The organism is Paenibacillus sp. G34, assembly GCF_056856875.1.
This window is the reverse complement of sequence record NZ_CM166469.1, coordinates 692,058-749,728: the sequence shown is the minus strand read 5'-3', so window position 1 is coordinate 749,728 and position 57,671 is coordinate 692,058. Positions and strand designations below refer to the sequence as shown.

The window sequence follows — 57,671 nt, the reverse complement described above, 5'->3', positions numbered from 1 at the left end:
GAGCCTTTGCATATTCGTGACAATGTGTGCCGTATGGCAGAGCAGATTGTAGAAAATTATAAAACCTCAGCTCAAACCTGACAGACAGCTGTCCAGTTCCTCCCCGTATACTTCAACTATGTTCAGGTTGAAGTTATACATATAACCGAGGAGGAATGAATCATGAACGTTACCGTATGTCAAAGCTGTGGAATGCCACTCACAAGTACCGATCAATTCGGTACAGAAATGGATGGCAGCACTACCCGTGAATACTGCATTTATTGTTACAAGGATGGCAAGTTCGAACAACCAGGGATGACGCTGGAAGGCATGATCGAGATGTGCACCACTATTCTCAAAGAAGAAGGCATGGACGAGGAATCAGCCCGCTCGATGCTACGCAACCAACTACCTTTTCTGAAACGCTGGCGTGATGAAGGAAATGTACAGAGCAGTGAGGACGGGACTACTGTGTTAGAGAAAACTTTGCTTGGGAAAACAAGTCCAGATGAGCAACTCTCTCCACCAGTTGGGGCTGATCCAGCAAAGAATGCTCCGTTTTCCGGGGAGCCTGTTCGCTATGTCACCCTTCCAGGCAAACGACTGGCAGGATTGTCCGCACGTACAACCAACGCGATTGAGATGAGCGGTCAAGGCAGCATCGGTGCGTTGTGGGGTCGTTATTTTGCCTCCGAACACATTCCGGCTACTGAAGCTGCACGCTACGGCTGTTACACGGATTACGCAGATGGCATTGCCGGTGAATATACTATTTTGATCGGACATGAAGTCGGCGAGGAAGAACGACTGCCTGAAGGTTTCGATGAAGTACATTTACCTCCTGCTACCTATGCAGTGTTTACTTCGAGAACCGGACCGATGGTTGAAGTAGTCAGCGAAGTGTGGGGAGCGGTGTGGGCTTGGAACCATCAGAGTGACCGTACATTTACCGGCGATTTTGAGTACTACGATGAGCGGAGTTTAGACCCGGAACATACACAGGTGGATGTATATATTGCGGTAAAAGAACGCAGGTAATCGAAGGATATAACGGATAAGCCCTCTTCAAAAGGAATTTAAAGAGAGATTCAAATCATTCAATCTAAAGCTGCCAAGAGGTCTTGGTAGCTTTTTTGACATTTTTCGATTAATATACCCCGACCATAGAACCAAGTTAGTTAGCTTATACCATACCTAGTCACTTGGACATATGCCTTAGAGGCAAGCACCATTGACTTCCCTAAAATTAGGACCATTCGCATAACAACCGATACCACGCTCCCATACCTCGCCTTTCATATCAGGTTCTTTATTCCTGAATTTTCCTAAAACCGTTTACATCTTCTGAATACCGGGTAAAATCACTACATCCGAGTCGGAATAACGATTGAATTACCGCTTCTTCATGTAACAAGTCATATGTACCTATATGTGTACAGGGTGAATTCATTTTATTATCACCAACAGAATACAGTTGAAAATACATACAAACAAACGATGCATGTCCATCATGCATGTAAGGAGGAACCAAGATGATCCGCATGCCTATTCAGCAAATGATCCCGTATCACCACCAATATCCGCGCAACACGGCGACCGCTGCTCCGAAAAAGGAAAATGAGAACACTCAAGGCCTATCCTTCCATGAAATTTTACAGCAAAAAATGACGAAAAAGAACGTATCCATGAACATGAGATAACTCTTTACATCTCTGTGGATGCTCCCTATACTACGTGTAAAAGGTGACATTTCAGACGCGAAGTTTCTTACCGATGGTTCACACACATTATGTGATCCAGGCGCGTCTTTATATAGTCACTCTACATAAAGGGGATTGCCTATGAGCACCATTGCCTGTTTCCACGCGCACCACTCCAATATCAGGTTGATCGAACAAGCACTGACTTCCTATAATATCGAACTGGTTCACTATGTAGACCCCGGTCTGGATCGGCTCAAGCATGATGAGGAGTTCAATAGTGACCTTGTTCGGGAAAAAGTAAATCAGACACTGCAATGGATGAGCCGCTGTCACGCTGACGCCATTCTTGTGACATGCACCTTGTTCGCTGCCGTGCTGGAACAAATACAACCGTTACCGATTATGGTAACGGGTATTGACGATTCACTGCTCGCGATGATGGTAAAACATCCGAAGCGGTATTTGCTTGCGTTTACCAACCCTGCCACCGTAGGGCCGACGATGGCTCGATATCGTGACTATATGGATCGACACTTGGCAGGAAAGGACAAGCCTGAGCTTGAATCCGTGTTGCTCCCTGGTCTGTTCGACATGGTCATGCGTGGCGACCAGGAAGGCTACGTCGCGGCATTAAAAGAAGCATTGCAGCAGCTTGCTCTTGAATGCAAGGATGCTTGTCTTGTTGCTGCTCAGCTCTCTATGGCTCCTGCCGCTGAGCAGGCATCTGCCAATGCAGGTGTGACCATTTATACGCCGCTTTCATTATTAGGCGCGAATCTGGAGCGGGATATCGGTATTATGCCGAGAGTATAAAAGTGCAGGAGCTGCAGCCGTTTACGTAGCTTATTCAAGTGCACCATACAAGACCAAAAGTAACTTACGTAACTCAATACGGTTCACCATGTGTCCGAAGGTAACTTATATTGCATTCGATGTACCATGAACCTAGATCACCGTAGCTAAACGCATATACACTTCTATTTGGAGGGAACGAAAGCATGAAATATTTCACTGTAGAACCAGGTCAATCTATTGGGGATATCCGGTTAGGCATGACACAAAATGAAGTTGAACAAACGGAAGCTTTCAGCTTTGATCCCAACGTGGAATATGATGCTCAAGGCAAAGCACATTTTATTGAATTTCATGAAAGTGATGAGTATAAGTGTATGCTGGGAGAACTTGATCTGCTTGGCACCGAGGCTGACGTTTTGATACCGCAGTTGGACGCTATTGCGCCATATGACCGTGAAGATCCTGAACTTGGTTGCAGCTTCCAGTTCGATCAGATAGGCTTGATTCTATGGCGCCCTGTGCCCATGACCCGAGAGGATATGCAGGAGCCGTGGTTCCTGGAGATGCCACCCGAAAATCAGCAGGATGAAATGAAACACCTCTGCTTCTCGACGGCAGCCGTGTATGCAAAAGGATATTACGAGTAACCAAGGTACAGTTCATTTTTATGGGTACGTGATATGGATACGTAATATGGTTACATGAGATGGTTACGGGATATGATTACGTGAGATGGTTACGGGATATGATTACGGGATATGATTACGAGATATAGTTATGAGATATAGTTATGAGATATAGTTATGAGATATGGTTATGAGATATGGTTATGAGATATGGTTATGAGATGGTTATGAGATGGTTACGTGATACGGTTATGAGAGATGGTTACGTGGAGATCGTTACGTGGAGATGGTTACGGGGATATGGATACGTAATATGGTTATGAGATGGTTACATGAGATGGTTACGTGAAATCGTAAAATTCTATGAAGTTCGAGGATGCATAGATCAAGGATTCATACAATCGTAGAGGATATATACAATCGAACAATGATCGCAGGAAGATCAGATAGTCCCTTCTTACCGCTAACGATCTGAGAGAACGCTATTTACTTCATTTCAGTACCATTGAAATTCTAACGATCCTGAGAAACCTTATTTTAGGTTTTTAGCAGCGAATTGCCTCTTTTTTGGCTGATTTCGGCGAAATAACGTCGCTGGAGATCGTTAGAATTTTTTTCGCGCCAAAAACGTTAAAATAAGGTTCGTGGAGATCGTTAGATTTCAGATCATTCTCTCTGCAGATGCGGGAACCGCCTGACCCCGTAATATAAAATATGCGGTGATCAGTACGTGAAATTTCTATATGTTCTTATCTTGTTCATAATAGGTATGGGATGTTCAGCCTTCCTGCATGCAGGTAAGCTAAGACTGTCCGATGGTTTATTGTTTGTAATCGCTGGTATCTTGTATCGTATATGGAACAAAATTGATAAGGAATAAACTTTGATTAAATTCAAATCCCACCACCCGCGGAAAACGTGTATAGATATCCCCTTTCAGAAGAAGAAATCCGGTGATAACGGCGAAGCTTATGTTTCCGATGCAGCTTTCTTTCAGAAGCTTTTAGCTCCGCTTCTTCAGGCTTTTTCAGCTTCTTCAGGCTTTTTCCACTTTACGACCGTGCCCGATACTCCTCTGCCTTCGCCTGCATCCCGGCGGCTACCGCTTCCTCGTCGTTCAGACCGCGATCTGCGGCAAAGGCACGAATGTCCTGCGTGATGCGCATACTGCAGAACTTCGGTCCGCACATGGAGCAGAAATGTGCTTCCTTCGCCCCTTCTGCGGGTAGCGTCTCATCATGGTAGGATAGCGCTCGTTCCGGGTCAAGCGACAAGTTAAACTGATCTCTCCAACGGAACTCGAAGCGTGCCTTCGACAGTGCATCATCGCGGCGCTGGGCGCGTGGGTGGCCTTTGGCTAGATCAGCGGCATGGGCGGCTATTTTATAAGCGATAACCCCTTCACGCACATCATCCTTGTTCGGAAGTCCCAGATGCTCCTTCGGCGTGACATAACAGAGCATGGACGTACCAAACCAGCCAATCATCGCTGCCCCAATCGCAGACGTAATATGATCATATCCTGGTGCAATGTCCGTGGTCAGTGGCCCGAGAGTATAAAACGGCGCTTCCTGGCAGATTTCCATCTGCAAATCCACATTTTCTTTGATCTTGTGCATCGGCACATGCCCCGGCCCTTCTATCATGACCTGCACATCATGCTTCCACGCTATCTGTGTTAACTCTCCGAGCGTTGCCAGCTCCGCCATCTGTGCCTCGTCATTGGCATCGTAGATGCTGCCTGGACGCAGCCCATCCCCGAGGGAGAACGCCACATCATACCTTTTCATAATCTCGCAGATTTCTTCAAAATGGGTGTACAAAAAGTTCTCCTGATGATGTGCCAGGCACCACGCTGCCATAATCGATCCGCCTCTAGATACTATTCCTGTCATCCGTTTCGCTGTCATCGGAATATATCGGAGTAACACACCCGCATGAATTGTAAAATAGTCCACGCCCTGCTCAGCCTGTTCAATCAGCGTATCCCGGTACAACTCCCAAGTGAGTGCCTCAGCCTCGCCATTCACCTTCTCCAGCGCCTGATACAGCGGCACCGTACCAATCGGCACCGGGGAGTTACGGATGATCCACTCCCGTGTCGTATGAATGTTTTTGCCTGTCGAGAGATCCATCACTGTATCCGATCCCCAGCGCACAGCCCAGGTCATCTTCTCCACCTCCTCCTCGATGGAGGAAGATACAGCGGAATTACCTATGTTGGCGTTGATCTTCACGTGAAAATGACGCCCAATCAACATGGGCTCGCTCTCCGGGTGATTGATGTTGGAGGGAAGAATTGCCCGCCCGATTGCCAACTCCTGACGCACAAATTCAGGCTCTACCCCTTCACGGATAGCGGCATACTCCATCTCAGGTGTAATGACTCCCTGCCGCGCATAATGCATCTGCGTGACACAACGTCCGGCCTGAGCACGTAATGGTTGCCCGCGGAATCCCGGGTACTCCTCTGCCCCGGCTATCCGTCCTCCAGGCTTTAATCCGTTATCCTCCGGTTTCACGGCGCGCCCCTCATATGCTTCGACATCACCTCGCTCCATAATCCAGTGATTTCGGAGCGCAGGTAGTCCCTTCCGAATATCCATCTGGAATTCGGGATCGGTCATCGGGCCGCTCGTATCGTAGACACGCAGCGGCTCATTATGCTCCACCCCTTGGGGAGTATTCGTGTCATGAAGGGCAATTTCACGCTCCGGTACAGCAATGTCCGGTCGTGAGCCCTGAATGTAGACTTTGCGGCTGCCCGGGAAGGGTTGAACCCCTCCAGCCGCACCGGTTTCCTTTTCCACCGGATGACCATCGCGTCCCATTTCCTCTATTCCCATCTGCTGCCCCGTTTGGTTATGTGTACTCATGTCTCCTGTTTCCTCCTCTGTGATCTTCTTTTGCGCTATGTCTTCACCAATGCGTCAGTTGCAACTACCACACCTGCCCGGGAATCTCCAGAGCACAGAAGCACAGCAGGAATGATCCCGCCCAAGCAGCCAAATAAGATCCAAGAGACAGATTTTTATGCACAGTCAGCACAAGCATGAAACATGAGACACTTCACCTAGACATTCAGGCATGGATGTTGGCATTGGTTATGCTCTCTGATCATCCCGTCGCACTAATCTGCGAATCTCATGCTTTCTTCAAGAGATTTAACGATCGTGAAGCACAACGAATGAGTCTCTGCTTACCGCTGTATATAAAAAAGCCGGTTCCGAAGGAACCGACTGATGTCCATCACCGTACACGCAACAAGAGAAATTTGCTGCAAAACAGCATCGATCCCAGGTTAACGCCCGTAGTGTTTGTGGTCATATGGCCGATTACTTCCCTACGCTGGTATGATCCAGATCAGGTGCAAAGGGTCCGGAATCTCATGCGATCCCGTCTCAGTCCGGACAATTCGGACTCCCCCAGTAACGTAAACGTATTGCGACAATCATGCCGCTGCTCAGCTTAAAATATCAACCGACCCCGCGGAGTCGTCCATTACAGACTAGCGTAATCCGGACATAAATACAACCTTAATATTCCAGAGAGAACATTCCTTTCGGGCAAAACTTCAAGCAAGAGCCCACCCTACGACAACATAAGTCCCATTTGCACAGCGGCTTCTTTCAACACAGGTGCGTACTCATGTAATGTATCCTGCGAGAGCCTGCTAACAGGTCCAGACACGGAAAGTGCTGCTGCAATGTTACCTCTACGATCCATAATTGGCACGGATACGGCGGCAGCTCCCGGCTCACGTTCCTCATAACTGGTAGCATAGCCGTTCACACGAATGTCTTCCATCTGAGCCAGATATACGTCCGGGTCGATAAATACAGGCCATTCCGGGCCGTTCATCAGTTCCTCGCGATCCTCATCAGCGGCAAATGCCATTAACACTTTGCTGGAAGCGCCTACGGAAAGCGGCAGTCTGACACCTACAGGCGCGACCCGCCGAATAGCCTGATCACTCTGTACTGCCTGAATACGTATCCGTTCGCTGCCATCACGAAGGTAGAGACTTACAGTCTCACCCAACCGATCCCGTAGCCGTTCCATTGCAGGCAACAGCAAAATCGCAGGATCATCGCTACGTGACATATGTGCAGACAGTTCCCAGATTCGGATGCCTAACCGGTATTTCTCAGTCGCTGCATCGCGTATCACGAACCCCCGATCCTCCAGCGTAGCCATCAATCGATGCACCGTACTCTTGTGTAAACCGATCTGGCTGGCAATTTCGGTGAGTCCAAGATCACTGCGTGTGGTAAAACATAATAATATATCCAGCGCCCGTTCTACAGCCCGGACGGTTAGCTTGCGGTCTTCCATGGCATGATGCCCTCCTCATGTTTCATCACATGAAACTTGGTTACATAAATTATATGAGAAACGGTCTCATCTGTAAACTAAAAAGAACTGTTTTGAAGGTGCTGTGCAAGCCGAAAAATGAACAAAATATCCATTTTACACATCGTAATCTCCTGTAATTTACACACTATGGAATTGTTACCTCTATATCTTAAGAACTATATAACAATTGCGTAACAAATGCCTTCAATTGATTGACTTTGACTATATCGAGACATACGATAAAGACAGGAAGCCTTTCAGTTGTAAGAATAAAAGTATGACTTTAGCATCAGGATGTGTCATCGTCATAAATACGAATTTAGAAGAATCAAAATGCTATTTTTTTCACGTCGTTATGATCCTGCCAAATTGTTCTTCAACCGAAATTTAAAGGAGGGGCATGCATGTATCCGACATCACAGAGCGAAGCCCCGCTGCATACCAAAGTGTCCGATCTGCCCTCTTCATTGTCACCAAGGCTGATTCGGTTCAAGCATATTATCGTAGCGTTGCTGCTCTCCGTTGTATTTTTCCTATTGTTTTGTTTTATTGCCTTGCACGGTTATATTGCATGGGTGCTATCCAACCCAACGGTTGCTCCCGTGTTCTCCAACCCGATGCAGGCCAAAAATATGAAATACGAAGACATTACCTACCCTGCGGCCGACGGAAGCCGAACGATGCAGGGTTGGTATATTCCCGCTAACACGGATACCGGCAAAACCATTATTTTCAGTCACGGTTATGGAGCGAACCGGGAGGAAACCTGGGTGCCTATGTATGATCTGGCTCATTACGCACACCAACTAGGTTTTAATGTAGTGATGTTCGATTACGGCTTTGCCTCTCAGGTGAACCGAGCTGTAGCTACCGGTGGTAAAGCGGAGTCACAGCAACTGCTGGGAGCCATTCAGTATGCGAAGCAACGTGGAGCACAGGAACTCGTTGTCTGGGGGTTCTCCATGGGAGCTGGAACGGCTCTACAGACCGGACTGCTGACCAATCAAGTGGATGCTATGATTCTCGATAGCACCTTCCTGCTAGAGCCGGATACGCTGTACCACAACATTCATAATCAGATTAATCTGCCGCGCCAGCCTACGCTGGAGATTATGAAGTTGCTCTTCCCGATCTTGAATGGCACGGGTCTACAACAAATTCCGTATCAGGAAGTGAAGAAAAAGGATTATCCGTTCCCCATCTTCTTCATTCATGGTACAGAGGATGAGAAGGCTCCTTACCCGATTGCTGAGCAGCTAGCCGCCAATCAGACGAATCCTTATTCAGAAGAATGGATTGTGCAAGGCGCGCATCATGAGCTGATCTTCCGGGAGCATCCGAAGGAATATCTGCGCCGCGTCTCGACCTTCCTGAGTCACGTGACGAAGACAAGCAGTGAGGATGTACAGCAAAACGAGCAGTAATGATCTAACACTGAGTCCGTACCCCTGTTCTGTTGTCTTGTTAGCTTTCAGATCAGCAGGTAACGAGCGGTTAAGGAATATTCGTTTTACCGATCAAAAGGATATACAGCATTTTGATGTGTTAGAGCCCTCCGGGGCTCTTTTTTTATACACATAGGACAATACGCCTCAAGAATACACTGTTGAGACAGAGCAAAGATAATTGAACGAAGAGCGGATTCGTACTTTTACACATGCCTTGAAAGAAGTATCTGATTCGTAAAATAATCTGAAAGATTGGAGGTATAACGGATATGAACTGCGATGGATACGGCCATCTGCTGCCTTTGCGGATGCTGGAAGAAATCCGTTTCTGGAAAGAGCAAGAGAAAGAACATACGCTTGTTATTCGCGCACTGGTTCCTGATCTGGAAGCTCCCTACGTTAAAATGCTGGAGGAATGGGAAGCAGCCTTTGCGAACAGCGAGCGAGTGGCGAATCAGTTGATAAAACAGCTGTTGCCAGCAACCCAGCCGCCTGCCCCCTATATCATGCGAAGTATCGATCAACTCGTCCAGACAGCAAAGCATCAGTCCAAAGAGTTTATCAAGCAGCTTTATATCATGCTGGAGCAAAGTGCAGCAGTGCGTGCGGTCCCACTTGCTCAAACCTTCATCCTGCATATCATCCGTGAATCGGAGTATTTCCTGGGGGTATTGGAAACGCTGAGTCAACCCGGCATTTTGCGGGAAGCAGAACCAGCATCATCTGTACTACTGGAAAATGCACTGCACAGTATTAATGCCAAAGTAGCCCAAGATCTACGCCTTGAAGCCAAGGAAACATCCGCCTCTTCTGCAGGGCAAACCAATGCATTTCCTGATACTTTCGCACAGGTGCAATCATCGTCAATCCAACCTTTAACGGGTGGAACGGCTCCTGCCGAACCCCTGCCTGCTTCTGCCCCTGTAAGAGAAAAGCCGGTTCCAATTGGCGGACATACGTTGCCTCCCCTCCCTTACGCGTATAATGCCTTGGAGCCGCATATTGACGAACTGACGATGCGCATTCATCATGACAAGCACCATCAGTCCTATGTGGACGGTTTGAACGTTGCGGAGAAGAAACTCGCTGAATCCCGGAAAAAGAATAATTTTGAACTCATCAAGCACTGGGAGCGCGAACTTGCCTTTAACGGGGCAGGGCATTATCTGCACACGATCTTCTGGACAATTATGAACCCGGCGGGCGGCGGCAAGCCAACCGGCATGCTTGCAGAACAGATCAAACGTGATTTTGGCAGCTATGAAGCATTCAAAAATCAATTCACTGAAGCGGCGAATAAAGTAGAAGGTAGCGGCTGGGCGATGCTGGTCTGGAGTCCGAGAGCGCATAGGTTGGAAATTTTGCAGGCCGAAAAACATCAGAACTTGTCCCAATCCGATATCGTTCCACTCTTGCCGCTGGATGTATGGGAGCATGCCTACTATCTCAAACATCAAAACGAACGCAAAAAGTACATTGAAGACTGGTGGAATGTCGTCTACTGGCCTGCTGTCGCAGAACGGTATGAAACGGCACGAAAGCTGCTGTGGCCGCCTTATTAGAGCAGCGAATGTAAAAAAAGAGATATCTCCAGTCAAAGACTGAAGATATCTCTTTAGAACATGTCTCCTTTATCACCCCATGCAGGCCAATAATTTGCCCAACTAACCTTACTTATTTTCACAAGTTCAATAAAACTCGACCGTTATTCCTTAATGGATGCGGCCTGAATTGCTTGGTAAGCCCAGTGGGTATCAGGCACATCCGACCAGGTTTTTAGCGTTGTTGCTGCAGGCTGAAGACCAATCAATTTGTTGATTATGGTCACAGCTTCAGCACGCGATACCAATTTTTCAGGACGGAAGGTACCATCTGTATATCCCGTAAGAACTCCTGCTGCATCTAGACGAGCAATCGCTTCCTGGGCCCAGTGCTGCTTCACATCCGTGAATGCAGTTGTTGCTTCGGAGGTCGTCGCCTGTTCACCTTTCAGCAAATGTTGTAATACACCAGCCATCTCTGCTCGTGTTATCCCTTGTTCCGGTTTGAAGCTGCCGTCTGTGTACCCTGTGAAGTACCCGGCTTGGACAGCAGCAGAGATACTGTGATAAGCCCAGTGCCCGGCTTTAACATCAGTAAACGCGTTTTCCATTGAAGCTGACGTTGTATCCATTACACGTGTAATCAGTGTGGCCATTTCGGCACGTGTTACGAACCACTCCGGTTGGAAACGACCATCTGCATACCCGCGAATATAAGGTTTGGCTATAGCCGTGTCATCAGCCCAGTCTTTGACCCGTACCACGGAAAAGGTACTGAACTGATCCACACTGATCTCGATGCCTTGCTGGTTATTATCTTTATTCAATGTCACTACTTTACCGTGTACCAGCTCTTTTGTTCCGTTGCTGTGCTCGATGTACACGCCAAGATCCGCTGGTTTCACACCTGCAAGCTGTTTGCTGTCTACTGGCAGGACAAGTGTTACTGGACGACTTTGCAGATTCGTTTCAATGGTCATCGGACGTCCCAGTACCTGAATATCTTTGGTGCCGGCGATTTGAGTAATCGTCTCGTTAGCCAGCAACCTTTGTTCAATGGCCTGACGTGTCTCCTGTTTCTTTACAGGCACCAGGCGGAAATATACATCATCTGTTCTGTCTTTCATAGAGGAGGCTGGAATGGTTACTTTTACGTTTGGATTAGAAATAACCAGCTCAATTCCTTGCTCCGTGAATAGTGTAGTTGATTCCCGCGCCAGTTTCACATCCCACTGAGAGACTTCATCTTTCGCGTCTGGAATCAGAACAACAGCGGTACGTGAGCCCGTTTTCTTCAACTGATCAATAACCGACTGCGCTTTACTTGGATTTAATCCAAGCTCGTCTTTTATCGTACCATCTGTTCCACGAGTCCGGCTGATTTCCAATGAATCAATGGTGGAAGCCATCTCGCCATTTGCCACATCCACTTTAATAATTTCCTTCTGTGGAGCCGAAGAGACCGGTGATGAAGATGTAGGCGAAGATGTAGATGGTGTTGGAGAAGGCGACACAACCACTTCTCCACCGCTATTGCCTTGAGATTGTGGTGTTACCGAGGTGGACACTTTAAACTCCGACATCCCCGCACTGCTCGAAGACCGAACAGCAAATACATAAGGCAGACCACTTGTTAGATTTGAAACGGTATACTGCAATGCATTCATTGGCCCCGCTACTTTAGTCCAGCTCTTAGGATCTTGTGGCGCATCACTGCCCTGATACATATATACGACATACCCGTCTGCCCCAGGTACACTACTCCAATTCAACTGAACCTGTCCATTAATAACCTGCGGAGTAAGAGCCGCTGGTGCAGCAGGCAAACCAGGTGTTATTACATTAGATACGACATAATCGGATACAGAATGTACCTGGCTATCTTGATACGTAGAAGTTACAGCAAAAATATACGTTTTTCCATCTACCAAGTCTGGAACTTCATTTTCTACTGATAGGGTATTCGTTATATCAATCCAATCGACTGGATTAGCAGGAGCGGCAGTACCTTCATACTTATAAACGGTGTATGTGCGCTCAGGCTCCTCCGTCCAGGTCAGATGCACCTTATCATTAACTAACGTTGCCTTTACATTATCTGGAGTCACCAAAGTTTGAAAACCTTCCGCTACAAGGATTTGGACAGGATTACCTGCTCCTTGTTCTTCCATGATAACAACTGAATAATTGGTTTCCGGGGTTAAATTAGTAAGAACAATCGTCTTATCAACCCCCTGCTGAATCTCAAAAGACGTATGATTCGAGATTGCATTGGCTTTGTATCCCTCTAAGCTAGAATCAGTGACATCTGGCCACTGGGTGCCTGTTTGCAGATCATAATATATTGTAGCTGTATGATCTAATCTTATAGTGATTTTAGCCGACCTAGGTGAGAGCAAGTGAGGAGAAACTACCTCAAATCCTGAATCTGCTCTCACTACCTTTGCCCCCCATGTCGAAAACGGTAAAGCCAGCATCAAGATCATGACGATACAAATCTTTGTTAAACGATGAACCCTTGTATTTCCCTGTTTATTAGCCTGCATATCTTTGATCTCCCTTCTCAAAGAAATTTTCGTCTATATTTATGGAGAGATCATATCAAAATATTCTGAACATTTTCTGAACAAAATACGACATATTTCACGTTTTATCGATGTTATCTGACCCAAAAGATGAAATCCACGCAAAAAAAAGCGAACCTCTCATTAGAGATCCGCCTGAATATCAACTTCATATTAAACTTCATACATAACATGACTATGTTAAGAAGCACAACCCTCGCACGCTACATAGTTGTCGCCAACCTGTTTGCTAATGGCGATCAGATCACCGAGTTTGATATCGGACTCTTCTGTGAACTCCAGATCAGCAATACGTCCCACAATCAAAGCAGCAGCCTCTTCTTTACTGGTTGCCATCTGGCTGAATTCAGATTTTTCACCTGTCGAAACGACTTCATACAGGTATGTATATCTCAATGTTTCCACTCTAATCCTCTCCTTCCGAAATCACATCATACCATCTATGTTACCCAATTCCAAGCCTGCCGAAAAAGAACCTAGTCGTACCGCAGTTTCATCTGCTCTGCTGTCAGCAAAACTTCATCCGCACCAACAGAAAGCACCCGTTCTGTCGCTGCATGAGGATACCTGTTGCGCAATGTGCGTACCAGCGAAGCCGTATACGCAGCCGTGGATGGCACCCCTGCCAGCTCCTGCAGACTTGCCATAGTTCCATGCTTTACCTCAGGATATCCTTCGGCTATCCCTCCCGAGGCCTCTTCATAGAATTTACGCACCTCCGCAGCAAGCCGATCCCCCTGACCTTCCACAATGATAAATGCCGTGATGATGTACGCTTTGGCCTGACGCCGCTGAGCAATACCGCAAAATTTCAATCCACCAACGCTGACATCATAATCCCCAGGACAGAACGCCCCCTGCACTTCTCCTGTCTGTGCCTGAGTTGACCAAGGAGTTAACGACTCGGCAATGATCGAAGCCATCTCGCGAAAATCATCATGAATATTAATTGCGTGCCCTGGATTGGGCAAGATCAGCGACACGTTCACAACACCCGGATTCAACGGAACTGCGGCCCCACCAGAAGGCCGTACACATACGGCTGTCCCCTGACCTTTGATCACATCCATCGCTTCGACTGCCCGAGGCAGCCTTCGGTCGCGTAAGCCGGCCACAAAGGCATCTGGGTGTCGCCATATATGAGCAACAGGCAGATGGCCTGCTCCAACACGTCTGCACATCACTTCTTCCCATGCAAAAGCATCAAGTACACTGCTGCCAAGGCGCATAAGCGGTGTCTCCCAAATTTGCAAACGCAGCGATGAATGCTGCTCAGTGGATATTCTTTGTACAGTCAACTCGCTCTTCTCTGACTCAGGCAGTTGGTTGGATTGGGAAGGTATATTCATCGTCCATAACCTCCGACTATCGAATTCATATGTAGTTTCAGTCCCTCCGACAAATACGAAAAAAAAGCCCTATATAAATAAGCCGGTTCCCCAAAGGAACTCGGCTTATTTATAATTACTCTTTGACCAGAGACAGAAACTCCGCACGCTGTGCAGGGTTATCACGGAAAGATCCACGTACAGCAGACGTTACCGTTTTACTGCCCGGTTTCTTCACGCCGCGGGAGCACATGCACAAGTGCTCACCTTCTACGACAACCATCACACCATGCGGTGCAACTGCTTCGGTCAAGATGTCCGCAATCTGCGATGTAATACGTTCCTGTACTTGAAGACGGCGTGTTACCGCTTCAACCAGGCGTGCCATTTTGCTTAGACCCACAATTTTCCCGCTTGGTATATAGCCAATATGGACTTTACCAAAGAACGGTGCCATATGGTGCTCGCACTGGCTGTAGTAAACGATATCTTTCACGATGACCAGCTCTTCGTGATTCTCGTCAAAGGTGACACCCAGCACGTCACGGGGATCCACTTCATATCCACCAAAAATCTCTTCGTACATCCGGGTTACACGCGCAGGCGTTTCCAGAAGCCCTTCACGTGTGCTATCTTCTCCGATCAATTTGAGAATTTGTTCGACATGATACTCGATCTTCTCCCGATTGTCGGATACTTTGGAATTCAAATAATCTTTCACGCCAGCCACTGCCAAGCGCCTCCTTTCGAACCACATCCTGCAAGCGATTTAATCACCCACAGCTATTATTTTCGGCGGCCCGAGTTTTTACGCGCAGGATGTTGAGTCGGCTGAGGCATCTTTGCGCCTGGTTGCTGGTTCTTCATCATCTGCTGGGCACGCTGCATTTGCTTGCCATTCAGGTTATAACCCATTTGCTTCGCCATTTTCTGTAACATGTCAGGGTCGCTTTGCATTTTCTCAAGCTGTTTACGCAGGTAGAACACCCCGATGAAAAATCCACCGACCAGACCCACAATCAATGTAATAATCGGTATTACAATATCCATCTCTTAGACACCTCTGTATGCAATATGCAATCTTAAAAAACGGATGATCCGTGCTTGTACACATCATGAATGATGAAGATTTATACCATGATGCAAACATAACACCGACCGGATTTCCTGAGAATTATCATAGCATTTCCACACGTCCTGAGCAAACGCATTTTCCAGTTATATCACTTACGTCAGTACTCCTTCAATAAAGATCGTGTTCTGTTTGGCCAAATCAATCTCAACAACATCCAGCGAATAACGCGTGTTGCCGTGAGCCACCCGAATAACCGGTCTTCCTGGCAGCCCGCGGTGCTGGCGGACAATGACGCCGGTCTCTTTCGTAGACAGCCGAACAGCAGTCCCGTTAGGATATACGGATACACTTTTATTAAACTCAATCAGAATATCGCGATCCAGCTTCGTTCCGGACATCGCCATCATTGCCTCACACGCTTCATGGGGAAGCATGTTGCTGCCTGACAGACCGTTAATGAGATTATCATAGATGTTAGCTGCACTTACAATTTTGGCAAAAAGATGGATGTCCTTCCCTCTGATTCCCCTTGGTGTACCACTGCCGTCCTCATGTTCATGATGTTGAAGTGCAGTGTGCGCAACGAGCAGACTGAACTCACGCTTGTTCTTGATCACTTCAAAGCCACGCCATGTGTGATGCAGCTTTGAAGTAGGAACAGTACCCGGAGGCTCGCCTACTTTCCCAATATCATGTAAAAGGGCACCTACAGCCAGATCCTTGAGCTGATTGTAGTTAAGTCCCATATTTAACCCGATAACGGAAGACAACAAACAAACATTCATCGCATGAACATATTGTGCATTGTCTTGGGTTCGGATATCGGTTAACTGCACCAGCAGTTCTCGCCCGTTTAGCACATCATTCAATAATTTGTCTATACTGAGCGCGACTTTCTTCGGACTCCAGTCTTTGCCGGATCGTACCGCTTCAAGCGTAACGCTCATCTCATTGATAATGGCCCGTTTCGTGGCTTCATCCAGAATATCTTCTGTATCCACATCTTTAAACGCTTCATCCTGGATGTACAGCGTGGTTACCCCGATACGCTTCAGCGTATTGACCATAAACACGGTGAGCTGGACTCCGGCAGACAACAACACTGTCCCATTACTGGAATACACCGTCTTGCCCAAAATCTCCCCCGCCTCCACGCTTTCCACGTTTACATACTTCATGAACGTCCCCCGCTCTTACGATTACTGCTCCAATGTGAGCAATTGCTCCTTGGTTTGCAGACCGCCTACGTAACCTACCAGAGTGCCATCTTTACCGCTCAATCGATGACAAGGAATAATAATCGGGATTGGGTTCTTGCTAATAGCATCCAAAACTGCACGTATAGCCTTGGGCCTGCCGATCTTTTCCGCAACTTCTTGGTGGGTTAAGGCTTCTCCATAAGATATATCGGACAGAACCTCCCAAACTTGTAGCTGGAATGCAGTACCATACTGCTTAAGCTGCAAGTCAAATGTCGTTCTTTCCCCAGCAAAATACTGCACTAGCTGCCCCGCAGCTTCGCTGAGCTTCTCTTCGTTTTTCTCATATCGGTATTCACCGACCCACGTACGGGCCCATTGTTGCAGATGAGCTTCCCGAACATGAAAAGCGCCAAAATCGATATGACACAGTCCCTCGTCGGTAGCGCATAAGGTAAGTGTGCCAATCGGTGTCAGCACCTCATCATAATATACAGGTTTGCCGTGAAGCCCAGTTACCGCAGATGGTTTCCATGCGGCTGCTTCGGGTTTGGTAGAGGATACAGCGCCCTCAGGTTCACCATCGCTTTCACTCGTACTACCATTAGCAGTCCACGACATGTCCTTTCCAAACTCTGTATCTCTTATCTGAGATAAAGATGCAGCTTGTGTGTGTTGCACAGCATCCACTGTATCTGGTTGTTGTTGTTTCTCCACTTGATCTTGCTTTTTCTCTTGCACTTGCTGCGTCACATTCACTTGCTCAGCCTGCGGCTGATCGGGTAAGGTCTCAGAAGATAATAATCTCTCCTTGGCTTTCTGCAGCATACTTAGCACGTTCCCATCTTGTTCGATCGCGGCAGCTTCCCCAATAGCTCTCATGGCGTCTTCTCCTCCAATTCTGCTCAGCGCCCAGGCAGCGGTCCCCCGCAGCTCCGGACGCGGATCACGCTTCAGTACCTGCGTTAGCTTCGGTACAGCGCTTTTGTCTTTGAAATTGCCCAGTGCAATGACCGCATTGCGCTGGATCGGCTTTTTTCCCCGCCAAGCGGCAGAACTTTGACCGAAACGTTCCTTGAATTCACGGTTGCCGATATCCAGTAGCGGCAATAACAATGGCTTTACAACCTCCGGATCGGGATGAAACTCAGGATGATGATCCCAGTTTTTGCCCCGATTCTTCGGACATACAATCTGACACGTATCACAACCGTACAGTCGGTTGCCTATTTTCAGCATAAACTCTTCATCCAGAAACCCTTTAGTCTGGGTTAAAAAAGAAATACAGCGCTGCGCATTCAATTGGCCGGGGCCAACCAGCGCACCTGTAGGACAGGCATCGATGCATTTCGTGCACTCACCGCAATCCTCGGTTACCGGAGTATCCGGCGGGAATGGAATGTTCGTGACAAGTTCCCCAAGGAATATCCATGAACCGAATTTGGGCGATATAATCGAGCAGTTTTTGGCACTGAACCCGATCCCCGCCCGTTGCGAGACAGCGCGATCCACAAGCGCACCTGTGTCCACCATACTTTCAATGATCGCTTCCGGTACGCGTTCACGGATAAAATTCACCAGCTTGTCCATCGCTGTGCGAAGCACCTGGTGATAATCCTGTCCCCAAGCCGAACGGGCGAAAATGCCGCGGTACGCGCCAGGCTCCGACTTCGGCGGGTTCACCATTTTGGACGGATAGGCCACAGCTATAGCAATCAGGGAAGCAGGTGCGCTATCTTGAAGGGCGGGATGTACTCTTTTTTCAATATCCGGCTCTTCAAATCCTGACGCATACCCCTTATCCCGAGACTGCTCCAGCAGCGATTTAAGCGACACAAAGGGGTCCGCGGAAGCAAACCCAATATCATCTATGCCCAGTTCCGGGCCAGCTGCCTTGATCTCCTGCTTTAACGCTTCCCATACGGAGGCGGCCTGTGCTGCCCCGGTCCGTACGCTCGTCATTGTTCTTCCCTCTTTTCTATAAGGCACGTAATCTCGTTATCTTTAAACAATGAACGCCCGCCTCACTTAAGAGACCAGGCGCTTAACTATAACGATATAGGTCTAGCATAAAATAGAATGTACAGTCTACGTGCCTGTATGGTTAAACGCAAATTTCGCTTCGAAGTTGTTGTAGTCCAACATTTTACAGCTTTTTCATCTCGGAGAATGGCCAGAAAATAAACTCGGCTTTGCCGACAATCTCGCTGGAAGCAATGCTCCCAAACAAACGGCTGTCCTTGCTTTTGCCCTCGTGACGATTATCTCCCATGACGAAGAAACGATCCGACTCCAACGTGATCGGCCCAAAATCAGGATCTTGCACTTCAATGTCCGTATAACTCTCTGTCTGCTGAACGCCATTAACATATAGATGATGGTCCTTGACCTCAATTGTATCACCGGGAAGTCCAACGATTCGTTTCACCAGGTAATCCTTCTTCCCCGTACCTTCACTCGGGTCACGAAGCACAATCACATCCGACCGGGACGGTTCACCGAAATGATATACCATTTTGTTGACAAACAGACGATCACGCTCCACCAGCGTCGGTTGCATGGACTGTCCTTTGACCATCGACAGGTTAAATACAAACAGGTTCAGCAACATCATGATCACAAAAGCAACCACAATGGTCTTCACCCAATCCCACAGCTCGGCTGTCCAGGACTTCCCAGACTGCTCAGGCACAGAATTCTGATTCTGCTCCTCGAAAGTCGAATGCTCCACAGAAGGCATGTTAGAATTCAAAGAGACACCTCATTTATCAGTTTGTAGATTAAACATTTGTTGACAGGTAATACTCCCTTTCAGTCTACTCTATTTGGCAGAGCGAAACAATTGGAGATGCCCACCAGCATACGAACGGACAGACTCTTCCCAACCACACTTTGGAAAAAGGAAAACAGGTCGCATATCAAACGCTGCATCCTCATACAAATAGAAAGGCATATCCGTCACGTCATAGTGCGTGAACAGATATGCCTAATATAAAATGAAAATCTCTTTATTTCTTTGTCTAACCTACACCGAATTCACCTGCACCGATTAAGCCTTGGACAAAATACTAAGTTTCTGAAAAGCACTCAGAATCTTACTGGCACCATACCCCATTGCTTCGTACAAAGGCATGGCTGCTTTGTTGTGCTCATCACCAGCCACCCAAATCTGGCTGACTTTGCGCTGCTGGAACCGCTGTTCCATAGCCTCGACAAGTGTTTTGCCGACACCGCGGCGACGATAGTCTGGATGAACCGCAATACGATAGATGCATCCCTGGTTTTGATCAATCGTACCAATCAAAGCGCCGACGAGGTCTCCCTCTTCTTCCGCAACCATGATCAGGTCAGAATCCCATGACAATTGACGGGCAAACGGGCCCATCGTGTTCTCATAACACTCTTCCGATAGTGCAACCTGGAGAAGCTCCGTCATCTGGCTTGCATCACTCAACTGAAAGGAACGAACGTGCATGTTTTAAATCTCCCTTTTCGTTAGCTTAAGATGAGGTTTTACAAAAAAGGGGGTCCCCTTTTACCAAAAACCCGATGTTCATATAATGACAAAAAACGAGAAAATACCGCTTCTTCGTCAATTAAACCATACTTTTCTCCATAAAACACGCATTTTCTTCTGAAAGCGCTTTATTGTAAACGTTTACATTGATTCCGTTTGAATTTTAACGATTTTCTCCGCCGAAATCTCATAATTTTATTCATAATGGGTAAAATATGTTTGTTATCTCTGGCCTGGCTTTTGATTAACGGTTCGGGGGACTTAATAAACAAAAATGTTGATTAATTATCCCGAATGCGGTTTAATAATAATGGCAAGGGTATTATTACATATGTACCTTAACAACAAATCACAAAATCTCAGGAGGTATTTCACTATGGCTTTTCAATTACCAGCACTTCCTTACGCTAACGATGCACTGGAACCACATATCGATGCACAAACGATGGAAATCCACCACGATCGCCATCACAACACTTATGTAACTAACTTGAACGCAGCTCTGGAAAGCGCTCCTGAACTGCAAAACAAAAGCTTGGAAGATCTGATCGCTAACCTGGACAGCGTACCAGAAAGCATCCGCACAGCGGTTCGTAATAACGGCGGCGGACATGCTAACCACAGCTTGTTCTGGGAAATCATTGGACCAAACGGCGGCGGCGCACCAACAGGTGATATCGCAGTAGCAATCGACAGCGAACTGGGTGGCTTTGACAAGTTCAAAGAAGACTTCGCTAAAGCAGCTACAACTCGTTTCGGCTCCGGCTGGGCATGGCTCGTTGTAGGCAAAGATGGCAAATTGTCCATCACTAGCACGCCTAACCAAGACAGCCCGCTCTTCGAAGGTCTGACTCCAGTTCTGGGTCTGGACGTATGGGAGCACGCTTACTACCTGAAATATCAAAACAAACGCCCTGATTACATCGGTGCATTCTGGAACGTAATCAACTGGGATGAAGTTAACAAACGTTACGCTGCAGCGAAATAAGACTGCGGTTAGAATAAAAGAGCCTGAATCGATCCTTGTGATCGACTCGGGCTCTTTTTTGTTGAGTGTTGAGTGGAGCGTATTGGATATACGGGGCACGTATCAGATAGAGCGGGATGTTCTGATGGAAGGCCATAACGCATGCGGGCAGACTGTGCCGCAGGGGCCGAAGACTGATGTCATGCTCACTAAGGCTTCCCAAGGGGCTCCGACGCATATTTGACACTTGTGTGTCCCTGATCGAGGGGTCGGTGATGAGCTCGATGCTGGCAGGCCATGTCACGCGCTCACCATGAATTACCTCCAGGCTGGCAGGCCATGCCACGCGCTCACCGTGAATTACCTCCATACTGGCAGCCATGTCACGCGCTTATCGTGAATTACCTCCATGCTGGTAGCCATGCCACGCCACGCGCTTACTGTGAATTACCTCCATGCTGGAAGCCATGTCACGCGCTCATCGGTGAATTACCTCCATGCTGGCAGCCATGCCACGCGCTCATCGGTGAATTACCTCCATACTGGAAGCCATACCACGCGCTTACCTAAGACTGCCAACCTGCGCTAACGATCACCAGAAACGCTATTTGCGCTTTTTTCAGCCAATCTAAATTCTAACGATCTCCAGAGACGCTATTTATCTATTTCCGGTGGAATATTGCGCCAAATGCACGTTTTCGAGGAAAATAGCGTCTCTCATGATCGTTAGAATTTTGCAGGCCTCATTTTTCGCAAAATAAGGTTTCTGGAGATCGTTAGAAGAAATCTCTCAATACAATAACGGTACCTCTTCCCTTTCTTCTCCACATCCCTTAGAGATGGTTCATCTAATCCTATGCTTAGCCAATTGGCCATCGTTATTATTCAGTAACTTCATCATAGGCTCCAGCAAAATAGTTGCGTAGCAACTTCAGAAAGACATTAGGGAACGCGAGTTTCTCCATATCTTCCGGGCCGATCCATTGATACTTAAGACCATCGCCTTTACCTGTCAGGGCTTCCTGCGCCGCACGAGCGGCGGTAGATGCAAATGACTCTGTAGCTGGAGCTGCTTCCATCTGTGATGCCACCTGTGCATCGTAGGCTTCTCTGGCTTCCGCAGCGATCAGCGGAAGCTCGCTGCTCTGGTCCTGCTCGGTGCACTTGTACACCTGCAGGCTCCAGACAATATGGCTGAACACATGCTCCGCATGGGTAGCCAGCCCTTCCGGGCGGGCAGCGAAGCCTTCCGCCCACAGACTTCCGGCCAGCAATGCCATGGCCGGCTCATCCGCCAGCGGCGCTGCCGCCTTGCCCGCTACGGCAGGCGCCGCCAGCACATGCGGCAGCTCCCACATCCGGGCGAGCAGGCCTGTCTCCGGGCGCTGGCGCACAAGCACACGGCCGCGATGAGCACCGCGGCCTTCCACCAGGGCAACCAGCCGCTGCTCAGGGCGCGGCGGCTTCGCTTTGGTCTTGACCGGCAACGTAAGCTCCCTTCCGGCAATCCTGCCGGAACATTGCTCCATCACCGGGCAAGTCAAACAGTGCGGCGCTTTGGGTGTACACACCAGCGCGCCAAGTTCCATCAGCGCCTGGTTGAAATCACGCGCCCGCCCTTCCGGAATGAGCTCTCCCGCGAGCTCTTCCATCAAAACCCGGGTGCTGCCCTTCATTATATCCTCATCAATGAGGAAATATCGGGACAGTACCCGCATCACATTGCCGTCCACCGCTGGCTGCGGCTGGTTGAAGGCAATGCTGAGAATGGCTCCGGCTGTATACGGGCCGACCCCTTTTAACGCAAAGACGCTCTGCTTGTCCTGCGGCATCTCTCCGCCATGCAGCTCCATAACCTGCCTTGCTGCTGCCTGAAGATTACGCGCCCTTGAATAATATCCGAGCCCCTCCCAGTTTTTCAGCACCTCTTCCTCCGGTGCCTCGGCAAGAGCTTGTACGGTCGGAAAATTCCCGATGAATCGGTTAAAATACGGAATCACCGTATCTACACGTGTCTGTTGCAGCATAATTTCCGAAACCCACGTAAAATACGGATTGTTGTGGCGACGCCACGGTAAATCGCGACGATTAATCATGTACCAATCCAGCAAATTCACACTGAAATGTCGTTTCTGTTCTTGTAAACCCATATGTCCTTCCTTTCCTGTATCCACGATTCTCAGTTATATGACTCCCAGTCTGACTCTCACTCGCTTGTTCTTGTTCTTTTCGTTCGCCAACCCATCTTATATATCTAGCCCATTCGCTTCATGTACTTGCTCCACAATCGCAAATGCTGCTGCCAACTCCGTCTGATGGGTAATGCTTAGATGAATCTCATATTGTATATCATACGGCAGCTGCAGACGCTCCCAAGCCTGACTGGACAACGAAGCAACTGGGCGACCCGATGGATCGGGCAGCACTTCAATATCTGTAAAACCCATGACAGCACCGATTCCGCAGCCAAATGCTTTGGAAACGGCCTCCTTGGCCGCAAAACGTCCCGATACAAATTCAGTCATCCTTTTCCCGCGACTAGCGGCGATCTTACGTTCAGCTGGAGTTAATATACGCTTCATAAACGCCTCTGCATGGCGACCAGACAACAGCCTGCGCATACGGTCAATCTCTAATACATCATTGCCAATGCCATATATCATAACGATTCACCCGCTTAATCTTTTAGGCTGTTAAAGATAATCCATACTTCAAACGATCCGCAACTTTCCGAACACGTATTCTATTGTAGCAGGAGGCGTACACGGATGCGAGCATCCACTATCGGCATTTCCAATTTTGCTAAAATTTTAACAAAACCCTTCCCCATCATCTTGGATATCCGCTCCAGCTCAACCCTATACCCAAAACACATGACGAATGAAAATAACAAAAAAGAGCCACCGCTCTAAGCAAGCAGTGACCCCTCTTCAAATCAGAGTCCCTTTCGAGACTCTTTCATGCAAATTCATAATAATCCTACTCAATTCAATTTGAATATTTTCTCCAAAACTTAAATGCCACACGGTGCATTCACACGTTCGATACGTTCATCACCCGAATTAAATACCAGGAATCGCATTACGTTTGTGATGTGTGCGTGTGTAAAATGACTCCAGACGCTCTTGTGCAGCCGGGTCGATCTGTTTGCCTTCAAGGTAATCGCTGTTCGCTTCGTATGAAATGCCCAGCTCGTCCTCATCGGTTTGACCTTCCCATAGCCCTGCCGAAGGAGCTTTATCCAGAATGGATTGCGGCACCTTAAGATAAGCAGCGAGCTGACGTACTTGACGTTTGTTGAGAGTGCTCAGTGGTGTGATATCCACGGCTCCGTCGCCCCATTTGGTGTAAAAGCCGGTGATCGCTTCGGATGCATGATCCGTACCTACGACCAGCAGGTTTTCTTCAAAAGAAAGCGCATATTGCATCACCATACGTGTTCTTGCTTTCACATTGCCCTTGCCTTGGTGAGTCATATGGCGCGGACTACCCAGGGATTTGAAGCCCTGCTCCACTTCCAGTGCGATTTCATTCACGGCATCCTCGATGTTTGTTTCCACAACATGCTTCAGATCGTATGCTTTGGCTACAGCATAACTATCCTGGATGTCCGCTTGCTCTCCATAAGGCTGGAACACACCCAGCGTTTTGTACTCTTGATTGTTTTCTGCGGTAAGCTCGTCCGTTGCTTGTTTGCAAAGGGCCGTAGCTACAGCACTGTCAATACCGCCACTGATGGCAATCAGCAGTCCTTTGGTGCCGGAATTTTTTACATACGTTTTAAGAAAATCCACACGCTTGCGTACTTCCTCGGCTTCATTAATGCTTGGTTTAACCTTCAATTCAGCGATGATCTGTTGTTGCAAACTCATCGTTCATACACCCCGTTTCGACTAAGATAGGATTTTGATGCCCCATTTGAAAGGTATTTGATACTTAGCTTGAAAGGTATTCTGATGTCCAGCTAGAAAAGCTCGAATGGTTCAATAACCTGATCTGTCCAAAATGAAACGCCCCGGCATCGGGCATCCGAAGTGCGGGGCGTCCTATGGAGCAGATTAACGGCAATAACGTTCAAATGCACTTGTCAGGTCAGCCGCGATTTCCTCTGCAGAACGATCTTCCACTTGGTGACGCTCGATAAAGTGAACGAGTTCTCCGTCTTTCAACAAAGCGATAGACGGTGAGGATGGTGGGTATGGTGCAAAGAATTCACGAGCCTTTGCCGTTGCTTCCTTGTCTTGACCAGCAAATACAGTGTAGAGGTGATCTGGTGTTAAATCGTTCTGAAGTGCCTGAGCAACCCCTGGACGACATTGACCTGCTGCACATCCACATACAGAGTTAATTACGACCAGTGCTGTTCCTTTAGCATCCGGCAAGCTTGCTTCAACCTCTTCTGGTGTACGCAGTTCCTGGATTCCCAGACGAGTCAGCTCATCCCGCATTGGCTGAACCATATCTCTCATGTATTGATCAAATGACATCGACATTCAGTTTCACTCCTTATAATGGTTGTTCTATGATCTCGTTTGAAAAGTTAGAGTACAATAGCGATGCACCAACGAATGCGTCCATATCGAAAAAAATGGATACACGCTGTGCTATTCCTATTATACATCCCCATGCAATGAAAGCAAGGTTCAGACAACACCTGCGGAACAGCTTTCTCTCAATTATTATGGCTAATGGTCTGGCAAAATATGCTGACGCTCTAACGTTGAAAGGCAACCTTAAACGTCGTCCCCTGCCCTTCTTCGGATTCAACGGAGATTGTGCCATTATGCCGCTCGACAATGCTTAGACACATGGATAACCCCAGTCCGGTTCCTTTTGCTTTGGTTGTATAGAAAGGTTCAAACAGTTTTTCCTGCTTCACTGGCGGTATCCCCGGCCCCGTATCGTGCACACACAGCTCCACCCTGTCATCGACCATACGGGTTTCCAAGGTAAGCACACCTTTTTCGGTCATCGCTTCCATTCCGTTACGAGCCAAATTCAGTACGACTTGTTTAATTTCTTTCGCATTCAGATGCAGCTTCGGCACGTTATGGGCCAGCATCAGTTCGATGCTCTGACCTCGCAGATTGGCGTCGGCCCATAGCAAAGGACTGAGTTCATGAATGATATCGTGTAATTGTGATTCTTCTTTTTCCGCAATACGGTTCTGAGCCAAGGACAGAAAATCATTGATGATACTATTGGCTCTGTCGAGCTCTTCCATAACAATTCGATAATAATGATTCAGGGAATCCGGACTTTTTTCCTGCATTAATTGAAGAAACCCTCGCACCACAGCCATCGGGTTGCGCACCTCGTGTGTGATGCTTGCCGCCATCTGTCCCACCAAGCTTAGACGATCCACATTATCAAGTTCGCTACGCAACATCTCAAGCTCGGTAACATCCTGAATAATAAGCATAGCTCCCGAGACTTCCTTCGAGCCTTTTGTAACATACTCATAAATCGGGACCGTTCGGGAAAGAAATACATGAGATCCGTATCGCACCGTAAGCACACTTACTTCACCATGTACAACGGCTTGCTGGATGCTGTGTTCCATCTTATCTGCCTGTTCTCGCTCGACAAATTGACTGGCATGTTGCCCAATTAAGTTATGTGCCGATGTGCACGGAAGCTGTTCTTTGGCCGTTTGCTTCATCAGTTCGTTTACAAACACAACTTTGCCTTCGACATCTACCGTGGCTATAGAAAGAGGTACTGCATTCAGAATCTGGTGCAGTTTCTCCGTTTCACTCATGTAATGGTGATGCACTTCAGATAGTTGCTGTTCCATTCCGCGGTAACGTCCCATCCGATCCAGCCACAGTTGACTCATGCTCCCAGCAGCCAGTGCACCTGCCATGTATCCGAGTGCCGACAAAATCAGATAAAGCTTGGAATATGTCGTGTCAGGATAGACATAAACCATCCACAACAGACTTGCAACAGCCAGTTCAGCGGTAATCAGCGCAATGACCGTATTCATTTTGCGAGAACATGTATTATGCTTGAATCGTTTGGCGGACAACCATACAATAGGATAGAGAAGTATTCCCGTATGAAGAAGAAATCCGTACAGATCATAGGGATGTGCTAACAGAAAATAGAAGAGAATATGTAGAATAGACAAGGCAGCGCCTATGTGGGCTTTACAATATAGAATCGCAAGAGTAACCGGGATAATACTTAGGGATATAGGAACGGTCTCGGAACCTACGGATAATGCAAAAAGTAGACAGAGCAGCATACTAATGATACTTGTTGCCGCAAAGCTGAAATTGACTTTATCTGCATGATCCATTCGCATGACCTGTTGTTTGGAGAGACCCAAATAAAATAAGGGAATCAGGAATACTGCCGATCCGGCTAGCAGTACTTGTAAAAGAATGTCCTTTAACGCAACCACAACGTCATCTCCTCCTCTGCCTGTACATTCCCTCATTTAATTCTGATTAAAACATAGGCGACAGCATATTACAATATATCGCTTAAGGCTGCATAATAGAACACCGAATCACCCTGTCTGATTTCAGAAAAAGGCAGTAACAGACATTGTCTATAAAAAACAGACAAAATCAATCAAAAAGAAGGTAATTATGTATGTATGACGTTATCGTAATAGGTGGCGGTTCTGCTGGTCTGATGGCTTGTGTGGCAGCTGCCGAGCACGGAGCATCTGTGCTGTTGCTGGATAAAGGAGATCAATTAGGCCGCAAACTGGGCATCTCCGGCGGAGGACGCTGCAATGTAACCAATGCCAAAGAAACGGATGAGCTTATTCGACATATTCCGGGTAATGGCCGTTTTTTATACAGCTCGTTTCAAAATCTGGACAATCAGGGCATCATGCGTTTTTTTGAAAATCTCGGCATTGCCTTGAAAGAAGAAGACAACGGCAGAATGTTTCCTGTCACGGACAAAGCCAAGACGGTTGTTGATGCACTGGTTGGGAAAATTGTTTCTCTTGGTGTCGAGATCCGTACGAAAGAACCTGTTAAAGAGCTTATTCATAACGGTCAGCAAGTGCAGGGCGTTAAGCTCGCTTCAGGCAAAATCATTCACGGCCGCTCCGTCATTATCGCAACGGGGGGCAAATCCGTACCGCAAACCGGTTCCACCGGTGACGGGTATCCCTGGGCTGAAGCAGCGGGCCATACCATAACAGAGCTATATCCAACCGAAGTACCGATTGTATCCGGTGAGAGCTGGATTCAGTCCAAAGAGCTGCAGGGCTTGTCTCTGCGCGATATTGCTCTGTCCGTACTCGATGCCAAAGGCAAGACAGTCATCTCCCATCGTGGAGACATGCTCTTCACCCATTTTGGCGTATCCGGACCGGTTGCCCTGCGTTGCAGTCAGTTTATTCGCAAGGTTCAGATGAAGTCCGGGAGTACGCAGGTCACCATGAGCATCGACCTTTTTCCTGACCTTACTCCAGCTGCGCTGGAAGCACAAGTGAAACAAGGCCTAGAGCAAGAGTCGCGCAAGGCTGTCAAAAATATTTTAAAAGCATGGGTGCCCGAGCGTCTGATTCCTCTACTGATGAAACGTGCCGAAATTGGAGATGACCTCACATTTCACCATTTTCCGAAAGGCATGTTAAGTCACCTGTGCGAGCTAATGAAGTCCTTCACTTTCCGCGCAGACGGCACAAGATCACTTAAAGAAGCCTTTGTTACCGGAGGTGGAGTTCACTTAAAGGAAATATACCCCAAAACCATGGAATCCAAGCTGCTGCCCGGACTATTCTTTTGCGGGGAAGTGCTCGACATTCACGGTTACACTGGCGGTTATAATATTACTGCTGCGTTCTCCACTGGATACACTGCTGGCATGAATGCTGCTGAGTACAGACATGGTAACGCGTAGGTAATTTGGTTCTTGCTTCTTGATGCTCGGTGCTGGGTGTTTGGTGTTTGGTGCTTGGCTCTTGATGCTTGGTGCTTGACGCTTGGTGTTTCGTGCTCGGTGCTTGGTGCTTGGCTCTTGATGCTTGGTGCTTGGTGCTTGGTGCTTGGTGCTCGGTGCTGGGTGCTTGGTGCTCGGTGCTGGGTGCTTGATGTTTGGTTCTTGATGCTTGGTTCTTGATGCTTGGTGCTTGGTGCTTGGCTCTTGATGCTTGATGCTTGGTGCTGGGTGCTTGATGTTTGGTTCTTGATGCTTGGTTCTTGATGCTTGGTGCTTGGTGCCTGATGTTTGGTGCTTGGTATTCGGTGGTTGGTGCTTGATGTTTGGTTCTTGGTGCTTGGTGCTCGGTGCTGGGTGCTCTGCTTTTTGCTTTCGGCCTCCCTGATCGGGGCAAGTGTCTACTACAACGCGATATGGACGTACGGGATCAAGGCCAGTGCATGGAGTAAGCGCAGTATGTCTATTCGCAGACTATTGTTGTGGTGAAATGTTGCTTGCCATTTCTCAGGTATCGGTGTTGTATCCACGTTGCAGACGTGGCTTTAATCTGCACATCAATATGTTGCCTAGTGTCGGTTATTGTGGTCCGTTTCGCTATGATGCTGGTAGTTGGCGGGTCGCTCTACACATGGTTCAAGCGCTAACGATCACCACGAACCTTATTCCGTGGAAATGATTCATTTTTAAATTCTAACGATCACCAGGAACGCTATTTGGCACCAAACAGGCCTTTACAGCTTGAAATGAGCCATTTCTACTAAAATAACGTCTCTGGAGATCGTTAGATTTTCAAACACCTCTAAATAGAGCAAATAGCGTTCTCTGTGATCGTTAGAAAATGTTCAGGTACAGCGATAGCCCATGGGACACTCATTCAACCTGCATCATTGGCGGCGTGTACTAAAAAAGGCACCCTACATGTCATTATCCATGACCGAAGGGGTGCCTTTTGCTTTGCTTAATACTTTTTACAGCTCCAAGGTAAGTTTCAGATGAACCCTGCAGTTTGCTGCGACAGGTACGGGGGAAATGTATTCGTGTGTGCAGTTTTTTCCTTAAGCTTTAACACTGCCGGAAAATCCATCCGCAGAATCATCATAAACAGGGTCATCACTGTAGTTATGTTTGCCCTGATGAACACCCTGATCGATACTCTGACCCACGTTCATCGTCTGGTTTCCACCACGTGCATAACTCTCGTTCCAGTCCTCATTTACCAGATGTGCCGGAATGGATACGTTTTGGAACTGATCCAGTTCATCCACTGAGGAAGCAAACACAGCACTCCCTCCATGGGATTGCACAATCTCTACAGCCGACTGCGGATCTTGGCGATCCGTCGGAATATATAATTCAAGTGGTGCAGACTGGTAAGGCTTATAGCCAAGTTCCTCCAAGGTTGCTTTTGCCGCAAGCAGTGCCGAAGGATCGGAAAAATGCACTTGAAGCTCACCGTTATCCATCATGCTCAACTTCTCCTCACTATAGATATTTCTAACCTCAGTCCGTGAAACCCATTGAACGTCAAGACATCTACGGATCAAGACCTGCATACACAGGACCCTATGACAGTCATGTCTTCCACGATACCTATGACTCATGTGACACTTATGACGCTCATGGCACTTATGGCACTTATAGCACTCATGACAGTCGTGACACTCATGACACTCATGACACTCATGTGATTCACAAAACTTTTCTTCTATAGCATGGGCAGGAAACATATGTGATATGCGTCCTCGGCAGCAAATCCTTTCAAGCACATTTTTGTAAAATCAAGCACGGGTCTGTCTAATCGAGCCCGCAACGGACACTACGACATAACCAAAAACGGCCGTGCATGCAGCAGTCAGAAAAGCAACAAGCCAGCCTAGCCAGAACACTCCCATGACATACCCCATCACTGCAACAAGTGGGAGCAATAACATACGCACCATAATGGAGCCTGCTTCATGCAGCGCAGCAGAATCATACGTGACAAGCTGTACATACTCCGACGTAGCCAATCCATCCCAGGCACGGTACAACATCACGGTTAGCATAATGACCAGTAACCCACATACGATGACATTGACCGGAAAAGGTGGCAAGGCTACCGCTGCAATAGACAACCCACCTAGTTGCAAATACAATTTCAACGTCTCGGAATTCCGAAAAAAAGCTTTAAACGCGATCTCTGCTGTCCGATTCGAAATGGAGCGTTTACGAAATAGTTTGCGAGGTTTACGAAAAACAATTGTTCGTGTCTGTGGAGACTTCGGCTTGCTCACGGCCTGACTTAACATCAGTGCAGTCAACCTGAGCCTGCTTCTCAAATCCTCGCGCACATCGCCTTCAAACGTACCTTTCATGCGTAATCTCATCTGGATCATCGTAATGAGCAGTAGCAGAACGGCGGCAATACTGAGCATGATTTTCCACGTATACATGTCCCCTAACATCCAAGCTGATGTGCGAACAGTCATCCATCCCATGGCGATCACAAGTGAGGCCAATGAGAGCCAGCGCCGCCATCCCGTATATCGAACTTTGATAATATGTATAGCAATGACTTGAAGTGACGCTACGGTTCCCAACCAGAAACATGTCAGCACAATCTGTAAAAGAGACATTTCATACACACGAACGAGCAGCGGTGCAACCACTGCAGTAATAAGTATCATTTTTCCAAGTTGTAACACCGTCACCCGCACAAGTCCTCGCATCATCAGTGTTCGCATCCATACCCTTCTCGATTTCAGGAACAATACATCCGCTTCTTCGATAAAAAGTAGAACTCCACCCGTCAGGATGATCAGTTCGATAATCCCCGTTAATATAGGGAATGATATGCCCCCGCTTGCCCATGCTGGCAATGCTTTTGTCCACAGACTGGCGTAGTAGCCGATAAAATATAACATTCCTGGAACTAGCAGATACAGCCAGACTGTCCAGTCCACCACAAGTTTGAAGTTGCGCCACTGTTCCCGAAGATACTCTTTCTGTCTTCTCTGATATAGAAGATGGGGGGTATAACGTTTGCGCTCGACCATCAGGTTTCTCCTTTCTTCAATCCGATGTTAACGTGTCAAAACAATCAAACAACGACGCTTCTGGCATTCCCGCCGTAGTCAGAATCTCATCCAATGTTCCTTCCGCAGCCGACCTGCCGGCAGCAATCAAAATAAAACGGTCACATATCCGTTCAGCCGTATCCAGCACGTGTGTAGACATTAACACACCTGCTCCGCGGCGACGCTCATCATCAAGTAATTTCAGAAAATCCTTTGTCGCACGTGGATCTAAACCGATAAATGGCTCGTCCACAATATAGATATCCGGTGAGGAGAGAAAACCGATCATGAGCATCATTTTCTGACGCATGCCCTTCGAGAAACTCGCTGGCAGATCATTGCGAACATGATCCATACCAAAACGGACTAACAGTTCCTCCGCTCTCGCCACGAATACATCTTCTTCTATTTCATACGCTGCAGCAGCCAGATCAAGATGTTCCCACAAGGTCATATACTCGTAAAAAACAGGCTGTTCGGGAATGTAGGCATAACGCCCTTCCCCACCAATGGTTACATCATAATCGGCATGCTCCAGCAGGCCAAGCAATGTCTTGATGGTTGTACTTTTACCTGCACCATTGGGTCCGATAATCCCGACCAACTCTCCCGGCGCCACGTGCATCCGAATATTCCGGATCGTAGACTGCCCTGGCGCGTAACCTGCTTCGCGAATATGTACGTTCAGGATGGAATTAGGTAAATCTATTTCTTCCTGCGATGCGTGCTGCATGGCTTAACACTCCTGTTCTTATCCTTTTTTACATAATGAACTATTTATATTGTAAATGAGTTTTGAGTATCATGTTTGATCAAATTGAGCAAAAGTGGGCAAACAAAAACAATAAACCATTAAAACTCCATGATTTATTGCTCATACATTCTTTGATCCCTATTATATTTTCTCCTCAGACCAACAGTGAGTTTGAATCATCGAAGTAAGGTCTTCAAATGAATATTTGTGGTTGACCATATCAACCGTAAAATCCTCAGCTAAGGCCTGCTCCATTTTAAAGTAAATATGATTGTAACGTAAAAATATGACTAATGCAGTAAAAGCTGTTCGTTTATTCGCATTATGAAAAGGATGATTTTGACCTAACGACTGAAAAATTGAAGCCGCCTTCTCATAGACTATCGGATACGCTTCGTCACCAAAAGCAGATGATTGCGGTCCAAGAACAGCAGATTCAAGCAGATTAGAATCTTTTACACCAATCTGCTCTCCCGGGCTATACCGTTTTATCATCGCAACATTGATCGCAATTACTTCCTGAATAATTAAATAACGAATGAGACTCATCTGTCTTTAAGACCTTTCAGAGTTTGATCATACTCATCCATAACAGAAGCTAACGTATCCATAAAATCATTACTTATTCCATTAGGCAAATTTACCTTGACCGACTTTTTAATAATAATTTCTCCGCTCGTTTGGTCGATCCCTACCTGAACCATGTCTCCTTGCTCAAGTCCAATTTGCTTGAATGCTTCTGTCATCGTTATTCCAAGGCTGTTACCAAACTTCGTTACTTTCGTTCCATCTCTCTCACCCTACTCATTTAGATTCCTCCTAGAATTATACCATTCAACTGTTATAACAATTTACCATGATTCACCCAGGATAGTTGGACAAATATAAAAAAAGAAGCAAGGGTCCGGAGCCCCTGCTTCTTCATGTTACAGTGAAAAACTCATATTATTGATTGCTCTCCACCATGGTCATCGTTTCGCTTTCTGCATCCGCATTAGCGTTCAGACCGAGATCGAGCATGCCGCGGCTTTCGCTGGCATAGCTGCTGCTTGCAGTACGCTCACGATCGTTCACGTTACTGCTGCGTTCGGATTGAGCCATCGTTGCACTCTCCCCTTCCGCTTTCGCGTTCAGACCGAGATCCAGCATGCCACGGCTCTCGCTTGCATAGCTGCTGCTTGCAGTACGCTCACGATCGTTCACGTTACTGCTGCGTTCGGATTGAGCCATCGTTGCACTCTCCCCTTCCGCTTTCGCGTTCAGACCCAGATCCAGCATGCCACGGCTCTCGCTGGCATAGCTGCTGCTTGCAGTACGCTCACGATCGTTCACGTTACTGCTGCGTTCGGATTGAGCCATTGTTGCACTCTCCCCTTCCGCTTTCGCGTTCAGACCCAGATCAAGCTTGCCACGGCTTTCGCTGGCATAGCTGCTGCTTGCGGTACGCTCACGGTCGTTTACGTTACTGCCACGTTCGGATTGAGCCATTGTTGCACTCTCCCCTTCCGCTTTCGCGTTCAGACCCAGATCAAGCTTGCCACGGCTTTCGCTGGCATAGCTGCTGCTTGCATTACGCTCACGATCGTTTACGTTACTATTGCGTTCAGATTGAGCCATTGTTGCACTCTCCCCTTCCGCTTTCGCGTTCAGACCCAGATCCAGCATGCTGCGGCTTTCGCTGGCATAGCTGCTGCTTGCGGTACGCTCACGGTCGTTCACGTTACTGCTGCGTTCGGATTGAGCCATTGTTGCACTCTCTCCTTCGGCTTTCGCGTTCAGACCCAGATCCAGCATGCTGCGGCTTTCGCTGGCATAGCTGCTGCTTGCGGTACGCTCACGGTCGTTCACGTTACTGCTGCGTTCGGATTGAGCCATTGTTGCACTCTCTCCTTCGGCTTTCGCGTTCAGACCCAGATCCAGCATGCTGCGGCTTTCGCTGGCATAGCTGCTGCTTGCGGTACGCTCACGGTCGTTCACGTTACTGCTGCGTTCGGATTGAGCCATTGTTGCACTCTCCCCTTCCGCTTTCGCGTTCAGACCCAGATCGAGCTTACCCCGGCCTTCGCTAGCGTAATTGCTACTTGCGTTGCGTGCCTGACCGTCTCGTGAATACTCGTTCATCGTTGCTGCTTCTCCCGACACATTGGCATTCAAACCGAGGCCAAGTTTGCCAGAGCTACGACGCTCACTTGTAACGTCCGAAGATTGGTTATTGTAACGGTTCATGTTCTCGGCGGATACACCAGCATTGAGCCCTAGATCTAGATTTAATGCACCGCTTGCGTTAGAGGAACCCCCATAGCTGCCAGTATTCCCGTAACCAGCGTCACGTTGTCCTGACAACAACGATCCCAGTTCCAGACGCAGACCTGCATTCAGATCCAAATTACCACTGCTGTTGCTGTTATAACTATCTGCATAGGTTGCCTGTGAAGCCCCCAGCAATCCAGCTACCAGCGTACCCGACAATACCGACAATTTTACCCAACGATTCACTTTTTTCATGATAATATACACTCCTTCTCATTTTTGGTTGAATTAACGCCATTGTTGTTTATGAGAAAGAGGTATATTTCGGCGGTTGACCCGGTGGTGCTTGTGACCACTGGCTGAAACCATCCAAACGTTCCATGTCAAAAGCAAAACCATAACCCGGCATCATCGGACTTGTTAAAGCTAAAGGCAGTGCTGCAGCTGGAACGGATGCTCCGCCCCCTGTCACACCGGACGAACCGGAGCTTGTACCTGTAGAGGTACTCGTTGCAGCAGGAGCTATTGCCATAACAGACCAGTTGGCCGGTCGTTCAGTCCTTGGTTGCCAAGGTGCAGAGGCTTCATCCTGCTTTTCAGGTACTACCTGATCTATATTCAGATTCCTCTGATCCTGGTCCTCGGCTGTTGATCTGCCAAAGGATGTGTCCATTTGCAACCACTCATTATCCAGTACAGATACGTTTGCATTTGTCTTCTCAGCACGTTGGTTCAGACGATCCTGTTCCACAGGCACAGCCTGAGAAACAGGAGGTTCGTTGATTGAGTCCGGATTAATCTCACGATCAATCACCTGACCTGTAACCTGTATTTCATCTTGTGCCGTGTTCTGTCCACTCACCTTGCCCTGAGACGAAGGTGAATCCGTTGCTGTACTAGAAAATCGCTTCTCATCTCTAGGTGCTTGCACAGCAACAGGCTGCTCTGAAGTATTCTCGGGCTGCTCCGGTTTCACCACCGGAAGTTCAACCTTGCCTTCGCTCAGGTTTACACCTGATGCCCTGACATCGAGCGATGTAACTTCAGGAACGTCAACTTTCACGGAAGGCAGTTCAACCTTGCCTTGTTGCAAGTCCGTTTGTACAGCAGACGTCTCTGCTTTGATAACCTCAGGAACCTCAGCTTTAATTCCCGGCAAGGAAGCTGTTCCCTCCTGAAGATTCACCTGACCGCTGGACACATCTGCTCGAATGACAGGCGTATCTGCTTGTACAGATGGAAGATCCACCGTCCCTTGCTTCGCATCGATGCCAATCTGCGATGTTCCTGCCGATCCAAGCGGTGTATCGACCTTCAACTCAGATACACTTAGCTTGCCGGTAGATGCATTCGTTTGGATCGAAGGAACTTCTACATCGAGTAATGGTGTGGATAGAGATATCGATGGAGTCAGATCAAGACTGCCATCTGCATCGCGTGAAAAAAGGTTCAGTGACAATCCGCTGGACGATTTGCTTGAACCTGCCTGATTCTGAGCATCATCGGCATATGCATGCGATGAACCGATGCCCATAACCAACGTTCCAGCCAAAATGGCTAACGGAATGCTTGCCAGACGAGTGATCGATCTGGGTAATTTCCCTTTTAAGTTCAAGTTGCTTCACCCCCTTTCCGCACTAGCGTTGGTGGGACAAGGCATATGAGTTTTCCCCTAGGATTAATTAGAATACAGGGATTTCTGCCTGTTCCTCATTAAACATGAAGGCGTTTCCTCAAACGATTTTTCAGTAAAAATATTTTAAATTTAAAATAATTTCCTCCATCTGTTGGGGCGATTACCTCTCAAAAACCACCTTACGGCACCTCTCCGGTTGCCACGGATTTCGCCGGAAGAACTGCCTCCAGATCATCTCCACGCTTCGCTTTTGGCTTCAATAAATACAGTAAACCCAGCAGTGTCAACAGAATGCCTGAACTTACAAACGCAGGCACAACACCAAACGAAGTCACTAATAACCCGCCAGCCACAGGGCCGAGAATGTTGCTCGTTGTCATCACACTGCCTACGGTACCAAACACCCTGCCTGTCATTGGCTCAGGGGTCTGTTCTTGCAGCAGAATCTGAAAAGGCACGACTGCAAACCCGATACCCACACCCGCCAAGGCAAACAGCGAAATAAGAAGCAGCTGTGCGCCTATTCCTGCTGAAGGCCATACAACCACGACTAATCCGGCCGTTCCGATAACAAGACCTGTTACGGCGGTGCCTAGCCCCATTTTCAACCCGTGGCTCGCTGTTTTCCATTTCCGGACACTCATCGCCGCGATTAACGTTCCAACACCACTTGCGGCAACGCACCATCCAAGCAGATCACCCGAAATTCCAGGTAGTTGCCTGAACAAAACAACCGTTTGTGAATCGGCAAATTGCAGAAACAAAATCGCAGCTGCCAGCAAAAGAAGTGATGTTCCTACGCGAGGAAGTGAAGCTAGCATAAGGATACCCTCAAGTGTTTCTTTCCAAAAGGATTTTTTGACTTGAGTCGATCCTGCTGTCTTTTCCTCTACTCCTGTTACGTCAGAATTCGTTCGTTGGATCACCCGATGTCCAGGAATCCACAATAAAATGAGGCCAGAAATCAGAAATGACGATGCATCCAGCACAAAACACCACGTAATCCCAAACCCGGCTACAAGTAATCCGCCCAGTGCCGGGCCGATAATTTTGGACATCTGTTCAATCACCGAGCTAATGGAAACCGCTTGAGCAAGCTGGTGATGCGGCACAATTTCTTTTAATTTGCCGTTCTTGGCGGGTGAGAACATGACATCAAATAGGGATTTAAGAATAAGCAAAACATAAATATGCCAAATCTGATCCGCAAAAATAAATGCACCTACGATGATAATTCGGGCAGCATCCGCTGTAATCATCATCCACTTTCGGTTCAGGCGATCTGCCAGAGCACCGGCAAACGGCCCTGTGAGTAGCATCGGCAGTGCCGCAGATAACATTACAAACGTGATCTCCCAAGGTGTTGCATTCCAGCGAAGCCCTACCAGTGTGAAAATAGCCAACAGATGCAGCCAGTCCCCCAAGTTAGATATCGCCTGAGATACCATCAATGTCATGAATGCACGGTTTTGTTTCAGTGCCCCTTGCCCTGCTAAATTGTGGTTTGTCGTCATTCCACTTCTCCTCCATCATTTTCCGAATATCTAATATGAAAATGATTATATAAAAGAGACTCGGGCAAAACCTCCTGCCCGAGTCGGAGATGATAGAACATCTACGGGATGATTTTTCATTCCCCTGGTATTCTGCACTCTAATCCATTTGGTTGCTCCAATCTAAAATATGTATTATAAATCGTGACAAATGATCAAATTTTAAATGCTAAAAATGCAAATCTTGTGACATATCGCATGTTTTTCGGCCAAATTGAGGTCTACAATGAATATATGACGATCCTCTGATTCGTCAATCGATATAATGATCCAACTCATATAAGTTGATCTGATCTTTTACTAAACGCATTGTATAAGTTTAACTATTATTTACGAGTAAATTAACCTTAGTTCAAACTTATACAGCAAAGAGAACCTTCATATATCACGTCAACTTATATAAATACACTGAAAGGCGGGATCAGCATGCTGGAATTACAAGAGATCGGGACAGAACGTTCACTTCATCTGTACCGCACCCTGGCTCATACGTTCAAAAGTGTGAATGAACACGCTGTATCTGGAAGTAAAGTACATGGTTTTAACCCGACTGCCTACGGGGTGCTCGAAGTGTTATACATGAAAGGAGCACAACCAATCCAGCAGGTAGGGGCTCAATTACTGTTGCAGAGCGGCAATGTCACCTATGTCATTGATAAATTGGAGCAAAAGGGGCTGCTGCGCCGCAAACATTGTCCTCAAGACCGACGCATTATTTTTGTTGAACTGACCGAAGAAGGTCAGCGTACGATGGATGACATCTATCCAGGATATGCGGTCAAGATTGATCGTGCGGTCAGCGGACTTAGCGAAGAGGATAAGGAACTGCTATCCGAACTGCTGGACAGACTGGCTCACGGTGCAGAAAGTCTGTCAGCGAGCAGCTAGAATTGGGTTAGCCGTATAATGAAAAGACCGGATAAGCCTTCACTTAAGGCTTATCCGGTCTTTATTCTTTTATTGATTTTCAGCCAATGAGACCCAGCCCTCAAAATATATTGCCAGCCCAGAAAGATCGGGATGAAGATAAACATCTGGCGGATTGCCCCCATGTAAAGAAACGTATCTTCCCGAAACACAAAAACAGAGAACAGAACACCGCTTGATCCTGCTAACAGAACATAACCAATCATGATGGAAACAACTTGCATCGCAACTCCCTTGAATCGTCGCGCTAAGGACAGAGTCACCGCATCTGTCAAAAGCGACAGCGGAAGAACAAGAAAAATGGCGATTGCTAGAGTAATCAGTATAGCTATAACTAATGAATACCATAGCGGATAATAGTACGTATCCTCCATTCGGTCGGCAACCGGTACATAGTTAATAAAAACCATAATGACAGAGGTTGAAATACAAGTCAGCAATGCTGAGAAGATACGGGCAGGAAAAGAAACGGAATGCAGGGCTAGCCACTTCGGGTTGCTCAATTCACACCATCCTCCTTTTTCCAATTCATCATACCAAACCCATTGAAATATAAAAAGCAGCTAATGTTCAGCTGCTTTTTTAGGAGATCGCGATGATATGCTTCGATCCTTGAATCCCATTGTTTTGCGGTGCATTTATTCCTTCCCCCAGCATGTCCGTTACTTCTGCATGGCTTCCACTTGTGGCGGCGCATCAGCATCCTCGGGAACGATCAGCCGTTTGCGCAAAGCTAATGTAGTAACCCACGAAACTATCGCAATCACAAACATGATGACAAACAAGGAGTGCAGACTGCCTTCCAGCACATTGCGCAGCAGCGCCCACTTCTCGTCCGATAACGCAACATCCGTATGCGGTGCAAGCAGCTCATTCAGATCCTTTTCCGAAATACCTGACGCCGCCAAATTTTGTTCACTCGACAGTGCCGAGATGCGGAAGTTCAGCCACGTTCCGAATGCTGCTGCCCCAATCGTCTGGCCGAGTGTACGCATGAACGTATGTAGTGCTGTTGAGGAACCACGCTCTTTATACCCCACAGAAGACTGTGCAATGATGGTGAAGATCGTAAAGGCGAAACCAAACCCGAGCCCATAAATAAAGGTCAAAATGAACAGCACGACCTGCGGAGAAGTCCCGCCAACCAAGAACAACCCGCCCGAGCCAACGGCGATTCCGGTAAGTCCAATTAATGTGGTCAACCGTGATCCGATCTTGAGCAGCAGCCTTCCTGCCAGCACGCTGCCAATCAGCCAACCCACGGACATGGGTGCGAGCAACAACCCGGACTCCGTTGCATTACCTCCGCGAACCCCTTGCACCCAGAGAGGCAAATAACTGGTTAAGCCGATCATCAAGGTGCTGGTCAGCAGGCCGGCGATATTCGCCACCCGGATGTCCCGGATACGGAACAGATGGAGTGGAACCATCGGGGCCTGGGCTCTTTTTTCCACCACAAAAAACAAGATGATAAACAGCACGGCAACGATGCTCAGTGCCACAATCAATGGAGAACTCCATGCGTAATACTGCCCACCCGCCGATAAAACAAAGAGCAAGGCTGTAATACCAACGGTGAAGGTCAGCGCTCCCATATAATCAATTTTGGCCGTGCGTGGTGAGATGTCCTCCTTCAAATAACGGAATACAAACCACATGGCAAGCAAGCCAAACGGTACATTAAATCCGAAGATCCACTGCCAGCCGAGGTTGTCCACGAAATAACCGCCGAGCAATGGGCCAACGAGAGATGAAATGCCCCATACCGAGCTGATCCAGCCCTGGATTTTGCCACGTTCCTCAATGCGGTAAATATCCCCGATAATCGTAAAGGTAACCGGCACGACAGCACCTGCGCCAATCCCCTGAATGGCACGGTAGATGATCAGTTGCTCCATATTCTGCGAAAGACAGCATAAAAGTGATCCCAGCAAAAATAAGGCACAGCCGATAAGAAAAACGGGTTTACGTCCATATATGTCACTGATTTTGCCAAAAATCGGGGTACTGACTGCCATGGTGAGCAGGTATGCGGTAAAAATCCAGCTGAGCAGCTGCACGCTCCCCAATTCGCTGACAATCGTTGGACCCGCCGGACCGATCACCGTGCCTTCAATCGCGGACAGAAATGTTGCCAGCAACAAACCCGCCAGAATGAAACTGCGCTTCAAACCTCCTGTTGTATTCACACAAACCCTTCTCTCTTTTTTCTCTTTAACCATTAGAAGATATTATTTACATGCCCACTGCGAGCCAGAACAATCTTTCGATGGTTGTTACCCCCAGATTTTTTTGATCTTATTTTGTTTAAAAGGGGTAATCCGGTGGTAAGCCTATGCTTCCGATGTAGCTTTCGTGCCGAAAGCTTTTAGACGAACGCTTCGCTTCTCCAGCTTTGTTCTGTTTCTTCGTTAATGTGTAATCTCAAAATAAATTAAGTATCTTTTCCTACCTTCCTTGCCACTACCTCCTCTTGTTGCGAAGGAACTCATCATATAATAGCGAGTACATCACCATGTCCTTGTATCCCGTAGACGTATGCTGTACTTGGCGAAGCAGGCCCTCGCGTGTAAATCCCTGGCTTGTCAGGAACGTTCCCGAAGCTGCGTTACGCGGGTCCACAAGTGCTTCAATCCGGTTCAATCCCATGGTCTCATAACCAAAGGGTAGCAGTGCCGTGAATGCCTCGGACATATACCCGTAACGCCAGTACTCACGGCCAAGCTCATATCCGATCTCACCACGAAATGCACCTTCCAGCTGCCATGTGTTAAATCCGCAGCTGCCGATAAGTTTGCCAGTAGCCTTTAATTCGATGCCCCACCGAATGGCATCCTCTTCCCCTGCCATATGATTCAGCAGCCCGATCATATCGGCCGCCTCGCTTGTCCCAATCATGGGCGCGAGATTCATATACCGCGTTACTTCCCGGTCTGACCAGTGTACGAACATCTGGGCCGCATCCTTGCGGCGCATTTTGCGCAAACGAAGCCGCGCAGTCTCAAGCTCCGGGATTCTTCCTTTACATTTATACATTACCTGACACTCCGATCCGATCTTTCTTGCAGACCATAAGATTCATTAGCCATCTAACCATAACCTGCACCAATTGGCAACTGTTCACTCCTCAGATCATATCAAAAAACCGGGCGCATCTGCTCCCGGTCTTGACGTACCTATGAATCCACCAGCACAGGTTGTCCTGTTTACGCCGAGGGTCAATCATTTTTACCCAATCTCTCGCAAAGTCGCACTTACTAAATCCTTAAGCCGGAGAAGCTTTCTTGCCACCAGCAAGTAATTCCTCGCTCACCCGTCCAAGCACAGCGACAATTTCCTTATACTCCTCGATCCCTGTCCCGGTCAGGCTCCACTGATCTCCGTGGGCAGTCAGGAAGTTCTCTTGCGTCAGGTGTTCAAGCTCCTGCTTGATCTCACGCTCACCCACGCGATATCCTCGTTCTTCTAACAAAGGCAGCGCGTCGCTTACGGTTAAATCCTCATTTTGGGCAAAATATAGAAGATGAATTCGTACAAATAGGTTCTGTACTTCTGCATGCATAAGCTAAGCTCCTTCCAGGGTTGTAGCCCTTCTTGGTTGCTAAGTAATTACCCCGCGAAAGTACCCGAGAAACAGGCGCATGATTCAGGAAATTCCACCTCTTTCCAAAATCATTCCGCTTGACTAACCGCATCCTCTGCACTAATCTTGAAAATAAGTACCATTTTTGCTCGGGAGGGTGATTCACCATGTTTCAAGCTGTTTCCTATGAAGGAACACGAAGCGAGCAGCACACCGCCGTCCTGGGACAGTTAAGTGCTCTGATCCGCGATGAACCTAGTGCGATTGCCAATCTGGCTAACGCTGCTGCGCTGCTCAATGTATTTCTAACCGACACCAACTGGGTCGGATTCTATCTGTATGATGGAAAAGAACTGGTCCTCGGGCCTTTCCAGGGATTGCCTGCTTGCATCCGTATTCCACTTGGACGCGGAGTATGCGGTACATCTGCTGCGGAGAGACGTACACTCGTAGTTGATGATGTTCATGCTTTCCCAGGCCATATCGCCTGTGATGCTGCTTCCAATAGTGAGATCGTTGTTCCGATTATCAAAGACGGACAATTATACGGGGTGCTGGATATCGACAGCCCGATCAAAAATCGTTTTGACGATGAAGATCGTATCTTCCTGGAAAAAGCCGTCAGCTTGCTCGTTGAGCAGCTGTAAGCCGTTTTGAATCATTTACAATTCAGACGAACAAGAGGATTTATGTCCTCACGCCATATGATGGTGCTATCGATATGTGTTAACAAAAAGCGCAGCCTCTCAGAGGTCTGCGCTTTTTGTTGCTATGTTCACACCGATGTTCTTGCCCGCCCATGTTACTTTATGCATCTAGGATAGATCCTGTGCCGCTTTGATAATCATTCCCTCACGCAGAAACTCTGCCAATCGCGGATGGTAGCCATCATACATGTTCCGAAAATCCCGGTGCTCCACATAGAGATTGGCCAAATCCCGATAGATCTCCGCCGTAGGTGTATAATACCCTTTGATCCATTCAAGGTGTCTTCCAATAATCTTCTGCACATCCGGACTGCTCGGCTCAAGGCCAAGCTCAAGTGCCTGTTTCAGATCGAGATGAATCCGATCAATCCGGGCCTGTGAGTCCAAGAAATCCTCCTTGGATTTCAGTTCCATCTTTTCGTTTTTCAGATCGCTTTCCCGCAGTGTATTATGCGAGAACTGTGTTTGATCTGCTTCTGGAAGCCGGGTATGACCTGTGTCATGCGCAAAACCATGGTACAGGTCATGCTCCTCCATTGTCTGCTCTCCTTGCAGATAGGAGACCGTTCGATCCAACGTCTGAATCAAACCGTGCAGGCGAAGGGCCTCCTCGAGAAGGCGGATACGATGTTGTTGCATTACACGTACCATTTCTAGAGGCTCCTCTTTAAGCATAGAACTGATCTCTTTCTCTGGCACACCAACTTCCTTGCAGAACAGAATTTGCTGAAGTTTCAGCAGTTCCTTTTTTTCAAAATACATATCCTCATCCAGTCCGCGAAAAGCAGGAGACAGTAACCCCAGCTCCGCATAATGGCTTAACTCACTTAAGCTCACACCTGACATACCGGATACATCCGTCATAGAATACGCCATATGAGTTCACCTCCTACCTGATCTGCGTGTTCATTGTCTTCACCCGCCGCATTGTTACTGCGCTATATTTAAAAAACACAAAAGAATTGACATGCAAAACCCTATCCTGCTCGGTAACGGAAGAACTCTTTTACACTGGGTGTTTTGGAAAAACTCCACTAGTCCTTCAGATATACGCACCCAACATTATCATCATCCATAAAGATTGAACCCGTAGTTAAAATATACGTGCACCCATGCTCTATGAAACAACGATTCAGACATTCGTTTGCAGGATGTTACCTAATTAATACCCTCCTCACTTCATGTGAACCTGTAGTCATTGAAGAAAAATATTGTATTTTTGTAGACATCGTTCCCCTTTTGGCAATCGTTTTTCGTAATCGTTTATACCCAAAAAATCCTGTATCTATGAGATAGGCACAGGATTTTCAGGAAATTTATAGCTATCGCTTTATGACAATTGCCGGACTCGCTTAATTTTTATTAAACATGACAAACTTCAATTCCGTCATTTCTTCCGTGGCATATTTCACACCTTCACGCCCGATGCCACTTTGCTTCACCCCGCCATACGGCATATGATCCACCCGGAATGTCGGAATATCATTGATCATTACACCGCCCGCTTCAATTTCATCCACAGCTCGAAGCGCTGTTTGAATATCATTCGTGAACACTCCAGCCTGAAGTCCATACATGGAGTCGTTGACATGCTGGATACCCTCGTCTACGGAATCCACCGAGTTAATCACAACAATTGGCGCAAATACTTCCTGACAGGATACCTTGGCATCACGCGGCACATTCACAAGCACTGTTGGACGCAGCACGCCGCCTTCAGCCTCGCCACCAGTTGCAACCGTTGCTCCCGCCAGTTTCGCCTCATTGATCCAGTCCAGAGTGCGCTGCACATCCTTAGAAGTAATAAGTGCGGACACAACCGTATCCTCATTCAGCGGATCACCGATCACAACCTGTGCAGCTGCTTCGGCAAAGCGCTGAATAAACTGCTCAGCAATCGCCTGATGCACATAGATACGCTGTAATGAAATGCATACCTGCCCCTGATAGGTGAATGCGCCTGTAACACAACGCGGGATTACCTTGTCCAAATCGGCATCCTTGTCTACAATGACAGCCGCATTGGAACCCAGCTCCAGCGTAACTCGTTTCAGTCCAGCATTGCTGCGGATACTTGTCCCAACAGCTGGGCTGCCAGTGAATGTGATGTAAGCCACATCAGGATGCCCTACGAGCACATCACCAATCGTTTTACCTTCACCGCTCACAACGTTGAGCGCTCCATCTGGCAGTCCCGCTTCTTGGAGCAAATTCGCGATGTAATAGGCAGACAGCGGTGTCTGTTCCGCAGGTTTAAGCACGATGGTATTCCCGGCAGCCAGCGCGGGTCCAACCTTGTGTGCAACCAAATTCATAGGAAAATTAAACGGCGTAATTGCACCAATAACCCCGAGTGGCTGCCGCATTGTATAACCAACTCGACCTTCGCCACCTTTGGCAGCATCCATCGGAACCGTCTCTCCGGTTAAACGTTTTGCTTCTTCGGCAGCAAACCGATAGGTCTCGATCGTTCGATCAATCTCGGCTCTTGCCGCAGTGATCGGCTTCGCTGCCTCTAGTGCGACGACGCGTGCGGCCTCTTCTTTGCGTTCCTCCAGCATGACGGATAACTTGTACAGTAAGTCCGCTCGCTGATGTGCAGGCATCTGTCGCATCGTTTTACGCGCCTTCACAGCCGCCGCAATGGCCGCCTCGGTCTCCTCTGCCGAGGCGGAAGCCACTTCTGCCAACGTTTCCCCGGAATACGGCGCCTGGAGTGTTGTATATTGTCCCGATTCGGTATGCTTGCCGCCGATAAGCAGATGTTGTTTTTTCATAAACGCATCCTCCGTTCCTTCGATTCCTCATATTCTCACGATTCATCATCAATCGCATTCATTGATACTCATCACTTGTAAGGAAGTAACTATCTTAGATAACCCTACTCTAGTTATACACTATTTCGCGTTCATCCACCCAGTTGACAGAATGATAGAAGCTACTCGGTATTCATCGTTGGTCGGGATGTACATGAGCAGCGCTACTGGGCACTGTTGCTGGCTACCGTACTGTGGCGCCGTTACTGAGTACTGTTGACGGGTGCCATTACTGTGCTGCCTCTCCACAGAGTACTCCACACTGTTGCTAGTCCCTATCGTCATATCATCATTACTACCTATAAACCTGTAACGTTCACGTATATCGCACATCTTGCTTCATGAGCTATAACTCTCAAATATGAAGGTAGCTAGTTGAACCACAGGACTGGCTTGAGATGGTACTCCCGAGCTCTAACGATCACCAGGAACCTTATTTAGCCTCATTTGAGGCGCATAGAATTCTAACGATCACCACAAACCTTATTTCACTCCAAAACACGATAATTACTCGTTTTTCACACCAAAAGAACCAAATAGCGTCTCTACGGATCGTTAGAATTTTAAAATGGCATTTTTCCGCAAAATAAGCTCTCCTGAGATCGTTAGAATTGTTGCAGCTTTATTTCACCGTCAAAACCGGACAGTCGGCATGCTTCAGCACTCCGTGACTAACACTGCCGACTACAATCTCTGCCAGCAACCGTTTACCGCCAGTACCCATCGCAATCAGGTCAACTCGCTGTTCGCGTGCAATGCGACAGATCTCTGTCACTGGATCACCAGCGACCAGCATCGTCTCATAGGACACCCCGCGACTAGCCAATTGCTCAATAATTGGCTCAATCAGGCGCTTCCCTTCTTCAGCAATGCGTTCCTCCAAGTCAATCCCAAGCACGGGTTCGTTAATTGAGATCGATGGATTCACGTGCACGATGGTTAAACTGACAGGATCTTTCATCTGTTCGGCCAGCATCAAGGCCTGCTCCAAGGCTTTACTCGCATGATCGGATTCATCTACAGCGACCAATATTCGTTTTAGCATATCCATTCCTCCAGTCTGTTGATCAGCACGAAATATTGTTGATTGGTTTGTTAAGGTCTATCCACAATGTTTATACACGAGTGCTGAAATCGCAAAATATCCATGAACCATTAGTGAGCATTTGTTGATCATTAGTTAGCATTAGTTAGCATTTGTTGATCATTAGTTAGCATTATTGAACATAAATAAGCTGTGATTGATAATCATTAATGAGCTGTAATCGAAGCATCGATATCCCGCAGGTGACGACGGCGCATCAGCAATACAACCACACCAATCAGCACCATTAGCGCACCGAAGTAAAACGGCGTTTCTGGCAAAAACCATTCCGATAATTTACCCGCAAGCCAAGGTGCGAGCGCACCACCCATAAACCGCACAAAACTATATGCCGCGGATGCTACGGAACGCTCCACTGGCGCTGCTTCCATCACAGCTGTCGTAATCAACGTATTGTTTATTCCAAGGAAGATACCTGCCACGATAACCGCGACAATCACCGTTGTCGATGATCCCATCACCGTACCAACAGCCATCACCAGCAAGTCCAGCGCAAACAACGTGAGCATGACACTCATCGATGGCACGGAGCCAAATCGGCGCTGTAGCTTCGGTGCCACAAAGACGGACGTAATCGCCAGCATCAACCCCCATCCGAAGAAGACATAACCGAGGCCGTGTTCGTCCAGTTTCATGACATAAGGTGAATAAGCCATCAAGGTAAAGAATCCAAAGTTATATAAAAAGGCTGTAATCGCCAACGTTTTCAGTGAAGGGTACCCGAGCGCTTTGAACGGATCGGACAAGGTGCTACGCGTTTTGGGTTTAGCCATTTTGGGCAACATAAACATGATGCTGATAAAAGCAATCGCCATCAGGGCAGCTACCCCGTAGAACGGGCCGCGCCAAGAGATGGAACCCAGTTCCCCGCCAAGCAGCGGACCAACGGCAATCCCGAGACCTAATGCTGCTTCGTATAAAATAATAGCCTTGGCTGTCCCAGAAGTAGACAAGCCAACAATAGCCGACAACGCGGTGGCGATGAACAAGGCATTCCCGAGTCCCCAGCCCCCGCGATAACCAACCAGCGCTCCGACTGTGTCAGATGTACCGCCAAGGAACGAAAAGACAATAATCAGCAATATACCGCTGAGCAGTGTCCATTTAACACCGATACGGCTGGATACCACACCCGTAATCAGCATGGCGATCCCCGTTACCGCGTTATAGCTGGTAAACAGCAAGGACACTTGGCTTTTGGACGCGTGCAGTTGATCCGCAATAGCTGGCAAGATCGGGTCAACCAGACCAAGTCCCATAAACGAGATGATACATGCGAAGGCTACAGCCCAGACCGCTCGTGGCTGGGATAATAAACCTCCGCGGGATGACGGCAATTCGTCAGGTAGTGATGGTTCTCTTTTCATAGGTCATTCCTCCGATGTTGAATGTTATGTTGGATTTTTGTTTTTTTTCAAAACGTTGAAATTTTTCAGAATACTTCGTTCGTATTTTCAATACATAGGACGCCAAGACAGCACAAGCACACCGGAGTTTCCAGTGTATGTACTAAAGCTCACGGTCGTAGTTGATCCATCTCATGCCACATTAACTTGGGACATTCTCACAGGCTTCCAGTTCAGTTAATTCCGTTTGTTTGTGAAGCTTTTCTTCACTTCTTCTCATTTCTTTTCACTTCTTTTCTTCTCACTCGGTTCATGTTGTTAATCCATTAGTCGTTTTCATTTCCGTTGTTCAGTTCAGTGCGACTTTTCAATGTTGCTATACCTGTCTTAACACGCCCTCGCAGCTCCTCCAGCTCCTGTTGTACAGCGTGAATACTCTGAAGCTTCTGCTCCAGCAACTGTAATTGACCATCCAATGTGACTTCCATTCGGGTGAGCTTTTCAATCCGTTCCCTCACCTCGGTTGTCTGCTGGTAGTCAAATCGCTGCTCGTTCAGCGCATCTGTCGTAGCGACATAGGCATGAAGTTCTTGTAACGAAAAGCCAAGTACCTCTTTCGCTCGAACCACTTTTTTCAAATAGTTGATATCATCTTGTGAATATAGCCGCGTTCCGCCATCTGTTCGCTGAGGTGAAGGCATCACACCAATCTCTTCGTAATATCGAATGGTACGCTTCGTCAGTCCGCAGGCTTTGGCGACATCATCAATTTTGAACAAACTCATTTGCTCCACCTCTTTTATATGTCATTAATATTATGTACATAATTATATATAAAACTAACATTAACGTCAACGTTAGATTTTAGTTGTACCGTATCTCTTAGAAGGATTAATGAAATGATTCATCATATGAACCATTACCACTAGAAATAGAAGCTCAATGAAGACAAAAAAAGACCCGCATACGCGGATCTCAATGATTATACAGGTCATGAAGCATGTTGTCCTGCACGTACTGTTCTGTAAGTACTCATTAACATTACTTGTTTTGACCTTGTTTTGACCTTGTTTTGACCTTGTTTTGACCTTGTCTTGACCTTCTCTTATTCTCTTCTCTGATCGTCTCTAACCTAACCTTATCTTATCTTTTCTTATCTTTTCTTACCTTGCCTTGCCTTACTTCCCCTGCTTGTCCTGTTCCAGCTGTGCCCGCTGCATCTGTTTCAGACGTCCTTCCACCCGAGTAAACAGCCTGATGGTATAAAAGCCAATAGCAACTAGACTTAACACCAATGCTCTCACATCTGTAAGCCAGAAACCGATGACACCAAAGGCGGTGATAATAAAACCAAACTGCATCATCAATGCCGAACTGTACCGCTGTGCTTCTTCCCATAATGTCGGGTCACTCATGGCCCGTGGTGTCCGATACCCATATATTCCGTTAATTTGTTTTGGCGGCTTCTTATACACCATCAATCCCAAAATGAAATAACATACTCCGCAGATAATCCCCAATAATGCTCCTGCCAAAATGCTCGCTCCTTCTCTTCTCTTTAGCTTTCATAGCCTTCATACCGACTACTCATCAGCCATAAAAATAGTAAAACGGCTCTACGTATATACGCAGAGCCGTGCTGTACGTTTCAACAATTTAAACGTCCTTAATTCGTAGAACCCGCATCGCGTTCAGTACCGCGAGCACCGTCACTCCCACATCGGAGAACACCGCTTCCCACATGGTGGCGATCCCGAATACACCGAGCAGCAGGAAAATGGCTTTGACGCCCAATGCAAATCCGATGTTCTGCCAGACGATGCGGCGTGTTCGCTTGGCAATGCGGATGGCACTAGCGATTCTGGATGGCTCATCCGTCATGATGACCACATCCGCTGCTTCAATCGCCGCGTCCGATCCCAGTCCGCCCATCGCTACACCAACATCGGCACGTGCCAGAACAGGAGTATCATTGATGCCATCACCGACAAAAATCATCTTTTCCTTCGGCAATTTGGCTGCTTCCAGTTGCTCCAGCCGTTCGACTTTGTCCTGTGGCAGCAGCTCGGCATGAACCTCATCCACCCCGAGCTGGTGTGCAACCGCTTCGCCCACCGCTTTGGCATCACCGGTCAGCATTACTGTTTTGCGAATGCCTAGCTTTTGAAGTGCCTGTATCGCTGACGCTGCATCATCCTTTACTTCGTCCGCAATGATCAGATGTCCGACATACTTGCCAGCTTCGGCAATATGCACGACCGTTCCCACCGTCTGCGGCTTCGTATACATAATCCCTGCCTGTTCCATTAACTTCGCGTTGCCTGCGAGCACTTCCTGACCGTTCACATTTACTTTGATTCCGTGTCCAGCGACCTCGTCATATCCATCTACACCTTGCGAGGGAATAGCTTTTCCCCAAGCAGCACGAATGGATTCTGCAATCGGATGATTGGAGTTTGCTTCGGCAATCGCCGCCAGTTTCATTACTTCTTCTTCTGTACGCGCGCCATCGGGGTGAACAGATGTGACTTTGAAAACACCTTTGGTTAGTGTACCCGTTTTATCGAAAACCACCACTTTAACATCATTCAGAGCCTCCAGATAATTACTGCCTTTGACCAGAATGCCGTTTCGCGAAGCCGCACCAATACCACCGAAGAAACCAAGCGGAATCGATACAACCAGCGCACAAGGGCATGAAATAACGAGAAACACCAGTGCACGGTAGATCCAGTCCGCAAACGTTGCACCGCTAAGCAACAGAGGTGGCAAAAAGGCAATAAGTGCAGCGAGAATGACCACAACCGGTGTATAATACCGGGCAAATTTGCTGATAAAATGTTCCGTTTTCGCCTTGCGGCTGCTAGCATTCTGCACCATATCGAGAATTTTGGATACCGTGGATTCTCCAAAGGTTTTGGTGACCTCGATGGTTAACATGCCGTTTTTGTTCACAAAACCGCTAAGCACGTCACTTCCCGTCTCCAACTCCCGTGGAACGGATTCCCCTGTCAAAGCTGATGTGTCAACCATAGAGCGGCCTGCCTTCACAATACCGTCCAGAGGTACACGTTCTCCAGCCCTAACTACGATACGGTCGCCAATGCGAACCTCTTCCGGAGAGACACGCCGGGTCTCTTCCCCTGCACCCGTGAGTACATTCGCATAGTCCGGGCGAATATCCATCAGAGACTGAATCGACTTACGTGAGCGGTTGACCGCCATGCCCTGGAACAGCTCTCCGAGCTGATAGAACAGCATAACCGCAACACCTTCCGGATACTCTCCGATGGCAAATGCACCAAGTGTTGCAACCGTCATTAAGAAGTATTCATCAAACACCTGGCCGCGAATGATGTTTTTGAATGCCTGTAACACGATATCGCCGCCAGCGATGATGTAAGCCACCACGTATAGCGTAAGCTGTGCCCAGCCATCCAGTGGTGACCAGATTGCTGCAGCAAGCAACACAGAACCAGCAGCAAGGCGAGCTAGTAATGTTTTGGTCTGTCCGGCGCCATGTTCATGCGAATGGCCTGCATGAGCGTCACTGCTGTCGGCATGGTTATGCGTATGGCTGTGGTCATGATTGTGATCATGTGCATGACTGTGTCCGTGATCATGAGCGTGGTCATGTGAATGTGCATGACTCTGATGTTGGTGCTGATGCGTGCCCGCCGATTGGCTTACGTTCGTGTGGGCATGACTACCCGATGAATGGAAGTGTCCATCGGAAGGAGCATGATCATGATGTTCATTCGATTGGCTCTGAGATTGACGCCCCGGCCCTTTTTCCGAAATACGAATATGTGGCTCCAGCCGAAGTACCTTACGCTTTGCTTCCTCCACTACCTGCTCATCCATATCCGATGTGGTATACATCGATAACGTTTTGGTCACAAAATTAACAGAGCATTCGTTAATGCCTTTAATTTTACTCACACCATTTTCAATCTTAAGTGCACAGTTCGCACAATCCAGTCCGTCAAGCAGCAGTTCCCTTTTCACCTGTTCCTGTCCGGTTCCCATGTGAATTCTCCCCTTTGCAGTCCGAAAAAAGTAGTTCTTTCATTTCTGTTAATCGTATTCATTACAATATATGAGCAATCATTCATATGTTTAATTAACCCTATTATATGCATGCCCAAACCGGAGTGTCAACACGAGTTGTTGATTTTGGATACAGAATATGCAGGGCGTGTCTGAAAACGCTGAAGGAAGCAGATTTTGCCGAATTTTCGTTCCAAGCCAGGAAGTTTACCGCAGGCGTGCCGGGGCACGTCAAGGGAAAGTGACGCAGAAGGGGGCGAAAAGGCGGTAAAAGATGCACTTCAGTCGGTTTCAAGACACGCCCTATTAGTAATCATTTCGCTTTAGGCGTTTTTTGGATATAATAGAGCTATCAGTTGTTAAACATAGGCGGTGATAGGAATGGAACAACCGGTCAAAGCTCCACATGATTGCGATGAAGCCTGCTCAGGTACGGAAGCCGATGTGCAATCCATTCGCACCTCACTTATAGATCGGGACACCTCTTCCGAGATGGCGGATTGGTTCAAAGCATTTAGTGATCCAACACGTCTACGTATTATTGATGCGCTGTTACAGAAAGAATTATGTGTGCACGATCTAACGGTGCTGCTCGACATGGGTCAGTCAGCCATCTCTCATCAGCTGCGCTCACTCCGCAACATGCGAATTGTGAAGCGGCGCAAGGAAGGCAAGACGGTGTATTACTCTTTGGATGATGCTCACATTGAGCAGATTTTCCTGCAAACGCTCCAGCATATTAAACACGGATAGGCTGCTGCCTACCGGTTTAAACCAACAGAACCCCCACCTCTCGGCTTCTAGCCGATGGGCGGGGGTTCTGTTGTGTAAGGGGACCGTTTTAACTGAATATTTATAATGTTCCTTACCCTGATTAACTACAACAAATTGTTTTTGTTTGGATCGTACAGACCCGATTTGTCCTTGAACATATTGAAGATATGGGACACCACCACTTTGAGTACCGCGTACCCCGGAACCGCAAGCAGAATGCCGACTACACCGAACAAGTTCCCTGAAGTCAGAATGACAAAGATGATGGTGATTGGATGAATTTTGAGTGTTTTACCCATAATCTGTGGCGAAATAAGTTTACCTTCAATCAACTGTACAATTGTCCACACGGCAATCATTTTTAGCAACATCACTGGCGAAGTCACCAGAGCTACAATCAAAGCTGGAGTAATGGCAATCGCAGGACCCAGATAAGGAACTACACTCGTGAAGGAAGCAATGATTGCAAGAATCAGGGCATAATCCAAACCGATGACCATGTACCCGATGTAAAGCAACACACCGATACAGAAGCTGACAATAATCTGTCCACGGATAAATGAACTGATCTGATGGTTGATATCATGTAACACATGCATTGCACCCGTACGGCTTTTGATGGGCAAAAAGGATAAAATCTTGTCCGGCAGTTTCTTGCCGTCTTTAAGCAGATAGAACAAGATGAACGGCACGGTTACGATGGATAACACCGTCTCGGTAAATGCACCAAGGAACCCGCCAAGCTTCGTCCAGGTCGAGTTGAGGATCTCGGTGGCTTTCGTGGAAATCGTGCCCCACCAGTCCTGCCAGTTCATGTTGATCGTATCTTGCACCTGGCTGAACAGCTGATTGCCTGTCAACTCCTCGAATTGTTCCCTTACGTTTTCACTGTAAGTAGGGAAATTGGCGATCAGCCCCATAATCTGATTACGAAGCACAGGAATAACGGCCAGCACCACAATGGTCAAAATGCCGCCAATCGCAAGATAGAGAATCAGAATGCCCCAGCCTCGCTTGATTTTCCATCGTTCCATCACATCCACAAGTGGATTGAGCAGGTAATAAAGGATACCCGACAGAATAATAGGCAGAAGAATTGTTTTGAGTAACACCGCTAGCGGATGGAACACAAAGGATACCTTGGTCAGTACCATAATGTTTAGTCCTACCAATAGCAGAACTAACAGAAACAGCACAAATTTGTTGTTCAGAAAAAAACGTTTGAATCGCTCAGGCCAAACGCGGGGTTGCTCAGGTTGCTCCATAGGCTTGTCGTCCTCTCTTATGTATCTTTCTTGCATTTTAATTGCGTTTCTTGCCTGACGGGTACAATCGACTTGTACAAGCCAACATATGTATAATACTCCCGATTTATACGTATGAGCGGTTTGACCGTTTCAAATTCGCCAAGTAAAGTCATTTTACCCCAAAACGAACAACCTGCCCCACAACAATAGATTGAAAATTTTCCCATGTAAAAAACGGCCCATCTCCTTTGGAGACGAACCGTCATTTTGCTAGCCGATGCTATTCGCATTCTGCTGCCAAGTAAGATCTTATATGTTTCCCGCAAGCTGTGCGATCAACTCGTACGAGTGCAGGCGTGCTTGATGATCATAGATCATCGACGTAATAATGAGTTCATCCGCCTGAGTCTGGCGAATAAAGGATTCGAGCTGTCCGCGCACCTTTTCCGGCGAACCATTTACCGCTGCCTTCAACGTTTGAGCCACGGTGGCTTGCTCGCGGTCCGTCCACTTGCCATCCATCACAGACGGCGGCTGTACAAGTCCTGTTGTCCCGCGGATGATGTTCAGGAACTGCTGCTGCATCGTTGTTCCGAGCCACGCAGCCTCTTCATCGGTATCTGCCACCACGGCGTTCACGCCAACGATGACGTGAGGCTCCTTCAGGCTCTCCGAGGGCTGGAAGCTACTCCGGTAGGTGTCCAGGGCAATTCGGGTATAATCTGGTGAGAAGTGGCTGGCAAAAGCAAACGGAAGTCCCAGCTGGCCTGCCAGACGTGCACTGAAATCGCTGGAGCCCAGCAGATAAATCGGGATGTTCAGCCCTTCGCCGGGTACAGCACGAACAGGTGCATGATAGGAAGTTGCCGATGCATCAAAGTATGCACGCAATTCTGCCAGCAGCTCTGGGAAATCTTCTCCGCTGTTCAGATCCTTGCGCAGCGCAACGGATGTACGGCGATCACTGCCGGGCGCACGGCCCAGACCCAGATCAATGCGTCCAGGATACAGAGATTCAAGCGTACCGAACTGCTCAGCAATCACAAGCGGTGCGTGGTTCGGTAGCATAATGCCACCTGAGCCTACACGAATAGACTTCGTTCCACCCGCAAGGTGCCCAATCACAACCGAGGTTGCAGATGAAGCGATGCCTTGCATATTGTGATGTTCAGCTACCCAGTAGCGATGATATCCCCAGCGCTCGGCATGTTGTGCCAGCTCCAGACTGTTGCGAAGGGCATCCGCAGGGGTTGATCCCACCACGACGGGTGCAAGGTCAAGCACCGAAAGTTTGACGTCTTGGATATGTTCTTTATGTTGATTTTCAGTATTCATTAAAGTTCATACTCCTCTGTGATTATATTTTTGTATATCCAGATATATAGATATAAATAAACAAAATTGAGCTTAAAAAATGAAACATAACTCTTATGTTTCGAAGGCAGATTCTTTTCATACATGTAGCGAAGAAAGCCGGGAGTCCATGTCATACACAGCACATGTTTTTACAACATCTAGCCGTTCACATCCGGACGGAATCTCCTGCTTGCTGCGTATTGCATCCTTAGCTTCCGTTCCGGCATCCGGCTTATAACTCATGTTGTACGTACTCGGCAAAAGCCTGTATCGTTTCTTCATTGCGGCGATAGTACGTCCATTGTCCTCTACGCTCCGATAGCAACAACCCTGCCTTGAGCATCGTCAACAAATAGCTGGAGATTACAGACTGCGCCAGTCCAGCCTTTAATTGAATCGTGCCTACACAGATCCCACTCTTACCGCCATCCGGATGCTGGGATAGCTCGAGGGGGGAGAAGTGTTGCTCCGGGTTTTTCAGCCACAACAGGATCTGTCTGCGTGTCTCATTAGATAATGCTTTGAAAATGAGTATAGGTTCCATGGGTCGATTATACCCCCTTTTTGACCTTTTGCCAAACCCCATAAACTAACAAACCGACTCATCAAGAGTCGGCTTGGCACTTCACATCTGATCAATCATATGTTAGAAACGTGTTGTTACCGTCTGTTTCACTTCATCGAGCATCGCTTGATATGCAGCATCATCCAGATATCCAATACCACCGAAGAGCAGATGGCCTACTGGCTCGATTCCTGATCTTAGTTAATCCAGTGTGTAATTTGTTCAATAGACTGACGTGATTTCTCCCGATGAGGCTCTTCTGCACGGTAACCAAAGGCTGCCATCACCGACACATCCCATGCACCGTCCTCAAGCAGTCCCGCTTCTTCCAGAATACGATGCACCTCTGCATAGTTGAACCCCTCAATCGGACAAGAATCAATACCAATCTGAGCCGCTGCAGTCATCATATTGCCAAGGGCAATATATGTCTGTTTGGATGCCCAGTCAAGCAACGTTTTTGCATTCTGAAGGAAGCCCTGGTTGTTCTGAAAATTACCGTAAGCTGCACTTGTCAGCTCATAAACATCATCAGGCATATTCTGAACCTCTTTCAGCATGTACTCTGCATAAGGAGAGTTGTAGCTTGCATCCGTCCGAGCCAATATCACGATAAAATGACTGGCTGTAGCCAGTTGGCGTTTTGCACCGGACGACACCTCCGACAAACGCTGGCGGAATTCCGGATTTTGCACAATTAAAAACTTCCATGGCTCAAACCCGATGGAGCTTGGAGACAGGCGGCCTGTTTCCAGTATGAAAGCAAAGTCCTCATCTGTAATTTTACGTGATGCATCAAATAACTTCGTGGCATGACGGAACTGAAATGCCTGCAAAATCTCTTCTTTTTTCTTTGTCTTTACAGTACTGTCCAATCTCTCCACGTCCTTTGTTTTATATATTATATGCCGAA

53 protein-coding genes and 1 riboswitch (1 of these 54 only partly in view) are annotated in these 57,671 nt (G+C 47.7%); of the genes, 13 read left to right on the top strand and 40 right to left on the bottom strand.

Annotated elements, in window-relative coordinates:
• From AC1VYS_RS03470 to AC1VYS_RS03450, 5 genes are all read left to right on the top strand, one after another.
• Positions 1 to 81: the 3' portion of a helix-turn-helix transcriptional regulator gene (locus AC1VYS_RS03470; RefSeq protein ID WP_482913009.1), read on the top strand. 870 nt of this gene lie to the left of the window's left edge; 81 of the gene's 951 nt are visible here — the last part of the coding sequence; its start codon lies off the left edge, out of view; it ends in the stop codon at positions 79 to 81.
• Positions 82 to 162: 81 nt separating this feature from the next.
• Positions 163 to 1,020: a zinc ribbon domain-containing protein gene (locus AC1VYS_RS03465; RefSeq protein WP_482913008.1), complete on the top strand. Its 858-nt coding sequence runs from the start codon at positions 163 to 165 to the stop codon at positions 1,018 to 1,020.
• Positions 1,021 to 1,514: 494 nt separating this feature from the next.
• Complete coding sequence (locus tag AC1VYS_RS03460; protein WP_464679548.1) at positions 1,515 to 1,682, top strand: hypothetical protein; 168 nt, start codon at positions 1,515 to 1,517, stop codon at positions 1,680 to 1,682.
• A gap of 141 nt (positions 1,683 to 1,823) precedes the next feature.
• Complete coding sequence (locus tag AC1VYS_RS03455; protein WP_482913007.1) at positions 1,824 to 2,498, top strand: aspartate/glutamate racemase family protein; 675 nt, start codon at positions 1,824 to 1,826, stop codon at positions 2,496 to 2,498.
• A 185-nt stretch (positions 2,499 to 2,683) separates the two neighbouring features.
• On the top strand, positions 2,684 to 3,127 hold the full coding sequence (locus AC1VYS_RS03450; RefSeq protein ID WP_482913006.1) for a hypothetical protein: 444 nt from the start codon (positions 2,684 to 2,686) through the stop codon (positions 3,125 to 3,127).
• A gap of 1,031 nt (positions 3,128 to 4,158) precedes the next feature.
• Here the strand turns inward: AC1VYS_RS03450 and thiC are convergent.
• Together thiC and AC1VYS_RS03440 are read right to left on the bottom strand one after the other, a co-directional pair.
• Positions 4,159 to 5,937, bottom strand: a complete 1,779-nt coding sequence (thiC, locus tag AC1VYS_RS03445; protein WP_482914896.1) for a phosphomethylpyrimidine synthase ThiC — start codon at positions 5,935 to 5,937, stop codon at positions 4,159 to 4,161.
• A gap of 492 nt (positions 5,938 to 6,429) precedes the next feature.
• Positions 6,430 to 6,543: riboswitch (TPP riboswitch) on the bottom strand.
• A 154-nt stretch (positions 6,544 to 6,697) separates the two neighbouring features.
• Positions 6,698 to 7,441, bottom strand: a complete 744-nt coding sequence (locus tag AC1VYS_RS03440) for an IclR family transcriptional regulator (RefSeq protein WP_482913005.1) — start codon at positions 7,439 to 7,441, stop codon at positions 6,698 to 6,700.
• Between the two features lie 425 nt (positions 7,442 to 7,866).
• Here AC1VYS_RS03440 and AC1VYS_RS03435 point away from each other — a divergent pair, with 425 nt between their 5' ends.
• Both AC1VYS_RS03435 and AC1VYS_RS03430 read left to right on the top strand, forming a co-directional pair.
• Positions 7,867 to 8,886: an alpha/beta hydrolase gene (locus AC1VYS_RS03435; RefSeq protein ID WP_482913004.1), complete on the top strand. Its 1,020-nt coding sequence runs from the start codon at positions 7,867 to 7,869 to the stop codon at positions 8,884 to 8,886.
• 293 nt (positions 8,887 to 9,179) lie between these two features.
• A complete protein-coding gene (locus AC1VYS_RS03430; protein ID WP_482913003.1) occupies positions 9,180 to 10,472 on the top strand; it encodes a Fe-Mn family superoxide dismutase in 1,293 nt (430 codons plus the stop codon).
• Positions 10,473 to 10,615: 143 nt separating this feature from the next.
• Here AC1VYS_RS03430 and AC1VYS_RS03425 read toward each other — a convergent pair whose 3' ends face one another.
• From AC1VYS_RS03425 to AC1VYS_RS03385, 9 genes are all read right to left on the bottom strand, one after another.
• Positions 10,616 to 12,889, bottom strand: a complete 2,274-nt coding sequence (locus AC1VYS_RS03425) for an S-layer homology domain-containing protein (protein WP_482913002.1) — start codon at positions 12,887 to 12,889, stop codon at positions 10,616 to 10,618.
• Positions 12,890 to 13,216: 327 nt separating this feature from the next.
• On the bottom strand, positions 13,217 to 13,441 hold the full coding sequence (locus AC1VYS_RS03420) for a hypothetical protein (RefSeq protein ID WP_482913001.1): 225 nt from the start codon (positions 13,439 to 13,441) through the stop codon (positions 13,217 to 13,219).
• A gap of 71 nt (positions 13,442 to 13,512) precedes the next feature.
• Positions 13,513 to 14,385, bottom strand: a complete 873-nt coding sequence (locus tag AC1VYS_RS03415) for a lipoate--protein ligase family protein (protein ID WP_482913000.1) — start codon at positions 14,383 to 14,385, stop codon at positions 13,513 to 13,515.
• Positions 14,386 to 14,500: 115 nt separating this feature from the next.
• Positions 14,501 to 15,094, bottom strand: a complete 594-nt coding sequence (gene folE / locus AC1VYS_RS03410; protein ID WP_090924577.1) for a GTP cyclohydrolase I FolE — start codon at positions 15,092 to 15,094, stop codon at positions 14,501 to 14,503.
• Between the two features lie 56 nt (positions 15,095 to 15,150).
• Positions 15,151 to 15,414 carry a YneF family protein gene (locus tag AC1VYS_RS03405; RefSeq protein WP_090924578.1) on the bottom strand — a complete coding sequence of 88 codons (264 nt, stop codon included), beginning with the start codon at positions 15,412 to 15,414 and terminating at the stop codon, positions 15,151 to 15,153.
• A gap of 177 nt (positions 15,415 to 15,591) precedes the next feature.
• Positions 15,592 to 16,617, bottom strand: a complete 1,026-nt coding sequence (locus tag AC1VYS_RS03400; protein ID WP_154891897.1) for an HD domain-containing phosphohydrolase — start codon at positions 16,615 to 16,617, stop codon at positions 15,592 to 15,594.
• A 21-nt stretch (positions 16,618 to 16,638) separates the two neighbouring features.
• Positions 16,639 to 18,600 (bottom strand): tRNA epoxyqueuosine(34) reductase QueG, encoded by a 1,962-nt coding sequence (queG, locus tag AC1VYS_RS03395; protein ID WP_482912999.1) that lies wholly within the window; start codon positions 18,598 to 18,600, stop codon positions 16,639 to 16,641.
• Between the two features lie 184 nt (positions 18,601 to 18,784).
• Complete coding sequence (gene lepB, locus AC1VYS_RS03390) at positions 18,785 to 19,390, bottom strand: signal peptidase I (protein ID WP_482912998.1); 606 nt, start codon at positions 19,388 to 19,390, stop codon at positions 18,785 to 18,787.
• Positions 19,391 to 19,687: 297 nt separating this feature from the next.
• Positions 19,688 to 20,113, bottom strand: a complete 426-nt coding sequence (locus AC1VYS_RS03385) for a GNAT family N-acetyltransferase (protein ID WP_342554104.1) — start codon at positions 20,111 to 20,113, stop codon at positions 19,688 to 19,690.
• A gap of 418 nt (positions 20,114 to 20,531) precedes the next feature.
• Between AC1VYS_RS03385 and AC1VYS_RS03380 the strand changes: the two genes are divergently transcribed.
• Positions 20,532 to 21,143, top strand: coding sequence for a superoxide dismutase (locus AC1VYS_RS03380; protein ID WP_482912997.1), 612 nt, complete (start codon positions 20,532 to 20,534; stop codon positions 21,141 to 21,143).
• 860 nt (positions 21,144 to 22,003) lie between these two features.
• Here the strand turns inward: AC1VYS_RS03380 and mutY are convergent.
• On the bottom strand, positions 22,004 to 23,272 hold the full coding sequence (gene mutY / locus AC1VYS_RS03375; protein ID WP_482912996.1) for an A/G-specific adenine glycosylase: 1,269 nt from the start codon (positions 23,270 to 23,272) through the stop codon (positions 22,004 to 22,006).
• 96 nt (positions 23,273 to 23,368) lie between these two features.
• Complete coding sequence (acpS, locus tag AC1VYS_RS03370; protein WP_482912995.1) at positions 23,369 to 23,785, bottom strand: holo-ACP synthase; 417 nt, start codon at positions 23,783 to 23,785, stop codon at positions 23,369 to 23,371.
• Positions 23,786 to 23,890: 105 nt separating this feature from the next.
• Between acpS and AC1VYS_RS03365 the strand changes: the two genes are divergently transcribed.
• Positions 23,891 to 24,034, top strand: coding sequence for a hypothetical protein (locus AC1VYS_RS03365; protein WP_482912994.1), 144 nt, complete (start codon positions 23,891 to 23,893; stop codon positions 24,032 to 24,034).
• Between the two features lie 150 nt (positions 24,035 to 24,184).
• Here AC1VYS_RS03365 and nadE read toward each other — a convergent pair whose 3' ends face one another.
• The 3 genes from nadE to AC1VYS_RS03350 form a co-directional block, all read right to left on the bottom strand.
• Complete coding sequence (nadE, locus tag AC1VYS_RS03360) at positions 24,185 to 24,994, bottom strand: ammonia-dependent NAD(+) synthetase (RefSeq protein WP_251511654.1); 810 nt, start codon at positions 24,992 to 24,994, stop codon at positions 24,185 to 24,187.
• Between the two features lie 186 nt (positions 24,995 to 25,180).
• The gene (locus tag AC1VYS_RS03355) at positions 25,181 to 25,615 is read right to left on the bottom strand and encodes a BrxA/BrxB family bacilliredoxin (RefSeq protein ID WP_090924929.1); all 435 of its coding nucleotides are present in this window, start codon (positions 25,613 to 25,615) and stop codon (positions 25,181 to 25,183) included.
• Between the two features lie 221 nt (positions 25,616 to 25,836).
• A complete protein-coding gene (locus AC1VYS_RS03350) occupies positions 25,837 to 27,531 on the bottom strand; it encodes a two-component system sensor histidine kinase NtrB (protein WP_482912993.1) in 1,695 nt (564 codons plus the stop codon).
• Between the two features lie 194 nt (positions 27,532 to 27,725).
• On the opposite strand from AC1VYS_RS03350, the gene AC1VYS_RS03345 reads away from it, so the two are divergent.
• Complete coding sequence (locus tag AC1VYS_RS03345; protein WP_482912992.1) at positions 27,726 to 28,994, top strand: BaiN/RdsA family NAD(P)/FAD-dependent oxidoreductase; 1,269 nt, start codon at positions 27,726 to 27,728, stop codon at positions 28,992 to 28,994.
• Between the two features lie 1,094 nt (positions 28,995 to 30,088).
• Here the strand turns inward: AC1VYS_RS03345 and AC1VYS_RS03340 are convergent.
• From AC1VYS_RS03340 to AC1VYS_RS03305, 8 genes are all read right to left on the bottom strand, one after another.
• Positions 30,089 to 30,499 (bottom strand): hypothetical protein, encoded by a 411-nt coding sequence (locus AC1VYS_RS03340; RefSeq protein ID WP_482912991.1) that lies wholly within the window; start codon positions 30,497 to 30,499, stop codon positions 30,089 to 30,091.
• Positions 30,500 to 30,811: 312 nt separating this feature from the next.
• A complete protein-coding gene (locus tag AC1VYS_RS03335) occupies positions 30,812 to 32,068 on the bottom strand; it encodes an ABC transporter permease (protein WP_482912990.1) in 1,257 nt (418 codons plus the stop codon).
• Positions 32,069 to 32,084: 16 nt separating this feature from the next.
• Positions 32,085 to 32,822, bottom strand: a complete 738-nt coding sequence (locus tag AC1VYS_RS03330; protein WP_482912989.1) for an ABC transporter ATP-binding protein — start codon at positions 32,820 to 32,822, stop codon at positions 32,085 to 32,087.
• 162 nt (positions 32,823 to 32,984) lie between these two features.
• Positions 32,985 to 33,392, bottom strand: coding sequence for a type II toxin-antitoxin system death-on-curing family toxin (locus AC1VYS_RS03325; protein ID WP_482912988.1), 408 nt, complete (start codon positions 33,390 to 33,392; stop codon positions 32,985 to 32,987).
• Positions 33,389 to 33,589 (bottom strand): AbrB family transcriptional regulator, encoded by a 201-nt coding sequence (locus tag AC1VYS_RS03320; RefSeq protein ID WP_482912987.1) that lies wholly within the window; start codon positions 33,587 to 33,589, stop codon positions 33,389 to 33,391. The genes AC1VYS_RS03325 and AC1VYS_RS03320 overlap by 4 nt, the downstream gene beginning before the upstream one ends.
• A 199-nt stretch (positions 33,590 to 33,788) precedes the next feature.
• On the bottom strand, positions 33,789 to 35,348 hold the full coding sequence (locus AC1VYS_RS03315) for a hypothetical protein (RefSeq protein WP_482912986.1): 1,560 nt from the start codon (positions 35,346 to 35,348) through the stop codon (positions 33,789 to 33,791).
• Between the two features lie 49 nt (positions 35,349 to 35,397).
• A complete protein-coding gene (locus tag AC1VYS_RS03310; RefSeq protein WP_482912985.1) occupies positions 35,398 to 36,708 on the bottom strand; it encodes a hypothetical protein in 1,311 nt (436 codons plus the stop codon).
• Positions 36,709 to 36,908: 200 nt separating this feature from the next.
• The gene (locus AC1VYS_RS03305) at positions 36,909 to 38,243 is read right to left on the bottom strand and encodes an MFS transporter (protein ID WP_482912984.1); all 1,335 of its coding nucleotides are present in this window, start codon (positions 38,241 to 38,243) and stop codon (positions 36,909 to 36,911) included.
• A 465-nt stretch (positions 38,244 to 38,708) separates the two neighbouring features.
• Between AC1VYS_RS03305 and AC1VYS_RS03300 the strand changes: the two genes are divergently transcribed.
• Complete coding sequence (locus tag AC1VYS_RS03300; RefSeq protein WP_441931153.1) at positions 38,709 to 39,170, top strand: MarR family winged helix-turn-helix transcriptional regulator; 462 nt, start codon at positions 38,709 to 38,711, stop codon at positions 39,168 to 39,170.
• 50 nt (positions 39,171 to 39,220) lie between these two features.
• On the opposite strand, the gene AC1VYS_RS03295 is transcribed toward AC1VYS_RS03300, so the two are convergent.
• The 4 genes from AC1VYS_RS03295 to AC1VYS_RS03280 form a co-directional block, all read right to left on the bottom strand.
• On the bottom strand, positions 39,221 to 39,712 hold the full coding sequence (locus AC1VYS_RS03295) for a hypothetical protein (RefSeq protein ID WP_482912983.1): 492 nt from the start codon (positions 39,710 to 39,712) through the stop codon (positions 39,221 to 39,223).
• A gap of 159 nt (positions 39,713 to 39,871) precedes the next feature.
• Positions 39,872 to 41,380 carry an MDR family MFS transporter gene (locus AC1VYS_RS03290; RefSeq protein WP_339839169.1) on the bottom strand — a complete coding sequence of 503 codons (1,509 nt, stop codon included), beginning with the start codon at positions 41,378 to 41,380 and terminating at the stop codon, positions 39,872 to 39,874.
• Positions 41,381 to 41,672: 292 nt separating this feature from the next.
• Entirely contained in the window at positions 41,673 to 42,245 is a 573-nt protein-coding gene (locus AC1VYS_RS03285; protein WP_339835182.1) for a GNAT family N-acetyltransferase, read from the bottom strand.
• A 229-nt stretch (positions 42,246 to 42,474) separates the two neighbouring features.
• The gene (locus AC1VYS_RS03280; RefSeq protein WP_482912982.1) at positions 42,475 to 42,771 is read right to left on the bottom strand and encodes a hypothetical protein; all 297 of its coding nucleotides are present in this window, start codon (positions 42,769 to 42,771) and stop codon (positions 42,475 to 42,477) included.
• Between the two features lie 188 nt (positions 42,772 to 42,959).
• Between AC1VYS_RS03280 and AC1VYS_RS03275 the strand changes: the two genes are divergently transcribed.
• The gene (locus AC1VYS_RS03275; protein WP_154892181.1) at positions 42,960 to 43,439 is read left to right on the top strand and encodes a GAF domain-containing protein; all 480 of its coding nucleotides are present in this window, start codon (positions 42,960 to 42,962) and stop codon (positions 43,437 to 43,439) included.
• Between the two features lie 168 nt (positions 43,440 to 43,607).
• On the opposite strand, the gene AC1VYS_RS03270 is transcribed toward AC1VYS_RS03275, so the two are convergent.
• The 7 genes from AC1VYS_RS03270 to AC1VYS_RS03240 form a co-directional block, all read right to left on the bottom strand.
• Complete coding sequence (locus tag AC1VYS_RS03270) at positions 43,608 to 44,375, bottom strand: MerR family transcriptional regulator (RefSeq protein WP_482912981.1); 768 nt, start codon at positions 44,373 to 44,375, stop codon at positions 43,608 to 43,610.
• A 476-nt stretch (positions 44,376 to 44,851) separates the two neighbouring features.
• A complete protein-coding gene (locus tag AC1VYS_RS03265) occupies positions 44,852 to 46,276 on the bottom strand; it encodes an aldehyde dehydrogenase family protein (RefSeq protein WP_482912980.1) in 1,425 nt (474 codons plus the stop codon).
• Positions 46,277 to 46,937: 661 nt separating this feature from the next.
• The gene (locus tag AC1VYS_RS03260) at positions 46,938 to 47,360 is read right to left on the bottom strand and encodes a universal stress protein (protein WP_482912978.1); all 423 of its coding nucleotides are present in this window, start codon (positions 47,358 to 47,360) and stop codon (positions 46,938 to 46,940) included.
• Between the two features lie 206 nt (positions 47,361 to 47,566).
• On the bottom strand, positions 47,567 to 48,787 hold the full coding sequence (locus tag AC1VYS_RS03255; protein ID WP_434748162.1) for an MFS transporter: 1,221 nt from the start codon (positions 48,785 to 48,787) through the stop codon (positions 47,567 to 47,569).
• 305 nt (positions 48,788 to 49,092) lie between these two features.
• The gene (locus AC1VYS_RS03250) at positions 49,093 to 49,551 is read right to left on the bottom strand and encodes a helix-turn-helix domain-containing protein (RefSeq protein WP_482912977.1); all 459 of its coding nucleotides are present in this window, start codon (positions 49,549 to 49,551) and stop codon (positions 49,093 to 49,095) included.
• A gap of 393 nt (positions 49,552 to 49,944) precedes the next feature.
• Positions 49,945 to 50,301 (bottom strand): SdpI family protein, encoded by a 357-nt coding sequence (locus tag AC1VYS_RS03245; RefSeq protein WP_482912976.1) that lies wholly within the window; start codon positions 50,299 to 50,301, stop codon positions 49,945 to 49,947.
• A 121-nt stretch (positions 50,302 to 50,422) separates the two neighbouring features.
• Positions 50,423 to 52,795, bottom strand: coding sequence for a heavy metal translocating P-type ATPase (locus tag AC1VYS_RS03240; protein WP_482912975.1), 2,373 nt, complete (start codon positions 52,793 to 52,795; stop codon positions 50,423 to 50,425).
• Positions 52,796 to 53,197: 402 nt separating this feature from the next.
• Here AC1VYS_RS03240 and AC1VYS_RS03235 point away from each other — a divergent pair, with 402 nt between their 5' ends.
• A complete protein-coding gene (locus AC1VYS_RS03235) occupies positions 53,198 to 53,569 on the top strand; it encodes an ArsR/SmtB family transcription factor (RefSeq protein WP_482912974.1) in 372 nt (123 codons plus the stop codon).
• Positions 53,570 to 53,694: 125 nt separating this feature from the next.
• Here the strand turns inward: AC1VYS_RS03235 and AC1VYS_RS03230 are convergent, their stop codons facing one another.
• The 5 genes from AC1VYS_RS03230 to AC1VYS_RS03210 form a co-directional block, all read right to left on the bottom strand.
• Positions 53,695 to 54,855: an AI-2E family transporter gene (locus AC1VYS_RS03230; protein ID WP_482914895.1), complete on the bottom strand. Its 1,161-nt coding sequence runs from the start codon at positions 54,853 to 54,855 to the stop codon at positions 53,695 to 53,697.
• Positions 54,856 to 55,146: 291 nt separating this feature from the next.
• The gene (locus AC1VYS_RS03225; protein ID WP_482912973.1) at positions 55,147 to 56,172 is read right to left on the bottom strand and encodes an LLM class flavin-dependent oxidoreductase; all 1,026 of its coding nucleotides are present in this window, start codon (positions 56,170 to 56,172) and stop codon (positions 55,147 to 55,149) included.
• 117 nt (positions 56,173 to 56,289) lie between these two features.
• The gene (locus AC1VYS_RS03220; RefSeq protein WP_482912972.1) at positions 56,290 to 56,436 is read right to left on the bottom strand and encodes a hypothetical protein; all 147 of its coding nucleotides are present in this window, start codon (positions 56,434 to 56,436) and stop codon (positions 56,290 to 56,292) included.
• On the bottom strand, positions 56,426 to 56,737 hold the full coding sequence (locus AC1VYS_RS03215) for an ArsR/SmtB family transcription factor (protein ID WP_123066816.1): 312 nt from the start codon (positions 56,735 to 56,737) through the stop codon (positions 56,426 to 56,428). Before AC1VYS_RS03215 ends, AC1VYS_RS03220 begins: the two co-directional genes overlap by 11 nt.
• Positions 56,738 to 56,955: 218 nt before the next feature.
• Positions 56,956 to 57,633 carry an NAD(P)H-dependent oxidoreductase gene (locus AC1VYS_RS03210; protein WP_482912971.1) on the bottom strand — a complete coding sequence of 226 codons (678 nt, stop codon included), beginning with the start codon at positions 57,631 to 57,633 and terminating at the stop codon, positions 56,956 to 56,958.
• Positions 57,634 to 57,671: the final 38 nt, after the last annotated feature.

Excerpts from the sequence above, each read along its gene's own strand:
- AC1VYS_RS03465 (WP_482913008.1), top strand. The coding sequence starts at position 163 with ATGAACGTTACCGTATGTCAAAGCTGTGGAATGCCACTCACAAGTACC.
- AC1VYS_RS03460 (WP_464679548.1), top strand. The coding sequence starts at position 1,515 with ATGATCCGCATGCCTATTCAGCAAATGATCCCGTATCACCACCAATAT.
- AC1VYS_RS03455 (WP_482913007.1), top strand. The coding sequence starts at position 1,824 with ATGAGCACCATTGCCTGTTTCCACGCGCACCACTCCAATATCAGGTTG.
- AC1VYS_RS03450 (WP_482913006.1), top strand. The coding sequence starts at position 2,684 with ATGAAATATTTCACTGTAGAACCAGGTCAATCTATTGGGGATATCCGG.
- thiC (WP_482914896.1), bottom strand. The coding sequence starts at position 5,937 with ATGGGACGCGATGGTCATCCGGTGGAAAAGGAAACCGGTGCGGCTGGA.
- AC1VYS_RS03440 (WP_482913005.1), bottom strand. The coding sequence starts at position 7,441 with ATGGAAGACCGCAAGCTAACCGTCCGGGCTGTAGAACGGGCGCTGGAT.
- AC1VYS_RS03435 (WP_482913004.1), top strand. The coding sequence starts at position 7,867 with ATGTATCCGACATCACAGAGCGAAGCCCCGCTGCATACCAAAGTGTCC.
- AC1VYS_RS03430 (WP_482913003.1), top strand. The coding sequence starts at position 9,180 with ATGAACTGCGATGGATACGGCCATCTGCTGCCTTTGCGGATGCTGGAA.
- AC1VYS_RS03415 (WP_482913000.1), bottom strand. The coding sequence starts at position 14,385 with ATGAATATACCTTCCCAATCCAACCAACTGCCTGAGTCAGAGAAGAGC.
- AC1VYS_RS03405 (WP_090924578.1), bottom strand. The coding sequence starts at position 15,414 with ATGGATATTGTAATACCGATTATTACATTGATTGTGGGTCTGGTCGGT.
- AC1VYS_RS03400 (WP_154891897.1), bottom strand. The coding sequence starts at position 16,617 with ATGAAGTATGTAAACGTGGAAAGCGTGGAGGCGGGGGAGATTTTGGGC.
- queG (WP_482912999.1), bottom strand. The coding sequence starts at position 18,600 with ATGACGAGCGTACGGACCGGGGCAGCACAGGCCGCCTCCGTATGGGAA.
- AC1VYS_RS03385 (WP_342554104.1), bottom strand. The coding sequence starts at position 20,113 with ATGCACGTTCGTTCCTTTCAGTTGAGTGATGCAAGCCAGATGACGGAG.
- AC1VYS_RS03380 (WP_482912997.1), top strand. The coding sequence starts at position 20,532 with ATGGCTTTTCAATTACCAGCACTTCCTTACGCTAACGATGCACTGGAA.
- mutY (WP_482912996.1), bottom strand. The coding sequence starts at position 23,272 with ATGGGTTTACAAGAACAGAAACGACATTTCAGTGTGAATTTGCTGGAT.
- acpS (WP_482912995.1), bottom strand. The coding sequence starts at position 23,785 with ATGATATATGGCATTGGCAATGATGTATTAGAGATTGACCGTATGCGC.
- AC1VYS_RS03365 (WP_482912994.1), top strand. The coding sequence starts at position 23,891 with ATGCGAGCATCCACTATCGGCATTTCCAATTTTGCTAAAATTTTAACA.
- nadE (WP_251511654.1), bottom strand. The coding sequence starts at position 24,994 with ATGAGTTTGCAACAACAGATCATCGCTGAATTGAAGGTTAAACCAAGC.
- AC1VYS_RS03355 (WP_090924929.1), bottom strand. The coding sequence starts at position 25,615 with ATGTCGATGTCATTTGATCAATACATGAGAGATATGGTTCAGCCAATG.
- AC1VYS_RS03345 (WP_482912992.1), top strand. The coding sequence starts at position 27,726 with ATGTATGACGTTATCGTAATAGGTGGCGGTTCTGCTGGTCTGATGGCT.
- AC1VYS_RS03340 (WP_482912991.1), bottom strand. The coding sequence starts at position 30,499 with ATGATGGATAACGGTGAGCTTCAAGTGCATTTTTCCGATCCTTCGGCA.
- AC1VYS_RS03335 (WP_482912990.1), bottom strand. The coding sequence starts at position 32,068 with ATGGTCGAGCGCAAACGTTATACCCCCCATCTTCTATATCAGAGAAGA.
- AC1VYS_RS03330 (WP_482912989.1), bottom strand. The coding sequence starts at position 32,822 with ATGCAGCACGCATCGCAGGAAGAAATAGATTTACCTAATTCCATCCTG.
- AC1VYS_RS03325 (WP_482912988.1), bottom strand. The coding sequence starts at position 33,392 with ATGAGTCTCATTCGTTATTTAATTATTCAGGAAGTAATTGCGATCAAT.
- AC1VYS_RS03320 (WP_482912987.1), bottom strand. The coding sequence starts at position 33,589 with ATGACAGAAGCATTCAAGCAAATTGGACTTGAGCAAGGAGACATGGTT.
- AC1VYS_RS03315 (WP_482912986.1), bottom strand. The coding sequence starts at position 35,348 with ATGAAAAAAGTGAATCGTTGGGTAAAATTGTCGGTATTGTCGGGTACG.
- AC1VYS_RS03305 (WP_482912984.1), bottom strand. The coding sequence starts at position 38,243 with ATGACGACAAACCACAATTTAGCAGGGCAAGGGGCACTGAAACAAAAC.
- AC1VYS_RS03300 (WP_441931153.1), top strand. The coding sequence starts at position 38,709 with ATGCTGGAATTACAAGAGATCGGGACAGAACGTTCACTTCATCTGTAC.
- AC1VYS_RS03285 (WP_339835182.1), bottom strand. The coding sequence starts at position 42,245 with ATGTATAAATGTAAAGGAAGAATCCCGGAGCTTGAGACTGCGCGGCTT.
- AC1VYS_RS03280 (WP_482912982.1), bottom strand. The coding sequence starts at position 42,771 with ATGCATGCAGAAGTACAGAACCTATTTGTACGAATTCATCTTCTATAT.
- AC1VYS_RS03275 (WP_154892181.1), top strand. The coding sequence starts at position 42,960 with ATGTTTCAAGCTGTTTCCTATGAAGGAACACGAAGCGAGCAGCACACC.
- AC1VYS_RS03270 (WP_482912981.1), bottom strand. The coding sequence starts at position 44,375 with ATGGCGTATTCTATGACGGATGTATCCGGTATGTCAGGTGTGAGCTTA.
- AC1VYS_RS03265 (WP_482912980.1), bottom strand. The coding sequence starts at position 46,276 with ATGAAAAAACAACATCTGCTTATCGGCGGCAAGCATACCGAATCGGGA.
- AC1VYS_RS03260 (WP_482912978.1), bottom strand. The coding sequence starts at position 47,360 with ATGCTAAAACGAATATTGGTCGCTGTAGATGAATCCGATCATGCGAGT.
- AC1VYS_RS03255 (WP_434748162.1), bottom strand. The coding sequence starts at position 48,787 with ATGAAAAGAGAACCATCACTACCTGACGAATTGCCGTCATCCCGCGGA.
- AC1VYS_RS03250 (WP_482912977.1), bottom strand. The coding sequence starts at position 49,551 with ATGAGTTTGTTCAAAATTGATGATGTCGCCAAAGCCTGCGGACTGACG.
- AC1VYS_RS03240 (WP_482912975.1), bottom strand. The coding sequence starts at position 52,795 with ATGGGAACCGGACAGGAACAGGTGAAAAGGGAACTGCTGCTTGACGGA.
- AC1VYS_RS03235 (WP_482912974.1), top strand. The coding sequence starts at position 53,198 with ATGGAACAACCGGTCAAAGCTCCACATGATTGCGATGAAGCCTGCTCA.
- AC1VYS_RS03230 (WP_482914895.1), bottom strand. The coding sequence starts at position 54,855 with ATGGAGCAACCTGAGCAACCCCGCGTTTGGCCTGAGCGATTCAAACGT.
- AC1VYS_RS03225 (WP_482912973.1), bottom strand. The coding sequence starts at position 56,172 with ATGAATACTGAAAATCAACATAAAGAACATATCCAAGACGTCAAACTT.
- AC1VYS_RS03220 (WP_482912972.1), bottom strand. The coding sequence starts at position 56,436 with ATGAGTTATAAGCCGGATGCCGGAACGGAAGCTAAGGATGCAATACGC.
- AC1VYS_RS03215 (WP_123066816.1), bottom strand. The coding sequence starts at position 56,737 with ATGGAACCTATACTCATTTTCAAAGCATTATCTAATGAGACACGCAGA.